This is a genomic window from Acinetobacter sp. YH12129, from assembly GCF_013418685.1.
Taxonomy (GTDB): Bacteria; Pseudomonadota; Gammaproteobacteria; order Pseudomonadales; family Moraxellaceae; genus Acinetobacter; species Acinetobacter amyesii.
Genome location: NZ_VPBP01000003.1, coordinates 173,014 through 223,901, shown reverse-complemented (window position 1 = coordinate 223,901; position 50,888 = coordinate 173,014). Strand labels below are relative to the sequence as shown.

General features: G+C 41.3%; 47 protein-coding genes and 1 rRNA gene (1 of these 48 running past the window's edge). 40 read left to right on the top strand and 8 right to left on the bottom strand.

Features of this window, described 5'->3' with window-relative positions; translation table 11 throughout:
- Nucleotides 1-251 precede the first annotated feature (251 nt).
- From rrf to hisC, 8 genes are all read left to right on the top strand, one after another.
- Nucleotides 252-366: ribosomal RNA gene (gene rrf, locus FTU65_RS03530) — 5S ribosomal RNA — on the top strand.
- 259 nt (nucleotides 367-625) lie between these two features.
- Complete coding sequence (locus tag FTU65_RS03525) at nucleotides 626-2,080, top strand: RNA polymerase factor sigma-54 (RefSeq protein WP_180064986.1); 1,455 nt, start codon at nucleotides 626-628, stop codon at nucleotides 2,078-2,080.
- A 168-nt stretch (nucleotides 2,081-2,248) separates the two neighbouring features.
- Nucleotides 2,249-2,581: a ribosome hibernation-promoting factor, HPF/YfiA family gene (gene hpf / locus FTU65_RS03520; protein ID WP_078191195.1), complete on the top strand. Its 333-nt coding sequence runs from the start codon at nucleotides 2,249-2,251 to the stop codon at nucleotides 2,579-2,581.
- Between the two features lie 135 nt (nucleotides 2,582-2,716).
- Complete coding sequence (gene ibaG / locus FTU65_RS03515; RefSeq protein WP_078191194.1) at nucleotides 2,717-2,968, top strand: BolA family iron metabolism protein IbaG; 252 nt, start codon at nucleotides 2,717-2,719, stop codon at nucleotides 2,966-2,968.
- A 6-nt stretch (nucleotides 2,969-2,974) separates the two neighbouring features.
- Nucleotides 2,975-4,231: a UDP-N-acetylglucosamine 1-carboxyvinyltransferase gene (murA, locus tag FTU65_RS03510; RefSeq protein ID WP_078191193.1), complete on the top strand. Its 1,257-nt coding sequence runs from the start codon at nucleotides 2,975-2,977 to the stop codon at nucleotides 4,229-4,231.
- Nucleotides 4,231-4,932, top strand: coding sequence for an ATP phosphoribosyltransferase (gene hisG, locus FTU65_RS03505; RefSeq protein ID WP_180021457.1), 702 nt, complete (start codon nucleotides 4,231-4,233; stop codon nucleotides 4,930-4,932). Before murA ends, hisG begins: the two co-directional genes overlap by 1 nt.
- A gap of 201 nt (nucleotides 4,933-5,133) precedes the next feature.
- Nucleotides 5,134-6,435 carry a histidinol dehydrogenase gene (gene hisD, locus FTU65_RS03500; RefSeq protein ID WP_180066357.1) on the top strand — a complete coding sequence of 434 codons (1,302 nt, stop codon included), beginning with the start codon at nucleotides 5,134-5,136 and terminating at the stop codon, nucleotides 6,433-6,435.
- 181 nt (nucleotides 6,436-6,616) lie between these two features.
- Nucleotides 6,617-7,714: a histidinol-phosphate transaminase gene (gene hisC, locus FTU65_RS03495; protein WP_180066355.1), complete on the top strand. Its 1,098-nt coding sequence runs from the start codon at nucleotides 6,617-6,619 to the stop codon at nucleotides 7,712-7,714.
- A gap of 118 nt (nucleotides 7,715-7,832) precedes the next feature.
- On the opposite strand, the gene FTU65_RS03490 is transcribed toward hisC, so the two are convergent.
- The gene (locus FTU65_RS03490; protein WP_180066353.1) at nucleotides 7,833-9,173 is read right to left on the bottom strand and encodes an anthranilate synthase component I family protein; all 1,341 of its coding nucleotides are present in this window, start codon (nucleotides 9,171-9,173) and stop codon (nucleotides 7,833-7,835) included.
- 255 nt (nucleotides 9,174-9,428) lie between these two features.
- Here FTU65_RS03490 and FTU65_RS03485 point away from each other — a divergent pair, with 255 nt between their 5' ends.
- The 6 genes from FTU65_RS03485 (at nucleotide 9,429) to FTU65_RS03460 (ending at nucleotide 17,768) form a co-directional block, all read left to right on the top strand.
- Nucleotides 9,429-10,397 carry a DUF6160 family protein gene (locus FTU65_RS03485; RefSeq protein ID WP_180064981.1) on the top strand — a complete coding sequence of 323 codons (969 nt, stop codon included), beginning with the start codon at nucleotides 9,429-9,431 and terminating at the stop codon, nucleotides 10,395-10,397.
- A gap of 198 nt (nucleotides 10,398-10,595) precedes the next feature.
- Nucleotides 10,596-11,429, top strand: coding sequence for a C39 family peptidase (locus tag FTU65_RS03480; protein WP_180064980.1), 834 nt, complete (start codon nucleotides 10,596-10,598; stop codon nucleotides 11,427-11,429).
- A gap of 60 nt (nucleotides 11,430-11,489) precedes the next feature.
- Nucleotides 11,490-12,689, top strand: coding sequence for a hypothetical protein (locus FTU65_RS03475; RefSeq protein WP_180064979.1), 1,200 nt, complete (start codon nucleotides 11,490-11,492; stop codon nucleotides 12,687-12,689).
- 12 nt (nucleotides 12,690-12,701) lie between these two features.
- Nucleotides 12,702-14,366, top strand: coding sequence for an OmpP1/FadL family transporter (locus FTU65_RS03470; protein WP_180005461.1), 1,665 nt, complete (start codon nucleotides 12,702-12,704; stop codon nucleotides 14,364-14,366).
- A 32-nt stretch (nucleotides 14,367-14,398) separates the two neighbouring features.
- Nucleotides 14,399-15,730 carry a putative pilus assembly protein FilE gene (gene filE / locus FTU65_RS03465; RefSeq protein ID WP_257222579.1) on the top strand — a complete coding sequence of 444 codons (1,332 nt, stop codon included), beginning with the start codon at nucleotides 14,399-14,401 and terminating at the stop codon, nucleotides 15,728-15,730.
- Between the two features lie 22 nt (nucleotides 15,731-15,752).
- On the top strand, nucleotides 15,753-17,768 hold the full coding sequence (locus tag FTU65_RS03460) for a hypothetical protein (protein ID WP_180009925.1): 2,016 nt from the start codon (nucleotides 15,753-15,755) through the stop codon (nucleotides 17,766-17,768).
- Between the two features lie 65 nt (nucleotides 17,769-17,833).
- Here FTU65_RS03460 and FTU65_RS03455 read toward each other — a convergent pair whose 3' ends face one another.
- On the bottom strand, nucleotides 17,834-18,382 hold the full coding sequence (locus FTU65_RS03455) for an NUDIX hydrolase (protein WP_180009934.1): 549 nt from the start codon (nucleotides 18,380-18,382) through the stop codon (nucleotides 17,834-17,836).
- A gap of 126 nt (nucleotides 18,383-18,508) precedes the next feature.
- Here FTU65_RS03455 and FTU65_RS03450 point away from each other — a divergent pair, with 126 nt between their 5' ends.
- From FTU65_RS03450 to FTU65_RS03410, 9 genes are all read left to right on the top strand, one after another.
- Nucleotides 18,509-19,117, top strand: coding sequence for a CoA pyrophosphatase (locus FTU65_RS03450; protein ID WP_078191182.1), 609 nt, complete (start codon nucleotides 18,509-18,511; stop codon nucleotides 19,115-19,117).
- Between the two features lie 35 nt (nucleotides 19,118-19,152).
- Nucleotides 19,153-19,683: a gamma carbonic anhydrase family protein gene (locus tag FTU65_RS03445; RefSeq protein WP_180064978.1), complete on the top strand. Its 531-nt coding sequence runs from the start codon at nucleotides 19,153-19,155 to the stop codon at nucleotides 19,681-19,683.
- A gap of 162 nt (nucleotides 19,684-19,845) precedes the next feature.
- Entirely contained in the window at nucleotides 19,846-20,511 is a 666-nt protein-coding gene (gene tsaB / locus FTU65_RS03440) for a tRNA (adenosine(37)-N6)-threonylcarbamoyltransferase complex dimerization subunit type 1 TsaB (RefSeq protein ID WP_180064977.1), read from the top strand.
- A 12-nt stretch (nucleotides 20,512-20,523) separates the two neighbouring features.
- Nucleotides 20,524-21,348: an undecaprenyl-diphosphate phosphatase gene (locus tag FTU65_RS03435; protein ID WP_078191179.1), complete on the top strand. Its 825-nt coding sequence runs from the start codon at nucleotides 20,524-20,526 to the stop codon at nucleotides 21,346-21,348.
- Entirely contained in the window at nucleotides 21,342-22,160 is an 819-nt protein-coding gene (locus FTU65_RS03430) for a class I SAM-dependent methyltransferase (protein WP_218949637.1), read from the top strand. Before FTU65_RS03435 ends, FTU65_RS03430 begins: the two co-directional genes overlap by 7 nt.
- A 125-nt stretch (nucleotides 22,161-22,285) precedes the next feature.
- Nucleotides 22,286-23,677, top strand: a complete 1,392-nt coding sequence (locus FTU65_RS03425; RefSeq protein WP_078192361.1) for a C13 family peptidase — start codon at nucleotides 22,286-22,288, stop codon at nucleotides 23,675-23,677.
- Between the two features lie 28 nt (nucleotides 23,678-23,705).
- Complete coding sequence (gene fghA / locus FTU65_RS03420; protein ID WP_180064976.1) at nucleotides 23,706-24,551, top strand: S-formylglutathione hydrolase; 846 nt, start codon at nucleotides 23,706-23,708, stop codon at nucleotides 24,549-24,551.
- A gap of 131 nt (nucleotides 24,552-24,682) precedes the next feature.
- Complete coding sequence (locus FTU65_RS03415; RefSeq protein WP_180064975.1) at nucleotides 24,683-25,789, top strand: YjgN family protein; 1,107 nt, start codon at nucleotides 24,683-24,685, stop codon at nucleotides 25,787-25,789.
- A gap of 14 nt (nucleotides 25,790-25,803) precedes the next feature.
- Nucleotides 25,804-26,865: a M48 family metallopeptidase gene (locus FTU65_RS03410; protein WP_180064974.1), complete on the top strand. Its 1,062-nt coding sequence runs from the start codon at nucleotides 25,804-25,806 to the stop codon at nucleotides 26,863-26,865.
- A 31-nt stretch (nucleotides 26,866-26,896) separates the two neighbouring features.
- On the opposite strand, the gene FTU65_RS03405 is transcribed toward FTU65_RS03410, so the two are convergent.
- The gene (locus FTU65_RS03405; RefSeq protein WP_180064973.1) at nucleotides 26,897-27,193 is read right to left on the bottom strand and encodes a DUF2218 domain-containing protein; all 297 of its coding nucleotides are present in this window, start codon (nucleotides 27,191-27,193) and stop codon (nucleotides 26,897-26,899) included.
- A 605-nt stretch (nucleotides 27,194-27,798) separates the two neighbouring features.
- On the opposite strand from FTU65_RS03405, the gene rpe reads away from it, so the two are divergent.
- The 9 genes from rpe (at nucleotide 27,799) to FTU65_RS03360 (ending at nucleotide 35,240) form a co-directional block, all read left to right on the top strand.
- Nucleotides 27,799-28,485, top strand: coding sequence for a ribulose-phosphate 3-epimerase (rpe, locus tag FTU65_RS03400; protein WP_180064972.1), 687 nt, complete (start codon nucleotides 27,799-27,801; stop codon nucleotides 28,483-28,485).
- Nucleotides 28,486-29,099: 614 nt separating this feature from the next.
- A complete protein-coding gene (locus FTU65_RS03395; RefSeq protein WP_180066351.1) occupies nucleotides 29,100-29,615 on the top strand; it encodes a hypothetical protein in 516 nt (171 codons plus the stop codon).
- A 46-nt stretch (nucleotides 29,616-29,661) separates the two neighbouring features.
- Nucleotides 29,662-31,644, top strand: a complete 1,983-nt coding sequence (locus tag FTU65_RS03390; protein WP_180066349.1) for a multicopper oxidase domain-containing protein — start codon at nucleotides 29,662-29,664, stop codon at nucleotides 31,642-31,644.
- Nucleotides 31,631-32,605 (top strand): copper resistance protein B, encoded by a 975-nt coding sequence (locus tag FTU65_RS03385; RefSeq protein WP_180066348.1) that lies wholly within the window; start codon nucleotides 31,631-31,633, stop codon nucleotides 32,603-32,605. Before FTU65_RS03390 ends, FTU65_RS03385 begins: the two co-directional genes overlap by 14 nt.
- A gap of 300 nt (nucleotides 32,606-32,905) precedes the next feature.
- On the top strand, nucleotides 32,906-33,223 hold the full coding sequence (locus FTU65_RS03380) for a multidrug efflux SMR transporter (protein ID WP_078191168.1): 318 nt from the start codon (nucleotides 32,906-32,908) through the stop codon (nucleotides 33,221-33,223).
- Nucleotides 33,224-33,278: 55 nt separating this feature from the next.
- The gene (gene sugE, locus FTU65_RS03375) at nucleotides 33,279-33,596 is read left to right on the top strand and encodes a quaternary ammonium compound efflux SMR transporter SugE (protein WP_180064968.1); all 318 of its coding nucleotides are present in this window, start codon (nucleotides 33,279-33,281) and stop codon (nucleotides 33,594-33,596) included.
- 37 nt (nucleotides 33,597-33,633) lie between these two features.
- A complete protein-coding gene (locus FTU65_RS03370) occupies nucleotides 33,634-34,116 on the top strand; it encodes a methylated-DNA--[protein]-cysteine S-methyltransferase (RefSeq protein ID WP_180066346.1) in 483 nt (160 codons plus the stop codon).
- 39 nt (nucleotides 34,117-34,155) lie between these two features.
- Nucleotides 34,156-34,809, top strand: a complete 654-nt coding sequence (locus FTU65_RS03365) for a nuclease-related domain-containing protein (protein ID WP_180066344.1) — start codon at nucleotides 34,156-34,158, stop codon at nucleotides 34,807-34,809.
- 62 nt (nucleotides 34,810-34,871) lie between these two features.
- The gene (locus FTU65_RS03360; protein ID WP_180005011.1) at nucleotides 34,872-35,240 is read left to right on the top strand and encodes an SseB family protein; all 369 of its coding nucleotides are present in this window, start codon (nucleotides 34,872-34,874) and stop codon (nucleotides 35,238-35,240) included.
- 92 nt (nucleotides 35,241-35,332) lie between these two features.
- On the opposite strand, the gene FTU65_RS03355 is transcribed toward FTU65_RS03360, so the two are convergent.
- On the bottom strand, nucleotides 35,333-36,265 hold the full coding sequence (locus tag FTU65_RS03355; RefSeq protein WP_180066342.1) for a tRNA-dihydrouridine synthase: 933 nt from the start codon (nucleotides 36,263-36,265) through the stop codon (nucleotides 35,333-35,335).
- Nucleotides 36,266-36,714: 449 nt separating this feature from the next.
- On the opposite strand from FTU65_RS03355, the gene FTU65_RS03350 reads away from it, so the two are divergent.
- Entirely contained in the window at nucleotides 36,715-36,924 is a 210-nt protein-coding gene (locus tag FTU65_RS03350) for a cold-shock protein (RefSeq protein ID WP_067761877.1), read from the top strand.
- Nucleotides 36,925-37,058: 134 nt separating this feature from the next.
- On the opposite strand, the gene FTU65_RS03345 is transcribed toward FTU65_RS03350, so the two are convergent.
- Nucleotides 37,059-37,868, bottom strand: a complete 810-nt coding sequence (locus tag FTU65_RS03345; protein ID WP_180064965.1) for an inner membrane protein YpjD — start codon at nucleotides 37,866-37,868, stop codon at nucleotides 37,059-37,061.
- Between the two features lie 138 nt (nucleotides 37,869-38,006).
- Here FTU65_RS03345 and ffh point away from each other — a divergent pair, with 138 nt between their 5' ends.
- Both ffh and FTU65_RS03335 read left to right on the top strand, forming a co-directional pair.
- Nucleotides 38,007-39,410, top strand: a complete 1,404-nt coding sequence (ffh, locus tag FTU65_RS03340) for a signal recognition particle protein (protein ID WP_078191163.1) — start codon at nucleotides 38,007-38,009, stop codon at nucleotides 39,408-39,410.
- Between the two features lie 283 nt (nucleotides 39,411-39,693).
- On the top strand, nucleotides 39,694-40,287 hold the full coding sequence (locus FTU65_RS03335) for an alpha/beta hydrolase (protein WP_180008529.1): 594 nt from the start codon (nucleotides 39,694-39,696) through the stop codon (nucleotides 40,285-40,287).
- 147 nt (nucleotides 40,288-40,434) lie between these two features.
- On the opposite strand, the gene FTU65_RS03330 is transcribed toward FTU65_RS03335, so the two are convergent.
- From FTU65_RS03330 to FTU65_RS03320, 3 genes are all read right to left on the bottom strand, one after another.
- Nucleotides 40,435-41,112, bottom strand: coding sequence for a hypothetical protein (locus tag FTU65_RS03330; RefSeq protein ID WP_180009900.1), 678 nt, complete (start codon nucleotides 41,110-41,112; stop codon nucleotides 40,435-40,437).
- 226 nt (nucleotides 41,113-41,338) lie between these two features.
- Nucleotides 41,339-42,067, bottom strand: a complete 729-nt coding sequence (locus tag FTU65_RS03325) for a type III pantothenate kinase (protein WP_180009899.1) — start codon at nucleotides 42,065-42,067, stop codon at nucleotides 41,339-41,341.
- 22 nt (nucleotides 42,068-42,089) lie between these two features.
- Nucleotides 42,090-42,845: a biotin--[acetyl-CoA-carboxylase] ligase gene (locus FTU65_RS03320; protein WP_180009898.1), complete on the bottom strand. Its 756-nt coding sequence runs from the start codon at nucleotides 42,843-42,845 to the stop codon at nucleotides 42,090-42,092.
- Nucleotides 42,846-42,874: 29 nt separating this feature from the next.
- Here FTU65_RS03320 and FTU65_RS03315 point away from each other — a divergent pair, with 29 nt between their 5' ends.
- From FTU65_RS03315 to ligA, 5 genes are all read left to right on the top strand, one after another.
- Nucleotides 42,875-43,687: a sulfite exporter TauE/SafE family protein gene (locus tag FTU65_RS03315; protein WP_180009897.1), complete on the top strand. Its 813-nt coding sequence runs from the start codon at nucleotides 42,875-42,877 to the stop codon at nucleotides 43,685-43,687.
- Nucleotides 43,688-43,834: 147 nt separating this feature from the next.
- Nucleotides 43,835-44,530, top strand: coding sequence for a GntR family transcriptional regulator (locus FTU65_RS03310; protein ID WP_180009896.1), 696 nt, complete (start codon nucleotides 43,835-43,837; stop codon nucleotides 44,528-44,530).
- A 10-nt stretch (nucleotides 44,531-44,540) separates the two neighbouring features.
- A complete protein-coding gene (gene smc, locus FTU65_RS03305) occupies nucleotides 44,541-47,990 on the top strand; it encodes a chromosome segregation protein SMC (protein WP_180064964.1) in 3,450 nt (1,149 codons plus the stop codon).
- Between the two features lies 1 nt (nucleotide 47,991).
- Nucleotides 47,992-49,044 (top strand): cell division protein ZipA C-terminal FtsZ-binding domain-containing protein, encoded by a 1,053-nt coding sequence (locus FTU65_RS03300; RefSeq protein WP_180064963.1) that lies wholly within the window; start codon nucleotides 47,992-47,994, stop codon nucleotides 49,042-49,044.
- 98 nt (nucleotides 49,045-49,142) lie between these two features.
- A protein-coding gene (gene ligA / locus FTU65_RS03295) for an NAD-dependent DNA ligase LigA (RefSeq protein WP_180009893.1) crosses the window boundary here: on the top strand, nucleotides 49,143-50,888 show its 5' portion. The gene runs 288 nt beyond the window's last position; the window shows 1,746 of its 2,034 coding nt (coding positions 1-1,746); it begins with the start codon at nucleotides 49,143-49,145; the stop codon falls past the right edge of the window.

Genomic DNA, 50,888 nt, shown 5'->3' with positions numbered 1-50,888 from the left:
CATGAAGCTGACCAATACTAATTGCTCGTGAGGCTTGACTATACAACACCCAAACAGTTGTATGTAAAGCATCAATTGATTCGATATTAAGCAAAATAACTTGATTTAGTTAACGCTTAAGAACAAATGAGAGTATAATTAAGCACTGCTTAGTTCTACTCGCAAGAACTCAGATATGATCTGTTAATAACTCATTTGACCAAGCAACGGCACTGAAAAGATAAGACCAAATGCAAAGTCATAACAGTTGTGCTGGCGACAATAGCAAGAGTGAACCACCTGATCCCTTCCCGAACTCAGAAGTGAAACCTCTTAGCGCTGATGGTAGTGTGGGGTTACCCATGTGAGAGTAAGTCATCGCCAGCTCATTATTCGAAACACCCCCTGATACGTCAGGGGGTGTTTTTTTATGTGTGGTGAAAAGGAAAATAGAGTGAAATTAATAATATATCTAATTAAATAATTCATTTATAAGGCGAATTGTTCCTAATAAAAGAATAAATTAGCTGAATAATGTGTCTAAAAAAGACAAAAAATCGGGCGTTCTGTTCAAAATTATGCTATAAAAAATAAAACGGCATAAAAATTGCTTATAAAGTGCGGTTAATTATAGGGGGAGTTATTAATGAAATTAGCGATGGGGTTAAAGGTTGCCAATTCCTTATCATTAACACCTCAATTACAACAAGCCATTCGTTTATTACAGCTTTCAAGTTTGGAATTGGAACAAGAAATTCAAATCCAACTCGACAGTAATCCTCTATTAGAGAAAGTTGAAGAACAAAATACCGTTGAAAGTTTAAATAGCTTACAAGAACAAGAAAGGGAAAATAAAGACTTAACCAATGAATTAAATGCCGATCATTTGCCTGATGAGTTACCGGTAGATACGGAGTGGGATGATGTTTATACGCATCAACCTACAAGTTTAGGTGCTGCTGAATTTGAAGAGCGCGAAGATAATCGGCAGGGGCATCAAAGTTTACAAGCACATATGCTTGAGCAAGTTAATCTTTTACACTTTTCTGTGATCGATAAACTAATTGCACACTGTATTATCGATGCTTTAGATAACAAAGGTTTTTTAGATTGTGACTTAAATGAAATTACCCAATCTGTTCGGCATCTTTTAGATTCTATGGATTATGAAGAAGAAGTCGAAGATGACGAAGTTTTGGTGGTTTTAAAGCATATTCAGCGTCTAGATCCTTTAGGTGTAGGTTCACGTAATCTCGCTGAATGTTTAATGGTACAAGTTGAAAATCTTCCTGAACATGTCGAATATCGATATGAAGCTATTTTATTATTGAAAAATTATGAGTTGCTGATTACCAATGAATTACCTAAGTTAATTAAGCAAACGGGTTTAAATACGGAACAACTTAAACTAGCCATTTGTTTGTTAAAAACATTAAAAGCACATCCAGGGCAAGAGTTTGAAGATAAAGATTCAGACTATCAAATTCCAGATGTAGTGGTGCTAAAAAAGAATGAACATTGGTTGGTACAGTTAAATCCTGATGTAATGCCAAAGCTACGAGTGAATTCTTTCTATGCCAATATGATCAAGCGTGCAGATCAAAGTGACGATAATCAATATTTACGTAATCAAATGCTTGAAGCTAAGAATTTCATTAAAAGCATTGATGAACGACATAAAACTTTATTAAAAGTGGCAACCTGTATTGTGGAGCATCAACGAGCGTTCTTTGAACAAGGGCCTGAGGCAATGAAGCCTTTGGTCCTGCGAGATATTGCGGAAGAAGTTGAACTCCATGAATCCACAGTTTCCCGTGTAACTACAAATAAATATATGCTCACACCACGTGGATTATTTGAGTTGAAATATTTCTTCTCAAGTCATGTTGGAACATCGTCTGGTGGGGAAGCGTCTTCGACGGCAATTCGTGCAAAAATTAAAAAGTTGATTGCAGAAGAAAATACACGTAAGCCTTTGTCTGATAATGCAATTGCAGTTTTGCTTAATGCAGAAGGTATTGATGTTGCTCGTCGTACAGTTGCGAAGTATCGTGAATCGTTACATATTCCATCATCTTCAGAGCGAAAAGTGTTGATCTAAATTTGAAAATCTGACTATTCTAGAGGTTCATTATGACGAAATAATGAATCTCTTTTTTTATAAGGAATGGCCGAAATGATCTGATTGTGTAAATGTATGCTTCGCATATTGAGTTGGATGATTCGGCTTGAACTTTTCCAGTCCTGAAAGAAGGTGAGGGATAGAATTATGCAGATTACAATTCGTGGCCATCATTTAACAATTACGCCAGCAATAGAAGAAAATATTCGTCTTAAATTTGCGGAAATGACCAAACATTTAGATCAGGTCAATAGTATGCAAGTCAAACTGACTAAAGATCATCAGGTTGATAAACGTTCAAAAAAAGGTAGTGATAATCATATTGCGGAAGCGATTATACGATTACCTGGGACAGAACTTTTTGCACAAGCGTGCGCTGATGATATGTATACCTCGATCAAAAAATTGTCTGAAAAATTAAAAAAACAATTACATAAACATCGAAAAATGCAGCTCATTTATATGCCTTTAACGGTTTAGATTGTAAATTGTACAAAAAGAGGTTTTTTATAACCTCTTTTTTTATATATATAATGTATGTGACTAATGAATTATTTTTTAGATTTATAGTAAAATGACGGGTTTTACACCGTTAGTCCTATATGGGGTCTTGTGATGAATAGTGAACAGCTCACTGAAATTTTAAAAGCTGCTTTTCCAGAAGCTGAGGTTGCAGTTAGTGGGCAAGGCGGCAAATTTGATCTACGCATTGTCGATGATCAATTTGAAGGCAAACGTCCTGTTGCTCGTCAACAATCTGTTTATGCACCTTTGAACTCCTACATTGCCAGCGGTGAAGTACATGCAGTAACAATTCGTGCAATGACCAAAGAAGAATGGCGCAAAGCAAGCTTATTCGGAGCTTAATAATTAATGGATAAATTTCTGATTCAGGGCGGTACTAAGCTCGAAGGTGAAGTTCGTATTTCTGGTGCGAAAAATGCTGCATTGCCATTACTCGCTGCAACTATCCTTGCGGATACACCTATTACATTAACCAATGTACCAAATCTTAAAGATGTGAACACCTTAGTGAAATTGATCGCAGGTTTAGGTGTTCAAATCAGTTATGAAGGTGATACGGTTAAGGCTGATACTTCTAGCTTAGATAACCAATTTGCACCATATGAACTCGTGAAAACCATGCGAGCATCTATTTTGGTGCTTGGCCCGTTATTGGCGCGCTATGGTAGTGCAAAAGTGTCTTTGCCGGGTGGATGTGCAATTGGTTCACGCCCTGTAGATCAACATTTAAAAGCTTTAGAAGCACTTGGTGCAGAGATTGAAGTTGAAGCAGGTTATGTGCATGCCAAAGTGGATGGTCGTCTAAAAGGTGGCGAAGTTGTCTTTGATATGGTCACAGTTGGTGGTACTGAAAATATTCTAACTGCTGCGGTTCTTGCAGACGGTGTAACGACCATTCGTAACGCGGCTCGTGAACCTGAAATTACCGATCTTGCTAATATGTTGATCAAGATGGGTGCAAAAATCGAAGGTTTGGACACTGATACTTTAGTTGTTACAGGTGTTGAAAGCCTACATGGCTGTGAATATGCCGTTGTTGCAGATCGTATCGAAACAGGTTCTTATCTTGCTGCTGCGGCAATAACTGGCGGTAAAATCAAAACCACGCATACAGATCCAAACTTGTTGGAGTCTGTGCTGGATAAATTTGAAGAAATGGGCGCGGAAGTTACGCGCGGTGAAGATTGGATTGAACTGGATATGATGGGTAAACGCCCGAAAGCAGTAAGTTTCCAGACTTTACCACACCCAGAATTTCCAACCGATATGCAAGCACAGCTGATGGCGGTGAATGCAATTGGTCGTGGTTTTGCCACAATTTCAGAAACGATTTTTGAAAACCGTTTCATGCATGTACCTGAATTAGCACGTATGGGTGCCAATATTCAGGTTGAAGGTAATGATGCTGTTGTTACAGGTGTAGAGAAATTATCTGCTGCACCAGTGATGGCAACTGATTTACGAGCTTCTTTCTCATTGGTTTTAGCAGCACTTGCCGCTGATGGGGAAACGTTGATTGACCGTATCTATCATATTGACCGTGGTTATGAAGATGTTGAAGCGAAGTTACAAGGTTTAGGTGCCCAAATTAAGCGAGTAAGTTAATGAGCGATATGAGAAACGATGATCCCAATTTTGACGTAATGGGCAATTTTGATCATGGTTTAACTTTAGCATTAAGTAAGGGACGTATCTTAAAAGAAACTTTGCCATTGTTGGAAACAGCTGGCATTAACTTATTGGAAGATCCGGATAAATCTCGTAAGTTAATTTTTCCAACGACCCATAAGCACGTACGTATTTTAATTTTACGTGCTTCTGATGTACCAACTTATGTTGAAAATGGTGCTGCAGATATTGGGGTGGCAGGTAAAGATGTGCTGATGGAACATGGTGCACAAAATGTGTATGAACCATTGGACTTAAAAATTGCCAACTGTAAGTTAATGACGGCTGGTAAAGTCGGCATGGTTCGTCCGAAAGGTCGTTTAAAGATTGCAACCAAGTACGTCAATTTAACCCGTCAATATTATGCAAGCTTAGGCGAGCAAGTGGATGTGATCAAACTGTATGGTTCTATGGAACTTGCACCTTTGGTTGGTTTAGGTGATTACATCGTCGATGTTGTGGATACAGGAAACACTTTACGTGCCAATGGTTTAGAGCCTTTGGAAGAAATCTGTAAAGTGTCTTCACGTTTAATCGTGAACAAAGCAAGCTTTAAACGTAAACAAACTTTGTTGAATCCAATTCTTGCACAGCTAGAAAAAGCCGTGGAAGAACGCGAGCAAGCAAAGAAAGCATAAGTTGTTAAGTTTCTAGCTATGCTGATCAAACCGCTCAAATTTGGGCGGTTTTTTTATGAAAACTGAAAAATAATGATAAAACTGTATTTTCACCAATTTTAACGAAAGTTATTTTCAATAAAACTCCACATGAACACATGCGATAGATGTCCACAAGCTGCTGTAAAACAGGTAAACTAATCTTTTCCAATAGATTACCTTGTGGGTAAATTGATGCGACGTTTATCGACTCAAGATCAAAACTTCAAGCAAGCTTTTGCTGACTTGTTGGCTTTTGAAACTGTGAATGATCCAGAACTTTTAAAAACCGTTGACCAAATCATTGCTGATGTTCGTCAGCATGGTGATGCTCATGTTCTTAAATTGACACAGCAGTTCGATCGACATCCAGCGCATCAATTCTCAGAATTAGAGCTGACACAAGAACAGCTGAAAGCAGCATTTGATGGTTTAAGTTCAGAAGTGCGTGAAGCCTTAGAACTTGCTGCGAACCGTGTTCGTGAATTTCACCAAGCACAAAAGCAAGACGGCTGGACCTATGTTGATGCTTTAGGAAATACGCTTGGTCAAAAAGTCACACCGCTGGACCGTGTGGGTATCTATGTGCCGGGCGGTTTAGCTTCTTATCCGTCTTCTGTATTGATGAATGCTGTACCTGCGCATGTTGCTGGTGTGCCTGAAATTATTATGGTGGTGCCTGCGCCGAATGGCGATTTAAATCCATTGGTTTTGGCGGCAGCTTATTTGGCTGGCGTACACCGTGTATTTACCATTGGCGGCGCGCAAGCGGTTGCAGCATTGGCTTACGGCACAGAAACAATTCCATCTGTGGATAAAATCACAGGCCCGGGCAACCGTTTCGTTGCTGCAGCAAAACGTGCAGTATTTGGTCAAGTTGGCATTGATATGATTGCAGGGCCATCCGAAATTTTGGTCTATGCAGAAGGTCAAAATAACGCTGAATGGCTGGCGATGGATTTGTTGTCTCAAGCGGAACATGACACTGTGGCTCAAGCGGTGTTCATTACGCCAGATGCGGATCTTTTAAATCAAGTAGAACAATGGATTGAAAAGCATTTAGAAGCATTGCCTAAAGCGGAAATCGCACGCACTTCAATCGAAAACCGCGGTGCATTGGTTTTAGTCAAAGACCGTGCTGAAGGTGCTGAATTGATTAACCAAGTTGCACCTGAACATTTGATGCTGTGTTTAGATGAAGCACAGGAAATGGCTGAAGATATCCGCCATGCCGGCGCGATTTTCATGGGTCGATATACACCGGAAGCGATTGGTGATTACTGTGCAGGTCCAAACCACGTGTTGCCTACTTCGGGCACAGCGCGTTTTTCATCACCGCTCGGTGTATATGATTTCCAAAAGCGCTCAAGTTTAATCATGTGCTCTGAAGATGGTGTGAAAACTTTAGCGAAAACGGCTGATACATTAGCGCAGCAGGAAAACTTAGATGCGCATGCGCGTTCAGCACGCTATCGTTATCAGTAAGAAAATATAGACTAGGTGAAAAACTTAGTTTTCCAAAAATATAAACCTCTCCCTAACCCTCTCCTGAAAGGAGAGGGGAAATCTCATAAAATGAATATTCCTCTCCCTGAACGAGCTTTAAGGATTCCTTTAAAGCGAAGTGCAAGAGAGGTTAGGAGAGGGTGAAAAAGAGCAAAATAAAATGCCAAATATTACCTCTGAACAAATGCGTTTTTGGAGCCCTGATGTACGTGAATTAGAACCGTACACACCGGGTGAACAGCCTAAAATCCAAAATATTTTAAAACTCAATACCAATGAAAACCCGTATCCGCCATCGCCAAAAGTGGTGGAAGCAGTACAAAAAGTGTTGGCAAATTCTGCTGATGTTTTACGTTTATATCCAGATCCAGATGCGTCTGAGTTAAAGCAAGCGATTGCAAAACAGCAGCAAGTACCTGTTGAGCAGGTCTTTGTCGGCAATGGCTCGGACGAAGTGCTGGCGCACATTTTTAAAGCCTTTTTTGTGCAAGAACTGCCGGTTCTGTATCCTGACATTACCTACAGTTTTTATCCGGTATATAGCCAATTTTTTGGTATAGCTGCCAATACTAAAATTTTGCCCCTGAACGATGACTTTGAAATTGTGGTGGATGACTATAAACAGCCGAATGGTGGCATCATTATTACCAATCCGAATGCGCCTACGAGTATTGCTTTAGGTTTGTCTGCAATTGAGGAAGTGTTGCAAGCCAATCCGAATTCAGTGGTTGTGATTGATGAAGCGTATGTCGATTTCGGTGCGGAATCTGCTGTGGCTTTGGTTGCGAAATATGAAAACCTTGTGGTTTGTCAAACGACGTCTAAGTCGCGTTCACTTGCCGGTTTGCGCGTTGGTTTCGCGATTGCGCAGCCGCATTTAATCGCAGCGCTTGAAGCGGTAAAAAACAGCTTTAACTCTTATCCGATGGACCGTTTTGCGATTGCAGCAGCCGTGGCGTCATTTGAGGATCAAGCGTATTTTGAAGCGCAAAATGCCAAGGTGATTGTGAGCCGTGAAAAACTTGTAGAGCAGCTTTCTGAGCTGGGCTTTAAAGTATTACCCTCTGCGGCAAACTTTATTTTTGCATCATTGCCTAATAAAGATGCAAGTGAGTTGGCTGCTGAATTGCGCGAACGCGGAATTATTGTGCGTTACTTCAATAAGCCGCGGATTAATCAGTTCCTGCGGATCACCATTGGTACAGATGAACAAAATCAGCGCCTTGTGGATACGCTTAAAAACGATATTTTGGCTTGATTGCTGCAAGCTACTATAAATTTAAATCTACCCTAATCTTCCTTTTGAAAAGGTGAGAAGCACTGCTTCGCAAGGGGAGGGTTATAAAAAAGCGATTCAATTGAATCGCTTTTTTTGTTTAATCTGGCTTATACCAGGTATTTAACAAATCCAGCATGGCTTCGACTTTATCAAAGCATTCTTGATATTCAGCATCGCAATCTGATGCGATGGTGATTCCGCCGCCGGCCCACAGCGAAACCTGATCTTGGTATTTTTGAATAGAGCGGATCAAAATATTCCAAGATCCCGTGCCTCCGTGATTAAAATAGCCCATTGAGCCGCAATAGGCGCCGCGCGGGGCGCCTTCAAGTTCTTCAATGATTTGCATCGCACGGATTTTGGGTGCGCCGGTAATCGAACCGCCTGGCAGGGCAGACATCAGAACTTCAAAAGGGTTTACATCTGTTTTCAGCACTGCCTCAACTTCACTGACCATATGATGCACTTGGTTAAAACTTTCAATATCAAAAAGTTTAGGTGTTTTTACAGAACCTGTTTCTGCATAAATACTCAAATCATTGCGCAGTAAATCGACAATCATGACATTCTCAGCCATGTCTTTTTCAGATGATTTTAACCGTTGTTTTGACTGCTCATCTAAAATTGGATCTTCATAGCGAGGCATCGTGCCTTTGATTGGTTTAGTAATAATCTTGCGTTTAGGCTTAAAATCTATAAAAAGTTCAGGCGAACAACTTAAAATTTCAAAATCATTAATACGTAAGTAGCCTGAATATGGTGCATCAGTCAGTGACCAAAATTCTTGAGCGGTATCTAAGAGTGAACCGTTTGCTTGAGCTGTGAACTCTTGGGTTAAATTAATTTGATAGCAATCACCCGCTTTAATATATTCCTGCACTTGATCAAAGGCTTTCGTGTAGTCTGACTTAGACCATCTTGCAGTACATTTTTGTCTTAATTTAAATTGATTCTGAGTGATCTCGGTTTGAATTATGTGATCAATGTAGTCGTAAATCTTAGCTGCAGAATGATCTGAACTATAAAAATACCAACCATCATTCTCTAATTTTAAAAAACTGGAAAATTGTCCTAAAAACAAGCGAGGTTGCGCTTTGGCGTGCAAGGAAATCTGTTGCTGCGCTGCATAATCATAGCTAATAAAGCCAGCCCAGCCCCCAGAAAACCCACTGCCTAAGTTTGAACATAAATCTTGGAAGGCAATATTTTGCAAGGGCTGAGTATCAGATTCCTCATATTGATCTAAATTGGTACGGACATAAGCTTTAAGTTCATCATTCTTCAATTGTTGATATTGATTTGCCAAAAAGCAAATAACAGGTTGGTTTTGATCTTCTAAAAAAATCACATGTGACAAGGGTGCAAGCGCTTGCAAAATAATTTGAGCACTAACAGTTTGTTTGAGAATAATTTTTTTAAAAGAAATCGGTTTTTGCATCAACAGAGAAATTAAATTTAAAGACTAAAATGGATTTTATACCATTCCTAATTCATTTGGTTTGCAAATACCGTTTATCGGTAAGAACTAGATTGCGACCAACGACAGTTGAACAAATTTCAGCTTGGATATAATTTAATCGAGCGAGCAAACAACTCAAGGAAAGATTTAACAGTTGTCACAAAATAATATTACAGCTGAATAAATCGAGTGGTTGAAAATCAAAAAAAATAAATACTCTTGGGAGAGTACCGTATGAAAAATTTCACTAAATTAGCTCTAGTTTCTTCAATCGCATTTAGTGCGAATGCTATGGCTATGCAAGCAATGGACGATGCTGCACTTAGTTCTACCACTGGTCAAGATGGTATTAACATCGGGATTGGTATTTCAAAAGTTGAAATTGAAAAGCTTTTCATTCACGATAACGACGGTTTAACGGATACAGCTAAGGGTGGTACAAGTACTGCTGGTGCGATCGTTATTAAAGGTAACGGTATTAAGGGCGATGATTTAGAAAACAAAGGTATCATCATTGGTGCAAACTATGAAAACGGTGGTGCTTATCTTTTAAAAACTGGTAATCTAGCTGATTTACGTATCGATACTGATGCCGGTACAGGTGCAAATGGTGCATTCATTAACATCGCAGCTGATGTTTCTGGTTTAGATATTAAAATTGGTGAAATTGGTGTAACAGCATCTGGTACAGCTGGTACTACAGGCATTCGCCGTGGTGGTAAGCTTGAAGGTACAGATGCAAACTACAATGCAATTTTATCTGGTCTTTCTCTAAAAACTGGACCAATGACTGCTAATGTTCAGTTAGGTGCTGCTCCACAAGGGGCTATGATTAAACTGAGTACAACTATGAAGGGTGGTTTAGAAATTAAAGATCTAGGTATCCTTGATGCATCAACTAAAACCGCTACACGTGAAGCAGGTGAAATCTTTATCGAAAGCATCAAAGTTGCTGATGCTGGTAAAACTGACTTAACCATTAATCAAGATGTTCGTATTTATGGTAAAGAAGGCACAAACAATGGTTATATTCAAATGGTAAGCAACTCTGGACCAATTGATAACTATGTGAGAGGTGTTCATTTAGGTAGCCGTGATGCTGGTTCAATTGGTGATATCGAGGTTCAAGGTTTGCAGACATATTATAGCCCTTCTTTAGGTGCTTATACTCCAGGTTCTGTAATTACAATTTCTAGTAAGTAATTTAGAACAAAAAATAAGGCGCGTGTTGATCACGCGCTTTTTTTTACAAAAATGTGCGGAATGACCCAATAAAGCATAAAAAAATGCTGTTTTTTTATAAAAAAAAAGGTATCTTGCATAATACATGGATGTAGAGCTTTAGCTCTAAAAAATAATGAAAAAAGGCACATCATTGCCGATAACTAAAAGTTAGAAGATATGTTAGAGATAGCTGTAGGCTCGGCATTGATGTATTACTTTGCCAAAGAGTCCTTTGATTTAAAAGAAAAGCCAGTGGGAACAGTTCACTATACCGAAACATTGGATTCACGAAATGATTCCTTTACTCGGATGCACCGTGAAACTGTAAAAATTAAACCTGCCATTGAAGATCAATTTCGAGGCATCGTTCGGCAAGCCTATGACTATAGCTGTGGTTCAGCAGCTTTAACGACTTTATTAAATGGTTATGTAGGGACACAGCTAACTGAGCAACAGACCATGAATGGTTTGCTGAAATTTGGTGAAACTGAAAAAATTATCGAACGTCGAAGTTTCTCCTTATTAGACATGAAACGTTTTGTCGCTGCTGTCGGGCTAGACAGTGGGGGCTACAAAGGGGAGTTTTCAGATCTAGTTAAGCAAGGTCAGCCTGCGATTGTTCCCATTTCATATGCTGGTTTTAAACATTTTGTGGTTTTTAAAGCCTATAAAGATGGGCGTGTTTATGTTGCAGATCCAGCACTGGGCAATATCAGTTTCGATGAAGTTAGATTCCAAGAAATATGGGAAAACAACACATTATTCTTAATCAACGTTGCGCCTGAGCAACGTAAAAATTTATTAGCTTTGCAAGATTCAGACTTGCGACATGTTGAAGATGCAACCGTCAACCGTTATGCATTGGTTGATATTCAATATCCGCAGTTTTACATGGAAAAAATTGCAGACAAGGCATCTACGATACGACTTGATAAAAACATGAATGAAGAGTCGGAGTCTTATGGTAAATCGAATTACAACTTTCTAAGGCTTTACTACAAGAGTAAATAATTAGATGAAAGCGTATAACAAAGTGTCAGGATTAAAAAAATAACAACGGTGGGAAGGAACATGAATCGTAAATGGATGAACAAAACACTACTAGCCATGAGTATTCAGGTGGTGATGGGGGTTGCCTATGCAGCTGAAGAGCCAAGCCTTGGAGAATATGATCCAGTTGAACAAGAGACAGTCGTAGAAGAGTCTGTATCTCCTGCTACTGTAAACCAAGCTGATAATGCACAAGAAGCTGCTGCCGAGCCAGAAATTGGACAGTATGAATCTGTAGAAGAGCCCGTACAAGCTGAAATGCCACAATCCGAAGTCGCTCCTGCCAATGAAAAAGCATCGACAGCACTTCAGCAACAAGAAGGTGATGCGAGCCAAGAAGCGAATTTACAGGAAGTATTTAGCTCGAATGAACGTCAGTATTCATTGATTAAAAAAGGTGAAATATCATCTTTTTACGATATAGATTACACCTATTACCGTGATACACAGCTTGATATGGAAATGGCACAAGGCCAGCTTTATCAACTACGTGTACAAGAAAATGCAACACACTCAATGACCAATACATTTACCGTGCAATACGGTGTAATGGATAATTTGACATTCTCTGCATCTTTGCCTTTAGTGGCGAAAACTGATTTATTAAAAGATACTTCAACTGCAGGTTTAGGGGATATTTCTTTAGGCGCACGCTGGGAACCATTCCCACTGAAGCAAGGTCGTTTGCCTCTTATTTTATTTGGTAATTTGTCCACGAAAACTGGTGATAGTCCATACGAAATTAATGCTGTAAATGATCTAGCAACAGGTAAAGGTTACTATTCTGCAGGTATCGGTGCCAGCACACGTAAATATATTGATCCCGTTGTGTTGTTTGCATCCGTCTCGGCAAACTATGGTTTCAAAGAAACTGACTTAAACCAACGTCGTGGTTCGCGAGTCATTGAAGAGTTTGAACCGGGGATTAGTGGCGGTTTTGCATTCGGTTTTGCATACTCGTTTAACTACGATGTTTCCCTTACCATGTCATATCAACAAAGTTTCAATACCGGCGCAGAATTTACGTATAGCAGTGGCGAATCCTATTCACCTGCAGACCAAACCAGTTCAACTCTAGCGATTTCTTTAGGTGTACGTGTATCTCCAGAGACCATTGTGAATGGTACGGTGGGGTTAGGTTTAACTGAAGATGCACCAGATGTGTCATTAGGGTTGTCTTTCCCGTTGGATATTCTAGGTTTTGGAAAAAAACTTCGTTAAGAGGGCTGTCGTATGCGTAAAATTCGACTCAGCCCACTTGTTAGTGCGATCGTTTTAACGGGCTGTTCTAGTGCTGCTTTTGCACAATTGGGTACCAACCTTTCAGTTGATGTACGGTCACTTGCATTAGGTAATGCAGTAACTGCGGATCCTCCAGGAATTAGTGCAGTACATTTTAACCCTGCAGCATTAACTAAGATTGAAGGTTTGCAAACAGATATGCAGGGCATCATTGCAAACTTTGATATTCAACGTGAATTTACCGTTCCTGCGGGTTATAACGTTTTTGGTTATTCAGATGATCCATTAGTCTGTAATGATGGTCCTGAAGTGACGGCTGATATTTGTACGGACTTTAAAGATAAGGTTTCTGGTGATGTTGAATATGCATCCTTATATGTACCTGTCTTAAAAAAGATGGTGGATTTTGGTGCTGGACAACCCATTGCCGCGCCAACGATGGGGATTGCCTACAATCCACCGGGTTCTAAAGCAACATTCGCATCAGCTGTTTATGCACCTTTGATTGCGGGTTTTGGTGCTGAAAATGGTAACCCAGGTAATTTCATGGGGCAACAAGTTGCTCTAGAGCGTATTACTTATCTATCGCCAACAGTAGGCTATCAAGTCAGTGATGAGCTATCGATTGGTGGTGGTGTGGGGATGTCCTATCAAGCCATTGGATTGAAATCTGACCTGCGATTTCCCAATGAATTGATCGGCATGTTAAGGATGATTGATGAAGTCGTCTGTACACCATTTAAGGAAAATTCGGACATTATTACCGACATCTTGCTATTGGGGATGTGTAATACCGAAGAAGGGATGAATCCATTTGGCAAATTTGGTCAGATGGAATTGGCTTTAGAGCAGTCACTGAGCCCAAGTTACAACTTAGGGGTTTTGTGGGAGCCACGCGAAGATTTTAGTTTTGGTATGGTGTACCAAAGTGCAGCGAAAATGCGCATGAAAGGTCGTTATCGCATACAAAATGCGAAAGCACCTCAGGAGATGATTAAGGGATTAATGTCATCACCAACAGGTCAAATTTTAGCTGCAATTTTAGGTTTCCCAAATGCTGTGCCAAACTCGGAGTCGGGTTTGGTTTCGATGGATTTTGAATATCCACAGCATGTACAGGCGGGGATCAAATATAAGGTTATGCCTGATTTACAAATCAATTTTGATGTGGGCTGGACCGATTATCGTGCTTGGGACAAATTCCGTTTTGAATTCGACCGTCAAATTTCAGCGCTGAAAATTGCAAAATTATTATCTGAAAATGTGACTGATAATTCTTTGGCCTTACCTTTGAAATTTACATCGCCTTGGAACTGGGGTATTGGTATTGAATATTCTGCAACAGATCGTTTGAAATTACGTGCAGGCTATGAACCAAGGAGTACGTCTATTCCTGATGGTAAGCGAAATACCATGGTCCCGATTAATGGTGCGCAGCTCTTTGGTATGGGGATTGGATATCGTTTTGATGCAGATACGGATTTAGATTTATCAATCGGCTTTTTACGCAGTAAAGATAACATTCCAGCGAATACTAGTAGTCTTGCAAACTTAACCGGTGTGAATAATTTACTTTTAAACCCATATGCTGGACTGAATGTAAAAACCGATACGAAAATCACCATCCTAGGATTAAATTACAGAACTCGTTGGTAGGATAAGCAAACAGAATGAAAAGGATTTTATTCATGAAAACGTTACTTGCACTGTCTGTGGTGCAAGTGTCGTATGCCAACGCTGGAGCGTTTCATACCATTATTGGGCCAGATGGGCGCCCAATGGTGGTACAAGTGCAAGAAAAACCAGCAAAGAAACCTAAAGAAAGTCCAACTGCTAAAACGATAGACTCTCAACCTGTACAACAAATTACTCAACCATCTGTAAGCATTAGTCCGTCTCAAACCAAGACACCGATGACACGTCAAACGAGTCCAACAGCACAGACTGTTGAATCACTGAAGTCTCAACGTTTAAGTGTACGTGAGCCGGAAAAACGGGATGAAATTAAAGCTGTCACAATAGATAAAATTAAAAACGTCTCAGGTGATAAAGTTCCCAAATCTGAAAAGTCAGTACAAGCGTCAGATACTTCAGCAAAAGTCTTACCTTCAACAACATGGACAGAGAAGTTACAGCAATCAGAGCTAACCCAACCTAGTGCTCCGTATCAGGCCAAAGTTCAGGCTGAAAAAGATAAACCTATCGTCGAAAAAAAGATCCTTGCTGAGAAAGTTGTTAGCACTGATAAAGCCGTACAATCTTCAGGTGAAAACTTAGAAAATCATCCTTCAAAACAATCGGCTAAGGCAAAACAAGAGCAAGGCTTTTCGACCATGGCTGGTGAAAAGTATGTCAATAATGAATATCTTGAAGATAAAGAGTTTAACTTAGAAGGCAAAAAGCGCTTTTACACCATGCCCGAAGGCGTTATTGACAGCAAGATGGGGCAAACGCGGATGCAAACCATTGAACGTGAAAAAGGTGTCAGTCGCTCCGTCATTGATAATTTATTTAAACGCAATCAACCCGAAGATACAGGGCCGATCACTTTGGCCACATCGTATTATCGAGTCTCACAAGCTGACACCATTCAAGGTTTAGGTCAGCAATGTTTTTCGAATAAAAAAATGAAGAAAGCCAAAGAGCTCGACTTGGCTCAAGATATTAATTTATGGCCTCGAGCACCATTGTCGGACGAATTTGACTACGAAGTCGTAAAACTAAAATCACCATTACAAAATATTCGTATACATTCATTTGCATCCAAAGTACAAAATCCTACATTTTATTGGCCATTTGCGGTATTTTTAGACAAAAATGGATGTGTCATGGAAGGCGCAGGTGGATTCAAAAATAACCAAGGTGAAGCGGATCATCTTTACCATGAAAAAATAGAAGGCGTGATTCAAGTGCCTAAAGGTAGCCAGTATTTATTCTTAACGCCTTTAGCAACAGCAATAGACGTCGATGGCCGCGTATTAACCAATCAAGGCCAACTTAAATTAACAGCAATCCGTTAAGGACATAAGAAAGAGAATTAGGATGAAAAATAAAATTTTATTACCGTTTGCTTTAACGGCATTGGTTGCAGCGCTCAGTGGCTGTGGCGGTGAAAGTGCAAATGTGAATCCTGAAATTTATGATACCAGTACGACTAATGGTACTTGTAAAAGTAATACCGAAGGCTGTGTCGAGTTTGTTTTAGATTATCCAATTGAAGGTCTGAATTTTAATTGTTCGAGCGACGTTAAAAATACCTATATTACCTTGTTTGATCTAAAAGAAGGTGTTTCGACAGGTGCTTGTAAGATTGGCGATACGGTAACTTTCTTTGTCCAAGGTGAAAAATCACGTCGAATTGATTTGGGTAAAGTGGATTTGAAGCAAATTTCAAATGTAGCCAGTGGCACGACACCCCCACGTTTGACCTTATTGGATTTGGCTGCCGGCATCGCGGGTAAACCTGCTGCAACGATTTCAAATAGCGACGCAACGGTTAAAGTGGCCATGCGTTTAGCCAAAATCATTCAAGCCTTGGCATTGAAAAATAATAGCGCAGTTACAGCTACAGACATCCAAGCGGTTTATATCAACAATGCAGATAAAGTTTTGATTGATCAAATCACTCGAAATGTCGCGACAGCAGATTTCAGTATCAGTTCAGATACGGAATTTAATGACCTGTTTACACCTTGGCTAGACCTGTCCGAAGTCAGCAATGAAAATGCATTTACCTTAGTTTCAAAACTCATGAATATCTCAACGGCTGCGGTATATCAGCCTGAGTTTGCGTTATTTTCAACTGATGGCGTGATTACCAATGCCAGTGGTTCAAATGGACTGGTGGGCTGTGATAAAAATGAATGTTTGCCGACCGATAGTTCAAAAGTCAATTTATTTGGTCATTTCATGTTAATGACGGACCGCCAAGGTATGACCTTTGGTAGTGGTTTACAGTGGAAGGGCAAAGTTGATCAACAGTTGAGTACCATTGGTGGTGTGAATGTCTTGCTCTTGACACAGGTACGACCAACACGTTTAACAGCAACGCCGCAGGACAATTGGATTGATCCGCTTACAAAGCAAATTGATAAACCTGGCATACTGGGTTTCCGTTTTGATGCGGAAGAAGCCAATTCTGGCCCGCTGATTATTAAACAAGGGACGCTACTTGCCGACAAAATGGTGGTCGGTACAGGTGGAAGTTTATATAAAACTTTGATGGGTAAAAAAGACGATTATGTTCTGACGGCCGATGATAAGAAAAAATTAGGCCTATGGGAGCAAAACATTAACCAAGTGCAATTTAAAGGCACGATGGATTTATACAAGCTCTATCCGCTGTCGTATTTAGACAAAAAAGTCTTTAAGTCTGTTGAAAATGTTGCTGCTGGACAAAATTATATCTTCCCGTTATATGCAGATTTAACCTTTAAATTTACCGATACCTCGATCAAAACAGTGAAATTGGGTGTGGTGATTGACCGTAATGGTGATATTCGCACAAATATAAAATCTGGCGTGCCAGATGATGTATTTACTCGTCAAGATAGTCAAATTGTCGATTTGTCTACACACGCGACGGAAGGCTGTAGTGGAAAAGATGTGCTCGATCCACTGTTAATGAAAGATGACAAAGGTGTACAGCAATACCGTATCGGAACGACAACCCGTACCTTTACGCCTGAAGGGAATATTAATCCCAATACCATTTCGATTCGTATGATTTTAGCTGATCCATATTTCCACACGCTTGATGGTGCGTTAATTGGAATGAACTCAAGTGTGAAAACTTCAGCGGACACCTCAATGGTTGTGGGCGGTGCTTTAGTGCAGTTACACAATATGATCAATGCCAATGCAGGCACACGTCCCTCTGGCGTTGCTTTGACAGATTCGGATAATAAAGTGGTGAAATGGGGGAATAGTTTGGCCAGCTTTAGTTATATTTATAGCTTAAAAAATCCAAATGATACTGCAGCTGCTCAAACGGCGAAGTTAAGTGGCGGTGATATTTCCTTAGATTTAGCCCCTTGTTACACCATCAAGGCAAAATAATCGTTAAATATGAGTAAAATAAAAACCCATCTTATGATGGGTTTTTTAATCAAGAGACCAGCAAATTAACCTGTGTGATCGAGTCGCGTACCAAGGGTTTCGAGATGCATTTCAAATTGACCTGTTTTGCGGTCAGCAAAATAATGCCGCAGCGTTCTTTCCACACTTGGAAAGGCTAAATCATCCCAAGGAATTTCTTCTTCACTAAACAATCGAGATTCAATGGTTTCATCACCCGCACCAAACTCACCATTGATTAGTTCAGATTTGAACAAGGCATAAATTTGCCCAATACGGGGAATGTTATACATGCAATACAGTTGCTCAATATTGACTTCTGCTTCAGCTTCTTCGCGAGTTTCACGCGCTGCACCTTGCTCCATTGTCTCATAGAGTTCCATATAGCCAGCAGGTAATGTCCATAGCCCATAACGTGGCTCAATCGCACGACGGCAAAGTAAAACTTGATTGTCCCAAACGGCTAAAGCACCACAAATGACTTTAGGATTCACATAATGAATAAACCCACATGCGGTACAAATACGGCGTATCTGATGATCTCCAAGCGGGATCGCTTCTTTTGTTTTTTGTCCGCAGTTTGAGCAAAAGTTCATATTCATCGTCATGGATTGTGTGAACCGTCAGAATAACTTAAAAATAAAACTTTGGCATCATTTCTAACCAGCTTGGCCGAAATTCAGCTATGATGAAAACAAGATAATTATAAGGATGTAATGTGGATGGATGAGGGTTTATTGACTCAGCGATTGCAGCAAAGTTTACGTTTTTCTAAGCGTATTCAACCTGCGCATGCTGCTGTATTGATTGCGATTACCCAAGAAGATAATCCACGTATTTTATTGACCCGCCGCTCACTCTATATGAATAATCATGCCGGTGAAGTGTCCTTTCCCGGTGGCAAACGTGATGCCCAAGACACCAGTAATATCGTGGTGGCGTTAAGAGAAGCCCAAGAAGAAACCGCTCTAAATCCATTTGATGTGCAGCTTTTGGGTGATTTACCGATGCAAAAAGCACGGAATGGGATGTTGGTTAAACCGATCGTGGGGTTGATCCCGCCTGACGTAAATTTGATACCTCAACCCACTGAAATTGACCGTATTTTTTTTGCATCATTAAGACAGCTTTTAGAAACGCCACCAACGCCGTATGAAGTTCGTTTTGCCCAGCAATCACTATATTTCCCCAGTTTAAGAGTTGAAAATGAAATCGTTTGGGGTTTGACTGCACGGATGTTGATTTCCTTATTTCAATATGGTTTGAATTATCAAAAAGAATGGCCTTTTTTATTAAATTCTCCTTCATTTCATTTGGGCCGTGAGCCTTAAACCTTTTTTAGAAAGTCAAAATAGGATGTTTGATCATGTTGTACAAGTTTCAAGGATATAGCCCGAAAGCCACACATCAACCTTGGGATGGTTGGGTTGCAGAAAATGCAACGGTCATTGGGCAAGTTGAATTAGGCCGAGAAGTGAGTGTCTGGTTCGGAGCCGTCATTCGAGGGGACAACAGTCGTATCAAACTGGGTGATTTTACCAATGTACAAGAAAATGCGGTGCTGCATACCGATGCGGGCATTGAAATGATCATTGGTGATTATGTCACGATTGGGCATCAAGCCATGCTACACGGATGTACCGTAGGTGATAATAGTCTGATCGGAATCAATGCCGTGGTTCTAAATCATGCTGTGATTGGTAAAAATTGCATCATTGGTGCGAATGCTTTAATTCCAGAAGGGAAGGTGATTCCGGATAATTCTGTTGTGATGGGTTCACCGGGTAAAGTCGTCAAGACTTTAGATGAACAAGCCGAAGTACGTCTAAAAATGAGTGCCTTGCACTATGCCGCTCATTTTAAACATTTTACTCAACTCGAAGTTGCTGAACTTTAGAACGCTATACAGGGTAAGCAAAAAAGCCTCGACGTTTGTCGAGGCTTTTTTATAGATTAAATACAGAAAGCGCTGAGTCTGTGGTGGAAAATCTCGCGAACTGCGATGGAGTGGAGTATCATATTCAACGTTTTTTAAGATTAAATTTAATTAAGGTTGCGCATGAAATTACTGGCATTGGAAACTGCCAATGAGCAGTGTTCCGTCTCGATTGTAGATGAAACTCAAGAGCTTTATTTTCAACTCGATTTACGGGCAAAAGCGCAGACGCAAACCATTCTCCCAATGATTGAGCAAGGGCTTAATCAAACTGCTATTGAGTTAGCGGATTTAACTGCAATTGCATTTAGTCGTGGGCCTGGCTCATTTAGTGGTGTTCGTATTAATGCAGCGGTAACACAGGCTTTGGCATGGGCCAATGACGTACCTGTTGTTCCAGTCTCGACTTTACAAGCTTTGGCTCAAGCGGCGCATCGTCTACATGGTTTGACTGAAGTAACGGCGGTTCTTGATGCGCGCATGCAAGAAGTGTATATCGCCAGCTATCATCTCGATGCCAATGGCATTATGCAGGCTGTAGATGAAGAACAACTATTAAGTTACGCAGATGCCACACCACAGATCAAATTTACTGTCGTGGGTTCTGGTAGTGAGCTCATTCAATCAGAACAAACACAATACAAAGACTTAAGTGCAACAGCACAAGATATTGCTACTATTGCCCGCGAAGCGGCGCAAAGAAAAGCATGGGTGAGTGCTGAACTTGCATTGCCCGTATATTTACGAGATAACGCCTGGAAGAAAATTTCAGAACAAGGCAAGCCATAATTAGGGTTATATATGGATCTTCTACTGCTGCTCAAAGCGGCAATCATGGGTATTGTTGAAGGTATTACCGAATTTTTACCGATTTCAAGTACAGGGCATTTGATTCTGGCTTCAGAATTAATGAACTTCTGGACCAAAGAAAAAAGTGATGTTTTCGTGATCGCGATTCAAATGGGTGCGATTGCGGCGGTGATTTATGAATACTGGGGCCGCCTGTGGGGCGCAGCAACCGGTATGGTGACTGGTGAAGAAAAAGGTCGCCGTTTAGGTTTTGGCTTAATTCTCGCTTCGATTCCAATCGTGTTGATTGGTTTGACGTTTGGTCAGACGGTGAAAGAACTGCTGTTCAATAACATTGCGATTGCTATGGGGTTGATTATTGGTGGTTTGATCATTATTTGGATCGAAAAAAATCCACCGCAAGTGCGTGCCAAAGAAGTAGAAGATTTAACCATTAAAGATGCGATTTGGATTGGTTTAATTCAAGTTTTATCTTTAATTCCAGGGACTTCACGTTCAGGTGCAACCATTATTGGTGCCATGTTCTTAGGGGTTTCTCGTAAAGCAGCCACTGAGTTTTCATTCTTTTTGGGTATTCCTGTTATTGTTGGTGCAGGTTTACTGGATTTATATCAAAGCTATGATGTATTTCAAGGCACTCAAGATTGGACTGTAATTGCCGTTGGTTTAATCGTTTCATTTGTCTCTGCATTGATTTTAATTCGTGCGCTTGTCGCTTATGTGGCAAAACGTGATTTCATGATTTTTGCGTGGTATCGAATTGTTTCAGGTTTATTGATTTTATTGTTCGCATTTACAGGCTGGAAATTATGGTAAGCGAAATCCGCTTATACACAGAACAAGAGTTTCATGAGAAAGCACAGCAGTATTCTGCTGTGCTTTCTTCACGTGGTGTATCTGTAAATATTGAATTGATTGAAAAATTAAACGCGCGTTTTTTACGTTTAAACCCTGAACTTAGTTTGTGTGTCGATGCAGATGGTTTGTGGTTAGCGGCCAATGGCATGAAGATGCAACCCGATTGGACAGCAGAAGTGGGGCGTTTAAAGCGAGCATCTTTAAAGTCTGAGATGATTGCACGTGCGTGTAATTTGGCTGAAAAACCACAGCTTGTAGATGCAACCGCAGGGCTAGGGCACGATAGTTTATTGATGGCACATCTGGGTGCGCATGTGACTCTTGTGGAACGTCATCCGATTTTATTTACCTTATTGGAAGACTCACATCAACGTGCGCAGAAAGATGCATTTTTAAGTTCGGTTGTGGCACGAATTGAATTGGTCTTTTCAGATTCGGCAGACTTTTTGCAACATTTGTCGACGACCAATCAAATCTTTGATGTGGTTTATCTCGATCCGATGTTTCCACAGCGAGATCAAAACCAGCAAGCCGTCAAAAAGCAAGCTCAGGTCAAAAAACAAATGCAATTATTGCATTTACTGTTACCTGAAGATGGTGAAATGGATTTAGGTGATAATTTACTGGATTTAGCACAAAAAATTGCTAAACGTGTTGTGGTTAAACGTCCACGATTGGCGGTTTTTTTAGCGAATCAAGAGCCGCAACATCAGTGGCAAGGTGATGCTTGTCGCTTTGATGCATATTTCCAACATGATCTTGTGACTTAAAATGATATTTGCTTCAATATTGTTCAAAGATTTGTTATATAGTTAAAAAATAGCATTGCTAAAAACGACATCAGGCATAAAATTATTTGTGCAATTAAGCGAGCCAAGGCCACCATCAGAACTCTATGATTGATTTCAAACCCTCCATCAATTTTTGGCATGATTTTAAAAGCAACCAAACTGCGGGGATGTGGTTATTTTTGGGGTCTCGTCGTTCTTTACAAATCGTTCGACCATCGATTTTACAATTGGTGTTTTGGGGGATTTTAGGTGGTTGTGCCAACAGTTTATTTAGTTGGCTCAGCACGGGGCGTATTGGTGAATTTAACGCTCAAGGTCTTATAAGTTATGCATTGTGGCCATTTATTGCTTTAATCGTGGGGATTTTTCTGTCACAACGTGTGAATAATCCACGGTTAATGTTGGTCCCAGCATTACTTTGGTTGGTGCTTGATACGCACATCATGTTGTTTCAATGTTTGATTCAATATATGGGAGATCTCGATTTTCTCCCATACTTCCTATATGACTACATTCCAACGTTATTCATTATTCTATTTGTTTGGCAAAGTCTGGCTGTCGTTTGGGTATTTTCACGTGAGCTGAAATGGCCATGGTGGGAGCGAGCACTGATTATGGGTGCGACGCTATTTACTTTGGTCGTGTGGCAAGTCTCAGTCAAAGATCAGCCGATTTGGAAAGTGGAAGAAGTTCCACCAAGCTTTGCTGAAGATGCCTTCTATGCACAAAGCCGTTTGCTCAATAAATCTTTAGACGCAGTGGAATATGGTGAATTTGCCCAATCCCATTGGTACTTCTTAGGGGTGGCGGGTGCGAGTTATCAAGATGTCTTTAAACTGGAAATTGAACGGATTAAAGAACAGTTTGATACACGTTTTGGCACCTATGGACGTTCGGTTGAGCTTATCAATAACCCTGCAACGCGCACTGAAATTCCGCTGGCATCTAAAACCAGTATGGAGTTGGCGCTGCGTCGTATCGGTCAGCAGATGAACCGAGAAAGTGATGTCTTATTTTTATATATGACCTCACATGGTTTACCAAATGTCTTTGAAATGGAAAATGCACCTTTGGATTTGGCGCAAGTCGATCCTAAATGGTTAAAAGAAGCCTTGGATGCGTCCGGAATTCGTTGGCGTGTGATTGTGATTTCTTCATGTTATTCAGGAAGTTTTATTCCAGCACTACAAAATGATAATACTTTAATTATTACTGCATCGGCAGCTGATCGACAGTCTTTTGGCTGTTCGAATGAAGCTGAATACACCTATTTTGGCCGAGCGTTCTTTGATCAGGCGATGCGTGAGCAGACCAGTATTCAAGCGGCATTTAATGAAACCAAAGCGACTGTTGCGAAATGGGAAGCAGCGCAAGGTTTCGAACCTTCTGAACCGCAGTGGTCGATGGGGAAAAACATGGCATTAATGTTGCCTCAATTAGAACAACGATTGTTCCCGCCGACAACTACTGCACCGGCTACGACGGTTACGCCTTAAAAGATTAAAAAAGTTTAGGATAAAGATCATGGAATTAGTACAACGAAATACTTGTTTTGCTGGTGAGCAGCGCATTTATCAATTGGATTCTTCAAGTCTAAAGACCGCGACAAAGTTTGGTATTTTTCTGCCAGAAGTAGCCTTACAAGGCCAAGCGTGTCCTGCATTGTTTTATTTGGCGGGATTAACCTGTACTGAAGAAACCTTTGCCATTAAAGCGCATGCTCAGCGTTTAGCTGCGCAGCTTGGCCTGATTTTAATCAGCCCTGATACTTCTCCACGTGGGGAACAGGTAGCACAAGGTGATCATTGGGATATTGGGCAAGGCGCAGGCTTTTATATTAATGCAACGGAACAACCGTGGGCCGAGCATTATCAAATGGAACGTTTTCTTACTGAAGAATTGTATTCGCTGGTACAGGCTGAATTTCCGGTACAAAAAGGTGCGATTGGCATATTCGGACATAGTATGGGCGGTCATGGGGCATTAACTTTAGCGTTGAAGCATCCTGACCTGTTTAAATCGGTTTCTGCTTTTGCACCGATTTGTGCGCCGAGTCAGTGTCCATGGGGCGAAAAAGCCTTTAATCAATATCTAGGTTCAGACCGACAGCAGTGGCTTCAGCACGATGCTACAGCTTTAGTGAAATCTAAAGGGGCTTTGTTTAAAGCCATTTTGATTGACCAAGGTATTGATGATCAATTTTATAGCCAGTTAAATCCGATGTTGTTTAAGCAAGCGTGTGAGCAAGTTGGGCAGCCACTCGAAGTGCGTGAACATGCAGGCTATGATCATGGTTATTATTTTATTCAAAGTTTTATGGATGATCATTTGCAATTTCACGCTGTCCAATTGCAAACAGCGGTTCATTAATTCTAAAGCCAGTGTTTAAAAAATATTGAGGCACAGCTTGCTTTGATATACGTATAAATAAGGCATGGTGATGAGCATTGCCATGCAAATGAATAAATTCGACATACCAAAAAAAATAATTTAGGGTACTTATGCAAAATTCACAATTGGAAACGCCGCTTCCGCCAGAGCTGCCCGTGATGAATCCACCGAGTCTATTTGGTGAGACAGAACAGGCTGATGTTTTGGGGCGAAATTATCATTTTAGGTTTAAAGGTAATGCGTCTGAATATTTCGGTATTTGGATTGTGAATATCTTACTGACGATTGTCACGCTTGGACTTTATGCGCCTTGGGCAAAGGTCCGCCGTTTACGTTATTTTTACGGTAATACTTGGGTATTTCAGCGTCGTTTTGACTTTACCGGTTTGCCTACAAAAATTTTAGTTGGACGAATCATTGCGTTAGTGGTCTATGGTGGTTTCTCTTTTGCTATAAAGTATTCTTGGGAAGCTTTCTTAGCGGGCTTTGTCCTGATCTTCTTTGCGGTTCCTTGGCTCATTCGATCTACGATTCGTTTCCGTGCTCGCAACAGTAAGTTTAGTAATAGCCGATTCTTTTTTTCAGGGACAAATAAAAGCGCATATTGGTGCTTTGTTAAATGTCTTGCGGTGGTTGTCTTTACCCTTGGATTGTTTACACCAGTTGCGGTCTGGTTATATAAACGTGAATGTCTGAATCATTTGTATCTGGGGCAGTTGAAATTTAATCTGAATAATACGTGGGGCGATTATATGCGCGCCATGTATGTGCCTTTATTTCTGTTTATGGGCTTTGGTGCATTGCTGGCAGTAATCTTTGCAATACTGTTTGGTAGTTCAGATGGTTTAAATGACGCATCTTATGTCTTCATTATTTTTGGTATGTATTTGATTGGCTATATGTTTATTTGGCCACTCACAGCTGCACGTATTTTTATTACCACTTGGAATAACACCACGTTGAGCCGCAGTCAGTTTCATACGGACTGTAATCAATGGCGTTATGCATGGATTGTCTTGAGCAATTGGTTGGCTAAAGTGGTTAGCCTCGGTTTACTGACACCATGGGCAGTTGTACGACTATATAAATATCAGACTGAATCTTTGCACTTAATGTTGGTCGATGATCCCGACCAATTACAAAATCAAATGCAGCAAGATCACAATGCGATTGCTGAAGAATTATCCGATATTTTTGACCTAGATATTTCCTTATAACGCAGGTGAATTACATGAAAACATCAGTAGTGAATGCAACCTATTATGATGGGAAAGTGTCAAAACCCTTTGTTGCTCAAATCAGCGCAGATGGGGAACATGCTGTGATTGTGCGTTATGGTCAAGACCTAGAGCAAACGCAGCATTACACCTATCAAGATATGACGCTGATCGGTGCTTTGGGTGATATTCAGCCAGTGATCGAGTTAAAGGATGATGCTCGTTTAGAGTTTCATCAACCTTTGCCAGAGTGGTTTAATCTCGACGTAAAGTCGCGTTGGCATTCGATTTGGAAATTAGAGCGTTCACCTTCTCTAATCATTTTTAGTATGATTTTCGTGGTGGCTTTTGCTTTTGTATTGATTAAATGGGGCATACCTGCGGCGTCGCATGTGGTGGCCAATCAACTGCCTGAGACAGCGTTAAAGAGTTGGGGGGATCAGGCGGAAAAATATATTATCGATATGACTGAACCTACAAAATTGCCACAAGCACGCCAAGACAAACTGAAGCAAGAATATCAACAATTGGTGGCTGAGAATCGACCTGCGAAGCTATTATTCCGTGGTGGTGGCAGTATTGGTGCAAATGCATTGGCGATACCCAATAACACCATTATCGTGACAGATGAGTTGGTTAAATTAGCGAAAAATGATTATGAGTTAATTGGTGTACTTGCACATGAGCAGGGGCATTTAGTTCAACGCCATAGTTTGCAGCAAAGTTTGTCAGGTTTAGGCATCAGTATTATTTTGTTGATGATTACGGGGGATGGCTCTGACATTCTTACCAATTTACCGGTAGCTGCGGTGGGTGCGAGTTACTCACGAGACTTTGAATCTGAAGCAGATTTATATGCCTTAAAACAACTTTCAAAACATCAAATATCAACTTCGCATTTTGCAAATTTCTTACAACGTATGGAAGATGAAGCTGATGCTGAAACAGCAAAAGAGAAAGATGCCAAAGATGGAACTGCCAAAGATCAGAGATCTTGGACAGACTTCTTTGAGTCACATCCAGCAACGAAAGCCCGTATTGATGCAGTTAGAAATTATCAATCACATCAGCATTGAGTGAAAGGAATTAACAATATGGCGACGGAGACTACGGTTCGCGTTGCCATGTTGCACTGAGTTCTTCTTGCCCCATGCGGATCAAATGATCTAAAACCACATGTTCCAATTGATCTAGATTTGCACTTGGATCTTGGGCTGAAATTACTACATCTAAAAAAGCAGCTTGTGGTAAAAGGTTGACCTCTGCAGAGGGTAGTTGAATCTTGAATGCAGTATTTTCTCCAATGATCTGTTCATTGACTTCAAATTTATGTTTCCAATGATTAACTAAGCGCTTAGCAACACGTGCTGCTTGGGCGGTGGTGATGTGTGTTGAACTTTTCATAGATGCAATTTTATTATTAAGTCGTCAGTCCTTTAACTTAGCAAAGTACATAGATGCCCGTTAAGTCTAAAAATGCAACGCTGTGTTTCTACCGCAGTGGTCTTTATTCATATTAATCACTGATGTTACGCACGCAAAAAATAATTTTGCATTTTTAAAATGATATTTAAGTCAATTCGACGGAGTCTTACATCTAGGGCTTAAATAAAGGGATTAGCCTTCGGCTGGAGGTACTCTTACGAAACGATGTTTCTCATTAGGCAAAATGAGAAGCGAAGCTTCGCAACGAAACCATCTTGCAGAGCAATGCTCCTCACCGCAAAACTCGCTCTCTAGCGTCTATTTATTTAAAGTATTGCAAAAAAAAATTTGATGAGAAGTCGTGCTATCTCAAACAATTGCGGATGACGTTACCGCGTATCGTTCTTTTATTTGAATCAAATTTCGCTTCTGATATTACTGCGTAACATCAGTTCATCCTAGGTTTCTTTATTAGAGAGATCTCAATCATTGGCATCGAAAAAACGACTAAGGGCATGGGCAGCGAATAGGGGGACAATTTGCTATAATGCGTCAATCACTCCCTTTTCAAAGCTAGGTTTTTCATGTCCAAGCCATTCTTAATCGCACCTTCAATTTTGTCAGCAGACTTTGCGCGCTTAGGTGAAGAAGTTGAAAATGTTCTAGAAGCCGGTGCAGATGTTGTTCATTTCGATGTCATGGATAATCATTATGTACCGAACTTAACTTTTGGTGCGGGCGTTTGTAAGGCATTGAAAAAATACGGCATTAAAGCGCCAATTGATGTGCATCTAATGGTTTCACCGGTAGACCGTATGATTGGTGATTTCTTGGAAGCTGGCGCAGATATCATCACTTTCCACCCAGAAGCGACTGACCACATTGACCGCTCTTTACAGTTAATCAAATCTGGCGGTGCGCAAGCGGGCTTGGTATTTAACCCTGCGACACCTCTGCATTATTTAGACTACGTTTTAGATAAAGTTGACCAAGTCTTGTTGATGAGTGTGAACCCAGGTTTTGGTGGTCAAAAGTTCATTCCAATGACCTTGGAAAAGCTGCGTCAAGCACGAAAAATTATTGATGCTTCAGGTCATGATATTCGCTTAGAAGTGGATGGTGGTGTTACTCCAGCCAATATTCGTGACATTGCTGAAGCCGGTGCAGACATGTTTGTTGCAGGTTCAGCGATTTTTGGTAAGCCTGATTATAAAGCTGTGATTGATGACATGCGTTCTGAGTTGGCAAAAGTGCATGCTCAAGAGGCTTAAGCCTTTGGGTATAAGTTATTCCTCGCTTGTGGATAACTATATGGATAACCGTATGGATATCTGTGTAGATAACTATATGGATAACTTGGATAAATTATAAACGATTGTGTATCAATGGCTTAATAATTAGACGTATTAAGTATAAAAAGGACTCAATTGAGTCCTTTTTTTATGGGGTAAAGTGTTTGAAATGCTGTATGTTTATTAATCTATGGTAAATAATTAATCAGTTTAAAAAATAACTTTTATGTTTTAACTGGAAGATATGCGCTGATTTTTATGACAGCGCAATAAATTTAAAACTGTTGTGAATAACTACACAATTAATTATGCTGTTAGCAACTATTGAGATACGCTGTGACTGGCAAAACACATCATCGATCGCACTGGATAGTGCTTTTAGATATTTCTGAATGTATCGTTCATGATGGATAAATTGGTCGAGTTGCATGTCATGTTGATACAAATGTCATGTGATTGCATTTGAATCGTAAATAATATCATCATGGTGTTTCATGCGGATTTCGGCTGAGCCGATCGCGTGATGTTTCTAAAGATGTGTTAATAGGGATATATTGTCACAGTGCATCATTGGGTTGAATTAGGATACTAAATTGTTTAATTTTTTGCGAAAGCATCTTGGCTTTGCTTGGCTCGTGGCGTTTGTCATGGGATGGAGCAGTGTGGTCAGTGCACAGCAAAATTTTCAACATCAACAAATGATGACAGCGAATGCCCATCAGGCATCAGTTCATGCAGCACATGCTGATCCTTCACGTTCAAATATAGCAAATTGCCATCAAAATCAGCGGCAAGCTGCTCCTGAGCATGCAGCACATCATGGCAAGCAGACGACACCTGAAGTCATTTCAATGATGGATTGTCATCAATCTTTAGATGCGACATCTGCACTGCAAGATGGTCAAGCGCATCATTCAACGACACAAAGTGCAGACTGTCAGGACTGTACACTCGCACATTGCCAAATCAGTACCTCTTATGTCGATAGCGCATTGGTTGCATTGCAAACCGTCAATGTGCATCTTTATGCAGAACCTCCTCGTTTTATTTTTGCTGGACAGCATTCAAAAGGCTTTTGGCAAGAAATTCTAAGACCCCCGCAAGCTTAACCTGAGTTTTAAATACGTTTTTTCGTTATTTTATAAAGGTTAAGTCATGTCTAATTTATTTAAATCAGGCCTCGTGCTCGGGGTGTGTCTGCTGTCTCCAACGTGGGCGTTTGCAGCCATTAAAGAATATCATCTGAATATTGATGAAAAGACCATCAATTTGACTGGTAAAGCGGTCAAGAAAATCAGTGTCAATGGTCAGTTTCCAGCACCATTACTGGAGTTTGAAGAAGGCGATGATGCTGTCATCCATGTGCATAATCAGCTCAAAAAACAAAATACCTCAGTGCATTGGCATGGTCTATTGCTGCCCGGCTTAATGGATGGTGTACCCGGCTTTAATGGTTTCAATGAAATACAGCCTGATGGTAGCTTTACTTACAAATTTAAAGTCCGTCAAAGCGGAACGTATTGGTATCACGCGCATTCCAAAGGCCAAGAACAAGACGGATTGTATGGCGCTTTGGTAATTTATCCGAAAGGTAAACAAGCACTTGCCGCACATGAACAGACGCAACGTGATTATGTGGTCATGCTGTCGGATTTTCATGAATCATCTAGCGCTCAGATTATGGCAAATCTGAAAAAGTCTGCCGAATACTATCAAAATCAGCGTGAAACAGTTTCAGATGTATGGACGCAAATGCAACGAACGGGTTTGAAAAATACTTGGCAAGACCGTTCGATGTGGAATCAAATGCGTATGCTGAAAACGGATTTGTCTGATGTAACGGGTTATACGTTCTTATTGAATGGTAAAACTCCAGAACAAAACTGGACAGGTCTATTTAAGCCTAACGAAAAAGTCAGACTTCGTTTTGTAAATGCTGCGGCCATGTCGTTTTTTGATGTGCGTATTCCTCAGCTCAAAATGACGGTGGTCAGTGCAGACGGTCAAGCGGTCAAGCCGGTCGCTGTGGATGAATTTCGCATTGGTGCTGCAGAAACCTATGATGTGATCGTAGAGCCTAAATCTGCGCATTATCAGATTGAAGCTGAGTCGATTGATCGGACTGGATTTGCGATTGGCACTTTACATGATGAAACGCAGCCTCAGCACTCAGGTATTCATATACCAAAAGCACGGCCACGCGCTTTGCTGACCATGGAAGATATGGGGCATGGTTCAATGTCAGGTATGGACCATAGCAATATGGGACATATGGCTACAGGTTCAACCCAAACTTCAGCAATCCAGCAAGTGAATGCTCATGAGCACAGCGCGCATACTGTCGATCCGTCAAAGATTCAGCCGAATCAAGCACATGATCATGCAGCTATGGGACATGACATGGACCATTCCCCAATGCCTGCACATACTGCTATGCAACATCCAGACATGCATAAACAGAACATGTCTGATTCAGCGCATGCCAATATGGATCATAGTGTGATGGATCATTCATCTATGAACCACTCCTCAATAGATTCATCTATGAAACATGATATGCATACAGCGATGGAGCATGCACAGTCTAAAGGAGAGATGCGGGCAGTTGAAAATTCAGCAACGGTTATGGGCTGGGCCAATGCTTCAACACCTGTCGGTGATAAGGCCTTGCAATATAGTGATTTAAAAGCGTTAACGCCGCAGCCTGATACACGTGAACCGACGCAAGATTTGGTTATTCATTTGGGTGGAACAATGGAACGCTATATGTGGACCATGAATGGTAAAAAATTTAGTGAAGCCGAACCACTACAGGTGAAATATGGTGAGCGAATTCGACTGAAATTTGTCAATGACAGCATGATGGCGCATCCGATGCATTTACATGGCATGTTTATGCAATTGGAAAATGGGCAAGTGTCTTCTGAAATGCCAAATAAACATACGGTGATAGTGCCGCCGGGGAAAACAGTGACTGCTCTGTTAACGGCCAATGAATTAGGGGAATGGGCGATTCATTGTCACTTGCTGTATCACATGTCCGCAGGAATGATGAATAAACTCGTGGTCGCAAATGTCGCGGAGAATACTAAAACGGCATCTTTGCCGCAAAAGGAGGTGTCTCATGCGCATCATTAAAACATGCACATATACGGTTCTAAGTTTAGCTTTGGCAACGGTCACTCAAATAACCATGGCGCAAGATGCACATCACAGCATGTCGACGTCAGCTCAACATGAGTCGCATTCCTCACATGATTCGTCGCATCAAGTGATGCAAACAAGGATCGAATCGAACAAGATGGAGCATACTGCAGAACATGCAGAACATGCAGAACATGCAGAACATGCAGAACATGCAGAACATGCAGAACATGCAGAACATGCAAATGCATCATCTATTGCGTCACGTGCTGCTTCTGCGCAGCACCCTGTTGATCATAAGCGTGAACATGGTGGACAGATTTATCAAGCGACTGAGATTGACAGTCGATGGCTCAATAATGCCGATGGCCGAGGACGTTTAAAGACCGAAATTGAGAGTCGAATCGGGACCGATGAAAATAAGCTCTTCATCAAACTACATGCCGATAAAGCCGAATCTCAAGACGCAGATTATGCGGCTCAAGTGATGTATAGCCGTATGATCTCAGACTTTTGGGATGCGCAAATTGGTGCGCGTTATCGGGTCGATGAACATCAAGTGATGGACAAGGAACAGTTTGATGCTGCGGTGGGTCTGCATGGTCTGGCACCGTATTTCTTTGAAACCGATGCTTATTTATATCTTGGTGCAGATAAACAGGTCAGTTTTTCTTTAGAAACCGAACGTGATTTGCTGCTGACGCAAAAATTGATTTTAAAGCCGTATCTGAACCTAGATGTGGTGCTGAGTGATGATTCTGCCTATGCACAAAAAACAGGACTCAGTTCTGTATGGTTAGGGCTAGAAACACGCTATGAAATCAATAAAAAGTTGATGCCATTTATTGATGTTGCTTACAGCTATGAAAAAGGAAATCAGCATACGGCACGGCAAGCTGAAACTGGAAGTGAAAAACAATGGTGGTATGGCGCAGGTGTACGTCTGAAGTTCTAATCGGCGAATAGACCAAATAAAGAGGGCATCATCAACTGGTTTTGGTGGTGCCTTTTTTATCTCTGAATCTGTCCTTTGAAAAGATATGCTATGTTTTGGCGCAATTCATCTGCACAAGTTTTTTCCTTAACTGAATAACGCCCTAGATTTGGTCAAAAAATGTAAAGACTGCACTAAAATTCAGCATATTTGCTATACTGAGACAATATTCGGAGGAACGACCTCCCTTACATCTTTGTTCGAAGCCAGTAAGAAAAATCGTCAGGACGACCTGACTCTACTAATATGGAGGAAGGCATCATGGCCTGGGTTGTTCTAGTATTCGCTGGTATTTTTGAAATCGTTTGGGCCTATTCGATGAAGCTCTCAGAAGGCTTTACAAAACTTGGCCCAAGTTTAGTTACTTTATTTTTTATGATCCTGAGCTTTGGTTTATTGGCCTATGCCATGAAAACGTTGCCTCTGGGAACAGCTTATACCATTTGGACAGGAATCGGCGCGATTGGCTCTTTCCTCGTGGGTATTTTTATACTCGGTGAGCCTGCAACTGCCATGCGGATGTTAGCCGCAGTACTGATCATTTCTGGTCTAATCTTGATGAAATTATCTTCAAGTTAATATGTTCTAACGCACAGCGGTCATTGACCCCTGTGCTTTTTTTATGGGTAAAAATATGGCTTGGGTTTTATTAATTGTAGCGGGATTGCTTGAGGTGGTCTGGGCATATTGTATGAAAGTCTCTGAAGGCTTTAGCAAACTGACGCCAAGTATTTTGACCATTGTTTTCATGATCGCAAGTTTCGCTTTGTTGTCTTATGCAATGAAATCCTTACCGCTGGGTACAGCCTATACAGTGTGGACAGGCATTGGTGCAGTGGGTTCATTTATCCTCGGCATCGTTGTATTGGGTGAGCCTGCAAATGCCATGCGCATGCTAGCTGCGGTACTGATTATTTTAGGACTGGTCTTGATGAAATTATCGTCCTCCTGAATAATGAAGTGCTGCGATTTTGAGCTTGGAGTATGTCATGCAACTTTCTTATCAGTTTTTAGATTCACCCGTTGGACAATTAAAACTTGTTGCACATGAAACCGCATTGGTGGCTGTCCTTTGGGAAAATGAAAACCCTAATCGTGTGCGATTGGCGGCTTTGGTTGAAGATCGGCAACACCTGATTTTGCTCAAAACTGCACAGCAATTAAATGAATATTTTGCAGGTAAAAGACAGCAATTTGACCTGCCGCTAGACTTTGAAGGCACCGCATTTCAGCAACAAGTTTGGCAAGCTTTACTGACGATTCCTTTCGGAGAAACTCGCAGCTATAAACAAATTGCAGAGCAGATCGGCAATGTCAAAGCCGTACGTGCTGTCGGTGCAGCCAATGGTAAAAATCCAATTTCAATTATTGCACCCTGTCATCGTGTCGTGGGCGCAAATGGAAAATTAGTGGGTTTTGCGGGTGGTCTAGAAAATAAAGAAATATTGTTAAAAATTGAGAAATTACAATAAAATAGAAAATATACTTATTTAAAATAATGAATCAAATTAATGAATATTTCTCAAATCTTTGCACCCTTCATTTCGACGTTTTGGTGGCTAATTCCATTGTTACTGATTGTGGGGGCAATCAAAGCATTTAAACCTTATTTAAAGGGGAAAATGGGGAAGTTTGCTGTCGCCGTTCATGTCAAACTTTATTTGAAAGACCATTATATATTGTTAAATGATTTGACCTTACCAGATGGCGAAGGAGCTACAACTCAAATTGATCATCTTCTTTTAAGCCCATTTGGTGTGTTTGTGATTGAAACTAAAAACTATAAGGGCTGGATTTTTGGGAGCGAGAGACAAAAACAATGGACGCAAAAGATTTATAAAAAAAGTTTTAAATTTCAAAATCCAATTCACCAAAATTATAAACATATGAAAGTGTTACAACAGGTGTTGAGCGATATTGTGGATAAAGACAATATGCATTCTGTGATTGTTTTTATGCCTGAAGTGGTGTTTAAAACAGAGATGCCGTCGAATGTTTTTCGGGGTACAGCTTGGGTGGACTATGTTCAAACTTTTCGGCAACCCGTGATCTCTGAAATGAAACTTAAACGAATACAGTTGCGTTTAGAAAAAGAAATTTTAGAAAAATCGTGGAAAACAAATCGACAGCACGTTGAAGATTTAAATCAACGGCATAATTCATAAACTTCCTGTATGCTGTGGATTGTGAACAGTATCTGACTGATAAAAATAGACGGACAATAACAATGAACGACACGCTTCAACATCTTTATGAATCGACTTTAGATCATCCTGAGCAATACCAAGACTTTTATCAGCAACTTTTAGCCAACCAAGTGTATTGTTTGGGTGAGCGTGATGCTGAGCAGCATTTACATTTTCAATTGATGGAAACGGAGCAGGGCGAGCAAGCCATTCCATTCTTTCTGAGTCTTGCGATGCTTCAACAGGATGTTGGCGCAGATGCAGAATTTGTCATGATCAGTGCTGAAAAATTATTTGCGATTACCAAAGGCGCAAGCTTGGTGATGAACCCGACTTCGGAACATCCTAAAGAGTTCTTGGCAGATGAGATCGACGCAATTTTAGAGTTTGCTAAACAACAAAGCCTTTGAACACTGTAGGTGTGATCAAAGGCTCTGCGGCTACGCTTAGATAGGTGTTTTCACACTTTTTCGTTTTAACATTGGGCGATGTGTTTTAAAACTTACATACCTGCTTTGAGTTTTTCCACGATTTCATCAAGTGGTTTGACACGTTTTACTTCATCCCAAAGGACTTTGGCTTCTGGGTAATGTTTCGACATCATGCCGAGCCATTGTTTATAACGACCGACCATATTCATTTCTTTTTTATACGAACCGTTTAAGAAACGAATTTGTAAGCCAAGCAGTTCATGCCATGTAATCAGCGGCTCATCGGTATTACGACGGATACACTGTGTAATGTCAGGGGTGGTCACCGCAGCACGACCAATCATCAGGTCTTCACAACCAGATTCGAGTTGGCATTGTTTGGCATCGGCATTGTTCCAAATTTCACCGTTGGCAATCACGTTAATTTTCAATGCTTCACGAATGGGTTGCAACTGATCCCAAAAGGCAGGCGGGGTATAACCATCGGCTTTAGTCCGCGCATGGACTGTAACCCATGCAGCTCCGGCATCTTCGATGGCATGCGCATTTTCCATAGTGAAGTTACGGTCCATATAACCCAAACGCATTTTTGCTGATACAGGAATATGACTCGGAACAGCATCACGCACAGCTTTGACTAACTCATACACCACTTCAGGCTCATCTAGCAGAACTGAACCACCACGGTGGCGATTGACGGTTTTTGCAGGACAACCAAAGTTCATATCAATCGCAGGTGCACCAAGTTCTACTGCGCGTACAGCATTTGCCGCGAGCATGGTCGGATTGTTACCTAAGAACTGCACATGAACCGGTGTTCCTGCTGCAGTTTTGCCGTCATTGTTCAGTTCGGGACAATAACTATGATAAATATGGTCGGGCAGGACAGAGTCCGTGACACGGATAAACTCGGTTACACACCAGTCAAAACTCCCAACATGCGTCAACACATCTCGCATAATTGGGTCGGTTAAGCCTTCCATCGGCGCAAGAACAAGTTTCACGGTCACACAGCCAAAAATTGAAAAACGGAGTTATACGTGGTTTTGAAAGGGATGTCTAGGTTTTGTGCTTTTGGTGACGCGGAATACGAAATCACAAGATTTTATGTAATTATTTGGTGAAATTAGGACCAAAGTCGTAAAGTCTTGACTGACATAAAACTTAAACAATAAAATGAGTAAATACAGATGGATAGTAATAATAAGAAGATGGCTTTTACTGTTGTTTTTTAATGGAATCAACAACATATACTGTGCTTGAATCTTTTAAGATTTCATGTATGATGGCTGCAACTAGAAAAAAAGTATTGTTTCGTAAATTTTCTTTAAGTATCGCAGTGTTAGTCATAATCCTTCGTTTTTTACAGAAATGAAGTTCAATTCTTTATTATTTTCCAAGTTATAGTCAGTCATCATCCAATGGCTAAATCAACAAATTAATAGGTATTATTATGTCTAATACAGTTACTGGTACAGTTAAATGGTTCAACGAAACTAAAGGTTTCGGTTTTATTGCACAAGACAACGGTCCTGACGTTTTTGCTCACTTCAGCGAAATCACTGGTTCTGGCTTCAAAACTTTGCAAGAAGGCCAAAAGGTTTCTTTCAGCATCGCTCAAGGTCAAAAAGGCCCGAATGCTGTAAACATCGTTGCTCTATAATTTAGACGTAATGAAAAAAAAGCGCTGTATAGCGCTTTTTTTATGCCTGCTGTTTTTATGTGAATAATCAAGCTATAAAAAAAGAGAGCCGTAGCTCCCTTTTTAATAAAACTTAAGATAGTTTCATCGTCGACTTAGCGGCCCAAAACCATTTCTAAAATAAACTTAGATCCAATAAAGCCGACTGCCAAAAGACAAAAACCAATAATGGTAAAGCGAATAGCTTTTCGACCACGCCAGCCAAATCGATAGTGTCCAATAAGCAAAGCTCCATAGACGAACCATGAAATAATGCTAAAGGCTGTTTTATGTGCCAAATGCTGTGCAAAGAAGTTATCGATGGTGAAGAAACCAAACCCAAGCGCCACGGTCAGTAGTGTAAATCCAGCAATCAATAAATCAAATAGCAAAGATTCCATGGCTTGGAAGGATGGAAGCAGGCTCACCCATACACGCTTTTTCTGCTTGTTTTTTAGTTCACGGTCTTGTAAACGCAAAATAACCGCTTGAATTGTTGCCATCAGCAGGACGGCATATGCGGAAAGTGACAAAATAATATGGATGTCTAAACCCAGTGAATGTTGTTCTATAAATTGATTTTGTCGACTAAATGCAAAGCCCAAAATCAATCCTGTCGCTGCCACAGGAATGCCCAACAGGTTCATCGCCAGCACAGGCCGATAGGTACTAAATAATACACTGAGTAATAGCATGAGACCTGAAGTAAATGACATCAGGTTGAACACGTCATAGTTCACACCCATAGGCGTCAACATGTCGTTATATAAAACACCTGCATGCAATAACATGCCTAAACCAAGTACAACACCAATAAACCAATGGTTCGGCGCACGTTTAGACATTAAATGGCTGAATAAATACCAAAAAGACGTGGTATAAGCGATTAATGCTAGGATCGTGTAAACCAAGGGGAGACTGATCATGTCAAACCTTTTTCAGGATGTTGAATATTCATTTATATAAATTCTGCAAGAACTAAAGTATCCTATAGCATTCTATGCATAAATTTTCTATTTTAAGAAACAATTTTTTGCTCATGGCTATTTTAAGCGGATTTTGCAATGTTTGATACCTTAACAGAACGACTCACGCAGAGTTTAAGAAATGTTACTGGCTCAGGGCAGCTAACCGAAGACAATATTAAAGATACGTTACGCGAAGTACGTATGGCACTTCTTGAAGCCGATGTTGCGTTACCTGTAACTCGTGAATTCATCGCGAAAGTTAAGGAAGAAGCATTGGGCCAAGAAGTGATGACTCAGTTATCACCGGGGCAGGCTTTCGTCAAAATCGTTCATGACGAATTGACCAAAATGATGGGTGAGGCGAATGAAAGCCTAGACCTAGCGGCAAAACCACCAGTTGTTGTGCTACTTGCAGGTTTGCAAGGTGCGGGTAAAACAACCACTGCGGCAAAACTTGCACGTTTCTTACAAGAACGTCAAAAGAAAAAAGTAGCAATGGTATCTGCCGACGTTTATCGTCCAGCAGCGATTAAACAGCTACAAACAGTTGCAGGTGAAGTTGGCGCGATTTTCTTTGAATCAAGCGCAGACGAAAAACCGATTACCATCGCAAATCGTGCGATTGAGCAAGCAAAAATTCAATTTGCTGATGTCTTGATTGTCGATACAGCAGGTCGTTTACATGTAGACGACGAAATGATGGATGAAATTAAAGAGCTACATGCAGCAATTAAGCCAACTGAAACATTGTTCGTGGTTGATGCCATGACTGGTCAGGATGCGGCGAATACTGCAAAAGCCTTTAACGATGCCTTGCCTTTGACGGGTGTGATCCTGACAAAAACAGATGGCGATGCACGTGGTGGTGCGGCACTTTCTGTTCGTGCCATTACTGGCAAGCCAATTAAATTCTTGGGTATGGGTGAAAAACTCGATGCCCTAGAGCCATTCCATCCTGAACGTATCGCACAGCGTATTTTGGGTATGGGTGACGTACTTTCTTTGGTCGAAGAAGTTGAACGTAAAATCGACAAAGAAAAAGCCGAAAAAATGGCGAAAAAACTGCAAAAAGGCGGTAGCTTCAACTTTGAAGATATGCTGATGCAGTTTGAACAAATGAACAAAATGGGCGGCATGATGGGCTTCCTGGATAAACTTCCAGGCATGAGCAACTCAGGGATTCAAGATGCGATTGCACAAGCAAATCCTGAAAAGCAAGTGAAGAAAATGGAAGCGATTATTCAATCGATGACCATTAAAGAACGTCGTAACCCAGACTTGATGAATCCAAGCCGTAAAAAACGTATTGCAGCAGGCTGTGGTATGGATGTTGCTGAAGTGAATAAACTCATCAAGCAACATGCGCAAATGGCGAAAATGATGAAGAAATTTGCCAACCCAACGGGTATGGCAAAAATGATGAAATCATTAGGCAATATGCAAAAACAATTTGGCGGCGGTGGCATGGGTCCATTGTTTGGCAGTAAAGATCCGAAGTAATTTGGACTGAAAAAAAGGCGCTTTCTGCGCCTTTTTTTATGGCTGCAATTTGACGAGACTGTGCGTTCAAGTAAAGTGGTAGGGTACATTTGATAGCAAGTACTGGATGAAGGAATCTTGCTATACCAGCAGATAGATACCGAACTGAGCTAAATCATTACAAAAAGATGCCAAATTGACATTGAGAGCGTGTAGGTGACAGGTTTAAAACAGAGGTGAAAATTTGCCGAACTGCAAATTGAAAGCTTCACTAAAAATAATCACCTAAAATAAGAATCAAATCATGAATACACCGCATACGCCAGAAAGCCAAAAGATCTATATTGTTCATGGTCATGATGCATCGCCGAATGATCATTGGTTTCCTTGGTTGGGACGAAAGCTGCAAGAAGCAGGACATTATTCTCGACGCATCGTGATGGCAAATGCGGCACAACCTGATTTTGACCATTGGCAGAAATTTCTAGCGTTGCAAATGCCTGATTTGGATGAAAATACCATTGTGATTGCCCATGGTTTGGGGTGTTTAACCACGCTGCATTATCTCAATCAATATTTTGAACAGCATGGCACACGGATTAAAGCGGGCGTTTTTGTATCGGGTTTTAAAAGTAGTTTACCGACACAACCTGAATTAACCGCATTTATTCAACGTGCAAAAATGGATAGTGGTGTTTTACAGACCTATATGCCAATTTGTATTAGTTTGATTTCATCCAATGATCCTATCGTGCCGCCGCCGGTTGCGATCCAATTGGGCAATTTTATAAATGCACAAATTTATGAGGTGAAAGAAGCGGGGCATTTCACAGCACAGGATGGCTTTTCTGAGATTCCACAACTGTGGCACGTGTTAAAGCCGATTTTAACGGCTTAGCTAGGTTCTGTGCGCGTGTTTAATAGATCGCGTGTTTTGTAGATAAGATATTTAGTGAAGACTGAGATTGCAATCATGCAATTGGTGCAATTGAGGAGAAAAAAGGCGCAATCTGCGCCTTTTTTGTTTGTTCAAACTGTTGAAAGATCAGTCGAGTTCTAAAGCAACACGTTCACGAATGTCGTCAATGTCGTCATTGGCTTCACGACCATCTTCCTGCCAAGCTTTATAGCCACCAACATATTCACCGTCGGTATCGACCACATATTCAGCCGCAATTTTTCCTGAGGCATACCATAAGCGATAGGCGTCATTACCATTTTCATCGACTTTATACGCTGCGCCACGTTGTCCTGTTGGATAAAATTCTTCGCCTTGGATGCTCACGCCATCTTGGTTTACAAAGGTAGATTCTACTTTGCCGTTTTTACGATAAAGCGTTACCGGACCTTCGATGTCACTGCCACTGAAACTAAATAATTTCATCGGATCTTTAACCCAAGCAGGTGAGGATTGAGGGGTTTTGGTTTCTTGGTAAAAATCTTGAACTAAAAAATCACCTGTGGCATTACGACCTAAAAGTACACGGTAATAGCCGTCTTTGACTGGGGTCATGTAATAGCTTGAGTCAATATACGATACGCAGCCGCAGTAATCAGGATTATCTTCATCACCGAAATAACCCAAAACTGCTTCAGATGTGCTGAGCTGTGATTTGATTTCGGCAGGGATTTTAGAGTTGGCTAGATTTTGTGTCGTGGTACAACCGCCGAAGAATAATGTAGAGGCGAACAGGCTTAAACCCAGTAAATTTTTAAATTTCATATCTATACTCTTCGTCTTATATTCTATCTTGAAAGACATTTTTAAATTATAAAGTTGCTGATGTATCTGTTGATCATCGCAGGCTATTGTAATTCCTTGGACGAAAAAAGGTCATGAATCGCGATACAATTTGTAACTATGCTTGTGTGAAATAACCATCAATAAAAAAGCGTGATCACCATTGGCCATCACGCTTTCACAGTTTGCTATCAAATAAATGGCTAAATTACACACCATTTACATAACTTTGTAGGCCTCGAAGCAGCAAATCTGCTTCGACAGCCGGCTGATATTGTTCTAAATAACGTGCAAATAGCGTAGCATCGCCACCGGTTAAAATTAACCGACTTGGATATTTGTCGAGAACCTTTTCAATGGTGCTGACCAAGCTGAGCAAGATGCCATGATGAACAGCGTCTATGGTGTTTTTACCAGGAGACAGCTCGTCAAAGGTGGCATCTGGAATTTTAATGCCTTTGGTGTTTTGGATGAGCGAATCACGTTGCAAATACAAATTTGGCAAAATATAACCGCCTAAATGTTGTAAGCCATCCGTTAAGTCAATGGTGAGTGCCGTTCCACAACTAATCACACAGTATTTTTGTGTAGGGTCTTTGACCACTGCGAGCATTTGCAGCCAACGGTCGATCCCGAACTTACTGGTGTCTTCATAAGCACAGCGTAAGCCCGCATATTCGGCATGAACTTTGGCAATAGTGACAGGAACGGCTAAAAATTTAAGAATTTTTTGAATCCGATCATTATTTTTCTTGTCGAGTACCGAAGATATCCCCACCTGATCTAAGTCCAAACTTTTAAAGTGCTGGATTAAACCGAGTAGGAGTTCGGCAGGCGACTGTAAATGCAGTTCCGCAGCATGCTCTATAATTTGATCGTGTTCAGTAATCCAGTATTTCAGCCGAGTATTACCGACATCGAGCCATAATTTTTTCATCAGTAGGCCTTTGCAATCCTGTTTATGATTGATCTGCTAAACGTAAGCGACCCTGGAAATGATTTTCTAAGCGCTGCGAAGTTTGGATGTTGATCGAACCATCATTTTCAATACCGAGAAAGAGACCTTGGCTTTTGCCTTGCAGGTGTTCAAGTTCAACGGGCTGTTGCATAAATGCAGCATAATGGTTGAATCGTGCAGCGAGGTTATAGCAGTTATGATCGAACCATTCACCTGCAAGTTGAATCGCTGCATAGAGTTCAGCAATTAACTGCAAACGGTTTGGCGAGGGAAGTCCGAGTTCAGATAACGAGGTTGCACGTTGCTCAATTCCTGCGGATGGAATCGGAAATAAGTTCATCCCAACGCCGACGATCGCTTGATGTGGCGAAATCGGTTCAATCAAAATCCCGCCCCATTTGCCTTGTGGACTATATAGGTCGTTGGGCCATTTCACTTGTAATGCGAGATTCTGCAAACTAGGCATTTGTAAGATATTTAAGGCTATTTCGAGTGCAAGCCGCCCATCTATAGATGTCTGTAAATTCAGCAATGTGCTTAAATAGATATTACCAACGGGTGAGACCCATTGATGATCGCGTTGCCCACGCCCCTGAGTTTGCTCTTCACTGCATACCAAAACATGTTGAATGCCTTTTTTGGCAATCTCACGGACATCGTCATTGGTCGATGTAGTAATGGGCTTCAGTAATAAAACTTCAGGCGGCTGAGGTACTGTGCTCAGCAATTGCTGTAAGTGTCTGGTCTCTAAATCCATTTGAATCTGAGAGTTGTGGAATAATATTGATGGAGTTAATCATATATTTACTGATTGGTGCAATCGCTGGTTTTGCTGCGGGGCTATTTGGTGTGGGCGGTGGCCTGATTATTGTGCCGATTTTATTCATCGTCTTTACCCAACTTCAGTATGATCCCAGTGTGATTATGCACATGGCGGTGGGCACATCTTTAGCCACGATTATTGTCACCTCACTTAGCTCGGTTTCGGCGCATCATAAAAAAGGTGCCGTGCTGTGGAATGTCTTTCGGAATTTGTCACCGGGTTTGGTGATCGGTTCATTTCTCGGTGCAGGCATTGCAGATTATTTATCAGGGCAGGGTTTGCAACTGTTAATCGGCTTTTTTGCGGTCTGGGTAGCCTTTAAAATGTTTCGCGGTGCAGCGACACCAGTCGATCCGAATAAACATTTACCCTCACAAGCCATGCAAATGGCAGCAGGGGGTGGTATTGGGATTGCCTCTGCGATCTTCGGTATTGGTGGTGGCAGCTTAACCGTCCCATATTTGAATAAAAATGGCGTCATTATGCAAAAAGCGGTCGCAACGTCTGCTGCATGTGGTTTACCGATTGCGATTGCTGGGGCCCTCGGCTTTATGTGGTTTGGTCATCAAGCCGATATCGTGGTTCCCAATACCATTGGTTATATCCATATTTATGCATTTATCGGGATTAGTGTAATGAGCTTCATCACTGCGAAATTGGGTGCGAAAATGGCTCATATGTTGTCGCCATTTATGCTAAAGCGTTGTTTTGCATGTTTATTAACAACAGTCGGCTGCTATTTTATTTACCAAGGTGTGCAAGCCTTTGGCGCATGATTGTCCGTTTTGACTGACAAAATTGGCTTTGTTGACACAAGATTGTCAGACAATGTCATGTTCAATTAGGTTGCTTATCGTTTCTAATGCAAATAGATTGAGTGTAAATCTGAACATTGCATCTTATAAAAAAAAGATAGGAACAGTATGCAACAACAAGAAGCGGACAGTTTGTCGGAACAAATTGCCAAACACATCGGTGAACAAATCATTCGCGGTGAGTTGGTCGAAGGCGAGCGTATTCAGGAACTCAGAATTGCGGCCGAATTGGATGTGAGCCGTGGCTCTGTTCGTGAAGCTTTATTGATTTTAGAACGGACCCAGCTCATTGAAATCTACCCGCGACGTGGCGCCTTAGTCTCTGAAATGTCGGCTTTACAAGTGCGCTCATTATTTGATATTGCAGCATTATTGTTGGGTCAAATTGTGTATCGTATGGCGGAAACGTGGCGCAGCCATGAAGCTGAGCGTATTCAGTTATTACTTGAACAATTAGACGTGGAAACTCGCCAAGGCAATACTGAAAAGTTTTATGATCTGATTTTTCAGGGCATGGCTCGTCAGCATGAAATGGTGGGAAATACCTACCTGATGCGTTATTACCAAGAATTGTTGCCATCACTCAGACGTAGTTATTTCCTGACACTGAATATTTCACGACGTGAACTACAAGAATCTTTTGATTTGTTTAAATTAGTGACTGATGCAGTTTTAATCAGAAAATCACATCAAGCCACTTTATTTATGGAAGATTTTTGTCGACACTTACGCAACCTTGTGTTGGAATCACTAACACGGATGAAACAAATCGAATTAGCGTGGGCGAGACGTTCACGCCGCTGATCAGGACATTATGCGTTTAAGCAGTTTAAAACTTTCCGGCTTCAAATCTTTTGCCGATAGCACAACTCTAAAATTTGAAGGCAACCGTAGTGCGGTTGTTGGACCGAACGGCTGTGGTAAATCCAATGTGATTGATGCCATTCGTTGGGTTATGGGTGAATCCAGTGCCCGTCAATTGCGTGGTGGCACCATGCAAGATGTTATTTTTACCGGAACGGCCAAGCGTAAACCAGTCGGGATGGCGAGTGTTGAACTGCGTTTTGATAATACCTATGGCAAGCTAGGTGGCGCTTATAATGCCTATACTGAACTAGCAGTTCGTCGTCAGGTCAATCGTGATGGTAAATCCGAATATTTCCTCAACGGCACCAAATGCCGCCGTCGTGATATTACCGATATTTTCTTAGGTACCGGTTTAGGTCCACGTTCGTATGCGATTATTGAACAGGGCATGATCAACCGTTTGGTCGATGCCAAACCTGAAGAAATGCGTGTGTATATTGAAGAAGCCGCTGGGGTTTCTCGCTATCAAGCTCGTCGTCGTGAAACGTTGCAGCATCTAGAACACACCACTCAAAACTTAGAACGTCTCGAAGACATTGCATCAGAACTGAAATCTCAGCTGAAAACCTTAAAACGCCAGTCTGAAACGGCGGTGCAATACAAAGAATTAGAAACCCAAATTCGTACCATTAAGATCGAAGTGTTGTCTTTCCAATGTGAACAAAGCACGCGTTTACAGCAAGAATACACGCTCGACATGAATGAGCTCGGGGAAACCTTCAAACTGGTTCGTTCTGAGCTGAACACCCTTGAGCATGACTTATCTTCCACCAGTGCTTTATTTCAACGGCTTATTCAACAGTCCACGCCATTACAAAGCGAATGGCAACAGGCGGAAAAGAAACTGTCTGAGTTGAAAATGACGCTGGAGCAAAAGCAGGGTTTATTTGCACAAAATTCGGCAAGTTTGGTGGAGCTTGAAAAGCAAAAAGCTCAAACCAAAGAACGTTTACAGCTATTAGAGTTACAACTGGAAACGCTGCAAGAACAGCAAGATGGATTTGTTGAGCAATTACAGCGCCAAGAAAGCAGTAGTCAAGATCAGACTCAACAATTGGCCGATTTGAAAGCTCAGCATCAACAAGCGGTTCAACAATTTGAACAATGCCGTGGGCAAGTCGAAAAGCAGCAACAGCAAAAGCTACAGATGTTGGCGCAGAGTGAACAATTGACCAAAAATATTGGTCGAATTGAGCAACAACGTGAGACCCTGCAACAGCAAAGAGGTCAAATTCAGCATCAGGCGCAGCAAGATGAGTTGGAGCAGTATCAGCAAGATAAGCAACAGCTCGAACAACAAATTACGCAACAAGAGCAGGTGATTGCCGAAACGCAGACACAGCTTGCAGCTGCACAAGAACAGCAGGCACAGCACAAAAATACGGTGCTGCAGTTAAAGTCAGAAATACAGGTGCTGTTGTCCGAGCAGAAAAACCTAAATCAATTGATGATTAAAGCCAGTCCAAAGCAGCAAAGCCAGCGTCAACATTTAATGCAGCAGTTGCAGTTGAGCACGCAAGGTAAACAGCATGCGCAACTGGTCGAGAAATTTTTGTCTAAATGGCTGAGTGCTCAAGTCTTGGGACACAGTGATAATTTTCAAGACAGTATTGCACGTCAGGTCAAAGGCAGTTATCACACAGCAGCACAAATCGTTGGATTAGACGCTTTGGCGACGTGGATTGAAGCACCACAACTTTCGATCTGGCAGCAGGTCGCGATTGCTGAAACATTGACGATGGCATTGAGTCATCAGGCTAAACTGGCTGTTGGTCAGTCGATACTCACGCTCGATGGTTATCATGTCGGTGTGGATTGGGTGATTGGTCTAGACTATGACGAGGACAGCCAAGCAGGGCAAGGTGCATTGAGCCACCGTATTCGCTTGGATGAATTGATTGAATTACTTGCAGAGCAGCAGCCAAAGCTAACGCAACTAGAAGGCCAATTGCCTGAGTTGCAAAATGCCGTACAAGCTTTACAGCAAAATCTGCAACAGCAACATAGCCAATTAAAAAATTGGCAAAAAGACATTCAAAATGCTGATGTTGCGATTGCGAAGGCACAAAGTTCCCATCAGGCTTTTGCATTACAAAAGCAGCAGTTACAAGATCAATTGCAGCAACTTGAAGCACAGCTTGAAGAAGATGCCATGCAAAAAGATGATTTGGAAATAGATCTGCATGCGCTGACGATGAAGCTTGAGCAAGCCTTGCCCAATTATAAAACCTTGCAATTCCAAGTTGAGGAATTGAGTCTAGCGCTGGAAAGTGCTCAGCAAGTGGCACTACACAGTCAGCAAGAATTGGAAATCGTGCGTCGTCAGTCTGTACAGACGAAACAACAGATTGAATTATTAGAAAAAGACACGGTCTTTTTGAAAGCGCAAACTCAGCAAATTATTGGACAGATGGAACAGGCAAAGAAATTTGTCGATCCGGTACAGTTAGAATTGCCTGCGCTTGAGTCACAGTATTCAGAGCAAGCCCAAGTCACTGAACGTTTACAAAAAACATGGAATGACTGGCAGCTTGAACTGAATAATGTTCAGAGTAAACAACAGACATTGACGGAACAACGCCATTCACATCAACAGCAAGATGAAAAATTGCGTACGCAATTGGAAGAAAAGCGTCTAGCTTGGCAATCCGCGCAGTCTGATTTGCAGCATTATTCTGAACAGCTGAAAGAAATGAACAGCGAAATGCTGACAGGTTTAAGCATTGATGTGGTATCCCATCAGCAAAAACTAGAAAAAGCACAGCAGCAGTTTGATAAATTGGGTGCAGTCAACTTGGCTGCGGCAGAAGAATATACTGAAGTTTCTAAACGCTTTGATGATTTAAGCCACCAAATTGATGACTTGCAAAAGACCGTTGAACAACTGCAAGCCGCGATGAAAAGCATTGATCAGGAAACGCGAAAGCTGTTTATGACTACTTTTGATAAGGTCAATGCTGAACTTCAAGAGTTGTTTCCGAAAGTATTTAATGGTGGTGAAGCAAGTTTAAGCCTTGAAGATGGTTGGCAATCAGGTGTAAAACTGATGGCACGACCACCGGGTAAACGAAATAGCTCTTTGGCATTATTGTCGGGTGGTGAAAAGGCATTGACCGCATTGGCTTTGGTTTTTGCGATTTTCCGCTTAAATCCTGCACCATTTTGCGTTTTAGACGAAGTCGATGCACCTTTAGACGATGCAAATGTAGGAAGATTTTGTAATCTTGTAAAAGAGCTTTCAGAACAAGTGCAATTTATCTACATTACACACAATAAACTGGCAATGACAATGGCAACTGACTTACTTGGTGTGACCATGCCAGAACCAGGAACTTCAAAATTAGTGACTGTGAATATTGAGCAGGCCAAAGAATACGGTTTAGCTGCGGAGGCATAACATGGAAATCACCACTATAGCTGGGATTGTAATCGCTGTAATTATCATGGTTGTGGGCATTCGAATGATGTTTCGTAAACCTGCGGATGCAGCGCCATCACTCGACACCGAATTACATATTGACCCTGATAGTCAGCAACCTGTTATTCCGCGCCATGTACGAAATCAGTTAAATACACCTGAAACCACGCAACGTGTAGAGCCGACTTTGGCTGAGGAAAAAGTCACAGCGGTTGAAACGACTGAAGCTGTTCAAGCGAATGTAACGCAAGAAGCAATGGCAACAGAACAAGCTGAGCAAAGCGTTGAGGCTATTGCAAAGACTGAGACGACTACGACGGATCCCGTTTCAGTTGAAAAAGCTCAAACTGCAACAGAAGACAATACATTGTCTACAGAAACAACAGAATCTGCAACGGTTGCAACTGTAGCCACCGATGCCAATCACGCAGCGACTCCTGCGACGAATGTTCAGGCTGACGCTGTTCCTGCAGAAAAAGCACCAGAATTTAGTGTAAATAGTGCAATTGAAAAAGCTGAAATTAGCGATTTTGATGAAGAAAGCAGTATTTTGGATGCTCATTTACATGAACAAAAAATTGTTGATGAAGAAAGTGCTTTAGCAACTGCGGAAACTTATATCGCCTTAAATGTGTTCCCGGATAGCCGTGCCTTGTCAGGTGAAAAAGCATTAAAAGTGTTGCTGAAGTACGGTCTGCGTTTTGGCGAAATGGCCTGTTTCCATCGCTATGATGAAGAAGGGACAAAGTTATTATTCTCTGTATTACAAATGAATAATGATGGCGCTGCGCAAGGTTTTGATCTTGAAACTTTATCGACTGAAGAAGTAAAAGGTTTGGCCTTCTTCTTGGCGCTTCCACACAGCGATGTACAAAATGCCTTTGATACTATGGACAGCATTTCACGTCTAATTGCACGTGAAATTGACGGTACTGTGTATGATCAAAATAACCAAGAATTTACACCGCAGATGCGTGAACATTGGCGTCATCAAGCGATTGATTATCGTCAAGGTCAAGCTATCGAAGTCTAAGCGTCTTTGATTGAAACTCACCGAGTGGGTTTCTATAATAGCAACAGATAATGAAATTTGAGGGCGGAGCATGAACCGCCCTTTTTTATGGTGAATGTATGACACAACAATCCACTGTCGTTGCACAGATGCGACAACTGATTCAACTCTTGGCGAAGCATAACCATGCCTACTATGTCATGGACACGCCAGAAATTGAGGACAGTGAATATGATCAACTTTTTCACCAATTAAAAGCTTTAGAAGAGCAATACCCTGATTTAGTACAACCTGATACACCAACTACAAAAGTGGGTGGAAAGGCCTTGTCTAAGTTTGAATCTGTAACCCATGCAGTACCCATGTTGTCATTGGGTAATGTGTTTAATGCAGAAGATTTATTTGCCTTTGCGCGTCGTGCGGAAGAGCGCTTGCCGAATCAAAAAATTGAATATGATGTCGAATTAAAATTTGATGGACTGGCCATTTCTCTCTGGTATGAAAATGGCATTTTAGTCCGTGGTGTGACACGGGGCGATGGTGAAACTGGGGAAGACATTACCCAAAATGTAAAAACCATTCGTAATTTACCTAAAGTACTGACTTCTACACAGACTGAAATTCCAAGTCTGCTTGAAGTCCGTGGTGAAGTCCTGATGCCAAAGTCAGGCTTTGAAAAGCTTAATGCTGAAAATGAAGCCAAAGGTGAAAAAACCTTTGCCAATCCACGAAATGCAGCAGCAGGAAGCTTACGTCAACTCGATCCTGCAATTGCGGCTTCGCGTCCTTTGGCTTTTTATGCCTATGGCATTGCACAGTGTGAACCACATCATGGGCAAACCACCATGTCTGCAAGTCTTGAGTGGTTGACACAGTTTGGTTTTGCTGTCGGTGAACGTCACTTTATTTGTGATAGCATTCAGGACGTACAAGCTGAGTATGAGCAAATGATCATTGATCGTCCAAGCCTGAGTGTTGAAATTGATGGCATGGTGATTAAGGTAAATAGCCTGAAGCAGCAGCAAACATTGGGTTTTTTAAGTCGTGAACCACGCTGGGCAACGGCATATAAATTCCCTGCAGTCGCAGCGCTGACGACAGTTGAAAATATTGATTGGCAAGTGGGGCGTACAGGGACTTTAACCCCAGTCGCGCGTTTAAACCCTGTGGCAGTCGGTGGCGTAACGGTTTCCAATGTCACTCTACATAATATTGGTGAAATTCACCGTTTAGATGTACGTGTAGGTGATACAGTCAGTGTTTACCGTAGTGGCGATGTGATTCCAAAAGTGGAAAAAGTATGGCCTGAATTCCGTCCTGTAGATACGGTAGAAGTTCAGTTACCTGCATGTTGCCCAGTCTGTGCATCTCCTGTCGTGATGCCAGAAGGTGAAGCCTTGGCACGTTGTTCAGGTGGTTTGTACTGTGCTGCACAGCGTATTGAGGCGATTCGTCACTTTGTATCGCGTAAAGCTATGGACATTGAGGGCTTAGGCGACCGTTGGGCGGAATCACTTTTACATTTGGATCTACTCAAAGATGTTGCTGATATTTATAGCTTGCATGAGCATCGTGAAAAATTACTGACCATTGAAAAAATGGGTGAAAAGTCGGTTCAAAACCTCATCGATTCTATTGAAAATAGTAAGAAAACGACACTAGGCGCATTTATTTATGCACTTGGCATTCGAGGCGTGGGTGAAACCACGGCACGCATGCTCGCCAATACCTTCCAAACCTTTGATGCGATTCGCCATGCAGATCTCGAATCCTTGAAAAAAACGCCAGACGTTGGTGATATTACCGCTGAATGGATTGTCGACTTTTTCCAAGCGCCGCATAACCTCGAAGTGGTTGATCGTTTG

What these genes read in the sequence shown, in the direction of transcription:
- FTU65_RS03525 (WP_180064986.1), top strand. Translation starts at nt 626, where the DNA reads ATGAAATTAGCGATGGGGTTAAAGGTTGCCAATTCCTTATCATTAACA.
- FTU65_RS03405 (WP_180064973.1), bottom strand. Translation starts at nt 27,193, where the DNA reads ATGAAAAGTTCAACACACATCACCACCGCCCAAGCAGCACGTGTTGCT.
- ibaG (WP_078191194.1), top strand. Translation starts at nt 2,717, where the DNA reads ATGAATAGTGAACAGCTCACTGAAATTTTAAAAGCTGCTTTTCCAGAA.
- tsaB (WP_180064977.1), top strand. Translation starts at nt 19,846, where the DNA reads ATGAAATTACTGGCATTGGAAACTGCCAATGAGCAGTGTTCCGTCTCG.
- FTU65_RS03455 (WP_180009934.1), bottom strand. Translation starts at nt 18,382, where the DNA reads ATGAACTTTTGCTCAAACTGCGGACAAAAAACAAAAGAAGCGATCCCG.
- FTU65_RS03360 (WP_180005011.1), top strand. Translation starts at nt 34,872, where the DNA reads ATGAACGACACGCTTCAACATCTTTATGAATCGACTTTAGATCATCCT.
- FTU65_RS03410 (WP_180064974.1), top strand. Translation starts at nt 25,804, where the DNA reads ATGAAAACATCAGTAGTGAATGCAACCTATTATGATGGGAAAGTGTCA.
- FTU65_RS03315 (WP_180009897.1), top strand. Translation starts at nt 42,875, where the DNA reads ATGGAGTTAATCATATATTTACTGATTGGTGCAATCGCTGGTTTTGCT.
- FTU65_RS03385 (WP_180066348.1), top strand. Translation starts at nt 31,631, where the DNA reads ATGCGCATCATTAAAACATGCACATATACGGTTCTAAGTTTAGCTTTG.
- sugE (WP_180064968.1), top strand. Translation starts at nt 33,279, where the DNA reads ATGGCTTGGGTTTTATTAATTGTAGCGGGATTGCTTGAGGTGGTCTGG.
- fghA (WP_180064976.1), top strand. Translation starts at nt 23,706, where the DNA reads ATGGAATTAGTACAACGAAATACTTGTTTTGCTGGTGAGCAGCGCATT.
- FTU65_RS03380 (WP_078191168.1), top strand. Translation starts at nt 32,906, where the DNA reads ATGGCCTGGGTTGTTCTAGTATTCGCTGGTATTTTTGAAATCGTTTGG.
- hpf (WP_078191195.1), top strand. Translation starts at nt 2,249, where the DNA reads ATGCAGATTACAATTCGTGGCCATCATTTAACAATTACGCCAGCAATA.
- FTU65_RS03445 (WP_180064978.1), top strand. Translation starts at nt 19,153, where the DNA reads ATGTTGTACAAGTTTCAAGGATATAGCCCGAAAGCCACACATCAACCT.
- hisC (WP_180066355.1), top strand. Translation starts at nt 6,617, where the DNA reads ATGCCAAATATTACCTCTGAACAAATGCGTTTTTGGAGCCCTGATGTA.
- FTU65_RS03345 (WP_180064965.1), bottom strand. Translation starts at nt 37,868, where the DNA reads ATGATCAGTCTCCCCTTGGTTTACACGATCCTAGCATTAATCGCTTAT.
- FTU65_RS03480 (WP_180064980.1), top strand. Translation starts at nt 10,596, where the DNA reads ATGTTAGAGATAGCTGTAGGCTCGGCATTGATGTATTACTTTGCCAAA.
- FTU65_RS03470 (WP_180005461.1), top strand. Translation starts at nt 12,702, where the DNA reads ATGCGTAAAATTCGACTCAGCCCACTTGTTAGTGCGATCGTTTTAACG.
- FTU65_RS03325 (WP_180009899.1), bottom strand. Translation starts at nt 42,067, where the DNA reads ATGAAAAAATTATGGCTCGATGTCGGTAATACTCGGCTGAAATACTGG.
- FTU65_RS03365 (WP_180066344.1), top strand. Translation starts at nt 34,156, where the DNA reads ATGAATATTTCTCAAATCTTTGCACCCTTCATTTCGACGTTTTGGTGG.
- FTU65_RS03430 (WP_218949637.1), top strand. Translation starts at nt 21,342, where the DNA reads ATGGTAAGCGAAATCCGCTTATACACAGAACAAGAGTTTCATGAGAAA.
- ffh (WP_078191163.1), top strand. Translation starts at nt 38,007, where the DNA reads ATGTTTGATACCTTAACAGAACGACTCACGCAGAGTTTAAGAAATGTT.
- rpe (WP_180064972.1), top strand. Translation starts at nt 27,799, where the DNA reads ATGTCCAAGCCATTCTTAATCGCACCTTCAATTTTGTCAGCAGACTTT.
- FTU65_RS03320 (WP_180009898.1), bottom strand. Translation starts at nt 42,845, where the DNA reads ATGGATTTAGAGACCAGACACTTACAGCAATTGCTGAGCACAGTACCT.
- FTU65_RS03300 (WP_180064963.1), top strand. Translation starts at nt 47,992, where the DNA reads ATGGAAATCACCACTATAGCTGGGATTGTAATCGCTGTAATTATCATG.
- FTU65_RS03310 (WP_180009896.1), top strand. Translation starts at nt 43,835, where the DNA reads ATGCAACAACAAGAAGCGGACAGTTTGTCGGAACAAATTGCCAAACAC.
- FTU65_RS03485 (WP_180064981.1), top strand. Translation starts at nt 9,429, where the DNA reads ATGAAAAATTTCACTAAATTAGCTCTAGTTTCTTCAATCGCATTTAGT.
- FTU65_RS03425 (WP_078192361.1), top strand. Translation starts at nt 22,286, where the DNA reads ATGATTGATTTCAAACCCTCCATCAATTTTTGGCATGATTTTAAAAGC.
- FTU65_RS03390 (WP_180066349.1), top strand. Translation starts at nt 29,662, where the DNA reads ATGTCTAATTTATTTAAATCAGGCCTCGTGCTCGGGGTGTGTCTGCTG.
- FTU65_RS03475 (WP_180064979.1), top strand. Translation starts at nt 11,490, where the DNA reads ATGAATCGTAAATGGATGAACAAAACACTACTAGCCATGAGTATTCAG.
- FTU65_RS03435 (WP_078191179.1), top strand. Translation starts at nt 20,524, where the DNA reads ATGGATCTTCTACTGCTGCTCAAAGCGGCAATCATGGGTATTGTTGAA.
- FTU65_RS03415 (WP_180064975.1), top strand. Translation starts at nt 24,683, where the DNA reads ATGCAAAATTCACAATTGGAAACGCCGCTTCCGCCAGAGCTGCCCGTG.
- filE (WP_257222579.1), top strand. Translation starts at nt 14,399, where the DNA reads ATGAAAACGTTACTTGCACTGTCTGTGGTGCAAGTGTCGTATGCCAAC.
- FTU65_RS03370 (WP_180066346.1), top strand. Translation starts at nt 33,634, where the DNA reads ATGCAACTTTCTTATCAGTTTTTAGATTCACCCGTTGGACAATTAAAA.
- FTU65_RS03335 (WP_180008529.1), top strand. Translation starts at nt 39,694, where the DNA reads ATGAATACACCGCATACGCCAGAAAGCCAAAAGATCTATATTGTTCAT.
- FTU65_RS03350 (WP_067761877.1), top strand. Translation starts at nt 36,715, where the DNA reads ATGTCTAATACAGTTACTGGTACAGTTAAATGGTTCAACGAAACTAAA.
- hisG (WP_180021457.1), top strand. Translation starts at nt 4,231, where the DNA reads ATGAGCGATATGAGAAACGATGATCCCAATTTTGACGTAATGGGCAAT.
- FTU65_RS03490 (WP_180066353.1), bottom strand. Translation starts at nt 9,173, where the DNA reads ATGCAAAAACCGATTTCTTTTAAAAAAATTATTCTCAAACAAACTGTT.
- FTU65_RS03460 (WP_180009925.1), top strand. Translation starts at nt 15,753, where the DNA reads ATGAAAAATAAAATTTTATTACCGTTTGCTTTAACGGCATTGGTTGCA.
- smc (WP_180064964.1), top strand. Translation starts at nt 44,541, where the DNA reads ATGCGTTTAAGCAGTTTAAAACTTTCCGGCTTCAAATCTTTTGCCGAT.
- murA (WP_078191193.1), top strand. Translation starts at nt 2,975, where the DNA reads ATGGATAAATTTCTGATTCAGGGCGGTACTAAGCTCGAAGGTGAAGTT.
- FTU65_RS03450 (WP_078191182.1), top strand. Translation starts at nt 18,509, where the DNA reads ATGGATGAGGGTTTATTGACTCAGCGATTGCAGCAAAGTTTACGTTTT.
- FTU65_RS03330 (WP_180009900.1), bottom strand. Translation starts at nt 41,112, where the DNA reads ATGAAATTTAAAAATTTACTGGGTTTAAGCCTGTTCGCCTCTACATTA.